This window comes from Kordia sp., assembly GCF_050633145.1.
Lineage (GTDB): Bacteria > Bacteroidota > Bacteroidia > Flavobacteriales > Flavobacteriaceae > Kordia.
In genome coordinates this window covers 263,223-320,893 of record NZ_JBOEFY010000004.1, presented here as the reverse complement: position 1 = coordinate 320,893, position 57,671 = coordinate 263,223, and the positions used below count along the sequence as shown (strand labels likewise).

Genomic DNA, 57,671 nt, shown 5'->3' with positions numbered 1-57,671 from the left:
CACTAGTTCTTTTTTGAGGATGGAATCGCACCAAAACACAACTTAGTAAGCAGGTTTTTAGTTTGATTTGATCGTCAAGAAATAGTAGTTGCTATCAGCAAGCACTTTTTATGTCAAAGTGACTTCAAAATTGCTGTTCATCTCATTTGAAACTTCAGCAGATTGATACGTCATCGTTTTCGTCAAATTTAACAGCGTGACAGGCTGGTAATCTTTTGAGAAGAGATCAAACTTCAATCTACATTAAAAGTGTAGTACTCTACCAATTGAGTTACAGTAACCAACCTTTCGGAGCTACTGACCGGACTCGAACCGGCAACATCCAATAAACATTGTTCTAACCGCTGAACTATCTCTTGCGAGAATGGGATTCGAACCCATGACCCATGTTCCCCTTATGGTGGTGAATTATTATTTGGCCAATAACCCGAAGCCTCCAAGTCGAGTTGCATATAAAAACATGATACAAATTGTGCAACGTTTTATACAATGGTGCTATACAGAAACACGCAACAAGACTCGCTTGATATTTTAATAGTACCTCTTATCGGATTCGAACCGATACTTTCGTATGTACGAACAGATTGGCTGTAAATGCGCTTCCCTACTTTACATCTTGTGTATTTCGGTGCTTCTGCAAATTCTATTCATTAGCGAGCGTATCACTAACAACATATTCCAATCACTCCATGGTTACGTCTAACTTTTACCATAGCACTTCCCTTTATGCTAAAGAGGCTTTTGTTTACCTCGCTACAATCCACGTGTAGCGAGGATAATTAACCAAACAGTATATATTGATTAGCAACTGTTTTTCTTTCTGGTACAAATATTTCATAGAACTACGCATTCATTTTGCGTAGATAAAATATTTTCCTGGAGTTACTTTTTCTAACTTTGATTTTTGAGCAGTTTTTCCCAGTATTACTCTATAGAGTAAAGTTTTTTAGTAACAGGTTTGTATAATTTATTGGTATATTTTAAAAAGTAGGGCAACAGGCAAACAACGGAATTTTCCTTGTGGAAAATCGCTCTTACCCTAACAAATAAATGCTATAAAGGGCAGTGAGCCGGCAATTTGACATCTACGAGAGACTTTCTTTTTTGCAAAATTTTGCCATGTTGGTTTTTAACCCAACTTCGCTAGCACGGTCGCCCGTGTTACGCTACCTTAGGATCGTTATAGTTACGAAGTAACGCTGTTTTACGACACCTACTTTTATGATTTTTAATTTATTTTCTTCTTAAATCCTAGTTACAATCCACGTGTAGCTAAGATGATAAACCAAACAGTAAATATTGATTAGCTACTGTTTTTCTTTCTGATATAAATATTCATTAGAAAAGAAGAGGTATAATGCTATTTAGACAATACTATCTGCACAAGACGAACTTGCAAAAGCATAAGGTTTCGCTTTGAATGCAAAGCCCATTCCTAAGATATATCCCATTGCTTCTTTGAGGGCCACATTTGATTTGAATTTTGAGTCTGTATTAATATCTGCATGGACTTCTAATTGAATATTATACTTTTCCAATAGGTCACAAATGTTATAGGCTGTTTCTACGGATAGATTTACCTCTCTGAGCATACGCTCTTTTATTCCTATTTTAGTGGTTCCTTTTTCGTTTTTAATGAACATAAAACCACCTTTCCCTTCTCTGAGAATTACGATCACAGTACCATAGGCAACGTGTGTTTTATAAGCCTGTGAATCTGAACCCACATAAATCTTTAATCTATGACCAGCTTTTCGTTCTTTTATAATGGCATTTTCAATAAGCGTAGTTATGGGCACATCGAACACTTTTCCTGAAAAATTTCGCCATTTGTTTACTGCAATTTTCATAGTTTTTGTTTGTTTTAAAATTGAAAACAGTAAAATTTCTATCTACATTTTTGAAATAAAACGTATTATTTTATGTTCAAAACAATGCTTTATAGACTTTTAGAATCAATTGAGTTTTCATATTTATGAAGACTGCCCAAGAATAGAAGCTTGGACAGTCACCTCTACATTACCTAAAAAGAAGCACTTCTTTTACCACATTAGCAGCTTCTCTGTTAAGTATTTTTGTCATTACTTTTTGATGTTGTTTTTCCATCTTGTTCCAATCACTTTCATGATCTTTTACAAAATCTTCTAGTGCATCTTTAGCAAGCATTCCAATGGTTTTTCCAGTTTGTTTTGGAGAAAACTCACCAATCTTACTTTGTACATTCATCAAACGATTTTCATTTACATAGCCAAGAAGTGTGTTCATCAATTCTTTTTCAGTTTCAGAAAGCACTTCTGTAGCACTTGGCTTTGAAACTCTTGATCTTTTTTCATGTGACTTTTCAGACCATTTTTCGTTTTTATTTTTGAAAATAACGCGTTGTCCATTTCCAAAACGTTTACTTACTAATGGTTTGATGATGGTTCCTTCACAAATATTACCTTCAATTTTCGGAAGATTTAACCATTCATGAACTTTCGATTCAAATGCATTTGGATATGCCATACATTCACTAAAGGTTCCAGCAAAAAGTGTTTTTGCGTAAAACATTTCGACTTCTTCAAAGTATGTATTTGCAATAGTTACATCTAAATACTGTGTATGATTCAAACAAATGTCAAATGCATAAAAATCATTTTCAGGACTGTAAAAAACTCCTTTTTGAATACGAACCATTCCATCTATCTTATCTACCGTAGGATGCGGATAGCTTCCTCCAAAAATTTCACCAAAAATTGTGATCATTTCCGTTTCAGGAAAATCTTTCTTTACAAGTTTGAAAAGTGTTATAATTGCTTTTTCATACTTGTTTAAAACATAGTTGTAGTTGTTGAAGTTTTCATCTTCAGCAATTAAACTTGTACGTTTAGCAACTTGGATACTAGTTCCATCAGTAATAAAAGAAAAGTTAGCTCCATGTACTTTTTCTTGTACTACGAACACATCGTTTCCGTAATCGTGAAGGTATACCTGTTCGATTGCCTTTTCACGGTATGTATTTTCAATACTATTATATTTTTTAAACATGATTTCTTTTTTGTTTTTGGATGACTCCTAAAGAATCATTTCGTTTTACATTTCATTTTTTCTCATTTCATGCAATCGATCTCTACGATCAATTTCACCCAAAGGACTACCTTTGAAAGTGGAGATGTTTTGAAAGCCATTTTCAGAGGTAATTAATGATTGTTCCGCCAAAACGGCGCCTCTTCTTTTGTTTCCATAATCCCCAGTCATTTTTTTTGTAGCTGGATCTAAATCGCCCCATAAAATAGCAGGCTTTCCAGAATCTATTGGTTCTACAAAATAGGTGACTCCTGTTCTTTTTGAAGTCACAAGGAATCTTCCTGAATCTTCAGTTCTGTAAAAGAACCTTTGTAATACATCTTGTCTCATGACTGTTTGTTTTTATTAATTTTTAATTTGAGAAATGGCAAGATTTTACTTGCATCTTCGAGATAATTGCTCGCTATTTTAATTTTTAAACTACATTTCTTTTGTGGAATAAATAGGATTCGAACCTATATCTCTGGGACTTCAATCCATCGCATTGACCAACTCTGCCATTATTCCTGGTTGGGTGACTTCGGGATTCGAACCCTGTTCTTCTCATTCACAGTGAGGCGTTTTACCAAATAAACTAAAGTCACCATTTTTGTAGTGATAGAAAGATTTGAACTTTCATCTGCCAACTTATCAGATTGACGCTTTACCAATTAAGCTATATCACTATTTTTTAGTTGCGATAGAAAGATTCGAACTTTCAACTTCTGGCTTATGAGACCAGTGCTTTGCCAATTAAGCTATATCGCTATGGTAGACCCAAAAGGATTCGAACCTTTACCTCGAGAGTCAAAGTCTCGCCTGCTGCCGTTACAACATGGGTCAATTTGTAAGTCTAATAGGATTCGAACCTATACTCTTGGCTTCGTAAACCAATGTGCTATCCATTACACCATAAACTTGTTGCACTCCTTTCAAGATTGCGTTTGTACAGAGAGAGAGATTCGAACTCTCAGAAACCTGGGTCTAAGTCAGGCATGTTTACCGATTACATCATCTCTGCATTATAGTACCTGCGGTGGGATTCGAACCCACATGTGCTTCGCACGACAGCGTTTAAGACTGTTTTGTATACCAGTTCCATCACACAGGTGTTTTGTACTCTGTAGGGGAATCGAACCCCTAATTCTACATAGAAAGTGTAGCGTCTTAGCCGTTTGACCAACAGAGCATTTTATTTTAATAAAAAACCTTAAGTTTTCTATTCTTCGTCTGAGAAGCAGGATTCGAACCTACATCCTCTCGCGTCCAAGGCGAGTAAACAGCCAATTGTTCTATTCTCAGTTTTGCAGTACCGACGGGATTCGAACCCGCAACTTCTCGAGAGACAGTCGAGCACTCTACCGTTGAGTCACGATACTATTTGTATAGCTACTAAGATTAGTTCGTTTTGTTCTTATCTTAATAAATAGGAACTCATGAATGCAAAGCATTTCGAACTTAGACTATGAGGTTAGAAATGTTTTCACATTCACGAACTCCTTAATCTATAATGAATAACATGTGAGCTAAATCTCATGTGCTATCCATTACACCATAGCGATATTTTGCACGCCCGCAAGGATTTGAACCTCAACCGTACGTTTTGGAGACGTACATGCTACCAGTTACACCACAAGCGTGTGTTGTGGAAGTAGTAGGACTCGAACCTACACGCTCCGAAGAGACCAGATTTACAGTCTGGCAAGCCAACCAATTGCTCAACACTTCCAAGTAAATTATATACTATTCAAACAAGTTTGATACTACATAATCATTGAGACAAGGATGAGATTCGAACTCATACAAAACAGTTTTGCAGACTGCTGCCTTTGCCATTCAGCCACCTTGTCGTTGCGATATCGGAAGGATTCGAACCTTCAACCTAGAAGTTAACAGCTTCTTGCTCTGCCATTGAGCTACAATATCATTTTGTGGAGATACGGAGACTTGAACTCCGTGCTGCGAGATGCAAACCCACTGTTTTCGCCTGGTAAACTATATCCCCAATATGTTGCGGAGCGCAAAGGAATTGAACCCTCACCGCGGTTAAACGGACTTGATTAGCAGTCAAGCGTAACGAACCAATATTTACCTACACTCCAAATTAGTTGCGGAAGAAGTGGGAGTCGAACCCACACGAGTCATTAACTCCGAACGGTTTTCAAGACCGTGGCCACCGCCAATTGGCTTGCTCTTCCTTTTTGTTGACGCAGTGAGGTTCGAACTCACGACCTTGACGTTAAAAGCGCCCTGCTCTACCAACTAAGCTATGCATCATTTTTTGTTAAATAAAAACCATAAAAAAAGCATCTCTTTTTTGGGAGATGCTTTTATAAAGTTTATGTATAGTTACGATCATCGTAACATATCTTTATAATACTCCCATTGTTTTAAATACATAATATCCCATGTCTGTTCTTGTAAAAACAGTCTGTCGCAACTTTCCGGCGATCGGAGAATGTTTGCTAAGGCGGATATGTGATGTATATTAAATTTCATGATGTTTTTTTGTTATGTCGTTTCTTGTTTTTGACGTTGCAAATATGGAAACGATTTTTTGATTACGCAAATCTTTTTTTAATTTATTTTATTGATAATCAAATAGTTATGTTTGATTTTGGATATAGGAATCCCTGTCCGTTATGTAACGGATATTGAACTTTTTGCCAACTGTCTGTCTCTCAATTGCTTTTTGTTTCAACCTTTTATTTTTCTATTTGATTATGCGACTAACATTTTTTAATTTTTTTTCATAAAAAAAGCGCCCAATTCCTTGGACGCTTTACTGTTTGTATAATTTTTGTGTTATTTCATATTAAACTTCACTGATAAAAATGTACATAAAGCGTCTCGTTTCGCCAAAATGGTTCAACCATTCCGCGATTTGTGTCTTGACTTTTCAGGCAAGAAGAGGCAATATGTAAATAAATTTTTGTCATTAGTGTGGCAAATATGTGATATTTATAGGGTTCCTTCCAAATTTGAAGCGTTATTTATAATTGTTCTAACCCTATTGGTATTTAGGATTCTGCAACAAGTAAGCCAAAATATTCTTCTTTGGTTAATGCTCTAATTGTTCCTTCAGGTCTTACATTTCGTTTAATTTCACATAATAAAATATCTCCTTGACGCTTTATACAAGAAATATATGGAATCACATTTTCATGCACGCGAAATGTAGAAGCAATCGCAGAAAGCGGATCATTCTTGTATGCTTCTTCAATCCAAATCCAATGTTCTTGATTGGTAGAAGTACACCAACATTTTACTGCATAACGCAATTGTTTTTCACCACGCCAAGATCTAAAATGCTGTACTTTATTGAAATCGGCTTCGTAAATTTCAAAGACGTTGTGTTTTTGCACCATTTTTTTATTTCCTAATTCATCATATTGAATATGATTGACTTCAATTCCTTCTGTAGCAATTCGTTTTGCTTTGAGTTTTTGCATAAAAGTGTCTACACCAACATAGTTGAATGCAAATCTTTTCATAGAAAAATCGTGTAATTGAAATATGTCTTCATAAGTAAGCGGAATTACTTTTTTCCATTTTCGTTTAATTGAAGTAATAATTTCATCAAAAGACGCACTGGCTTCGTATTTCCATTCACGTGTTAATTCGCGCGTATAGAAATTATCAAAAGAAACATGGCGCATTTTTAGAATGGCAATTAGCCTTTGTATAGGTAATTTATCTTCACTTAAACGACTCCATCTTGAGAAGGATTCCTTTGAGATGATAAATTCTGTATTTCGATTTTCTACAGTATGAAAAAAATGATCAATAATGAGATGTTCAGTATCTTTTTGATACATCATTGTTCCTACTTTTTGCAGACTAGGAAGTCGTTCTCTAATTCGATAATTTTGTCGTTCACCAATATCTAAAGTGTCTATGTAAGTTAATCTTGGAGCTGTTGCAGAAGAGATGTTTTTTAACATTCTTATGTTGCAAACACCTTTTACTTCTTCTAGTTTAGGAAATGAGCAGAATTCATCAAACGTTATTTTTCCACCTATATATTTTAGGCTTTTGAACTTATGTTTAATTTTTGGTTTGTGATAATGATGCTGTCTTATCGATAAATCGCCTTGAATAAAAAGTAAATTAGGAATCTCAATTTTAGAGCTGATACCACAATGTTTTCCAATTTTATAGAGTGATTTTGCGCTTAGGTAACTTTTTTCATGCGTTACTAATTTTTTTGTTGTTTCTGTGAGTGCATCACAAACCATTTTTGATTTTTCTCTTACAATTAGCGCTCCCGTTTTAAGAAGTTTTCTAAAAGAAGCGTTTCCTTTTTGAATTTCAATTCTATCGTTAACGCTTTCAACATCTATATTTATAGGTTTTGTTGTACTGATTTCACAGCTTCCATGAATTGTTTTAAGCTTAGGACTTTCAAAAAGACTTGCTGCTTTTCCACTTTTAATGTCATCAAAACTTAAGCTTGGTTTTGCTATGTAATTACTGAATTTATCAGAGATTTCAAGTGTGAAATCGCCATAAATTGTTTCTAAGTTAGGGCAGTTTACTTTTGCATTGCTAATTTTTAAATTTCCGTAAATTGCAGTACTGCGCAAAGTAACATTGCAATTTTCTATGCTGAGGTTGTATAATTCACCTTTTTCCAATTCATCTAAATCTTTTTGAAAAAGAACGCGTTGCCATTTTTCTGAGATACGACTTTTGAGCACATTGGATTTTCCGGTGATTATTTTGAGTTTGGGTAATTCTACAAGATGATGTTGTTTAAAATCACCTAGTATTTTGCTTAATTCAGGAAGTAAAATATCATTCCCATGAATGTTCAAATTTCCTTGAATTTCTGTGAGTTTTGGTAATTCCGCTTTATGCGCATCTAAAGAAACCAATCCGAAAACAATTGTTAAGTTCGGAAATTTACAACCAACGGCGCGTGCGTACAATTCGCCACTCATTTCACGAATGGGAATTACTGCATTTTTCAGATATATTTCTAATCGAATAGTATCTGTTTCCGAGATATTGGCAATATCTTCTTCGGTATATATTTTAATTGTTTTCACAGATATTAAATTTTAGTCAAAAGCATTTTCAATGATCCGAGTTACAGGATTAAATTCTTGTTGCACATACTTAATCACATATTTACTTTCTGTTTTTATAATTCCGTGTTCACCATGTGACACCATTCCTTCACCTTCAATTTGTAATACTTGTGTACTACCAACTGTATGGCGAACTTTTATTTCTTCGGCTTCTAAAATATGTGTATTGGTTGTTTTTTCTAAAGCGTATTTCATGGCTTTGTATTTTATCAATTTATAAATAGGCAACAGTAGGCGAGATTCGAACCCGCAACTTCCTGCGTGACAGGCAGGCACTCTTCCAATTGAGCTACTACTGTTACCATTATGGAACAAAGATTGAGTGAGATTTGAACTCACATCTCCAAAATGGATGTTTGATATTCTTCCAGTTGAACTACCAATCTTTGTATGTCAAATTTTATTTTAAAATAGGCAGCAGCACTTGAGATTTGAACTCAAAACCCTCTGCTTGGAAGGCAGATGCTCTTCCAATTGAGCTACTACTGCTACCGTTTTTTTAGTAAAGGTTGAGCGAGATTTGAACTCGCACCTCTAGATATGAGCCAAGTGTTCTTCCAGTTAAACCATCAACCCTTACATATTTTTAAAGATCTTTTTTGAGACAAAGGCTGAGCGAGATTCGAACTCGCACCTCCGGAATAAAATGTCTGTTTACAGGTGTTCTTCCATTAAACCACCAGCCTTTGCGTATCAAAATTTCTTATTATTATTATTTAAAAAGTGTAGCAGACGGGACTCGAACCCGCAACCTTCGTTTTGTTGACGATATTCTTCCAATTATCTTGAACTACTGCCACATCTTTTATATATTATGCACAGCAGACGAGGATCGAACTCGTGCCCTCTATCTTGTAATGATAGTATTCTTCCGCTGAACTACTGCTGTGCTTTCTTCATTTTACCAATCTACAATACAGTAGTTTTTTAATAACTTTCCTGTAAATATAGTATTGTTTTTTTCATTTTCATAGATAGGATGCACGATTCTTGATGCGCCATCAACAGGGTCGAGTGGCGGAATGTATCCTTTTTCAAATTGTTTTTTACGCAAGGTTTCGCGAGCTCCTGTAGAAACCCAACCAACATCAACTGCATTCATATAAATATGATCTTTTTCAAACGTCATTGCGGAAGTTCGCGTCATCATGTTTAACGCCGCTTTGGTCATATTTGTATGCGGATGAAACATGGTTTTGTTGTTGTAACTGAATTGTCCTTCGGAAGAAGTGACATTGATGATGTGCTTTTTAGGAAAGCTAGAATTTTTCAATAATGGTACTAATTCTTTAATTAAGAAATATGGAGAAATTTGATTGATTAAATTTACTTCAATCAATTCCTGCATGGAAATTTCTTCCAAGGTAGCATTCCAGCTATTTTTTGAACGAGTGTCAATAGGTTGTCCAAAACGATTGAGTTCCAAGAAACTTTTTTCTACATGATTGTTCAATAATTTTACATTCGCTACAGGCGTTTCATTCGCGATTAAGTTTTGCTGACCAGAAAATTCTAATGCCAATTGCTGTTCTTTGGCAATTAATGGTGTGTAGTATTGATCGGTATATTTGATCGTTTGCGCTGCATTATTGATGAGAATGTCGAGCGTTTTGTGTGTGTTTTTGTAATAGTGAATGAAGTTTTCAACCGATTTCAGATTTCGTAAATCCAATCCGTATACGACTAAGTTGTCTTTCCAGGATTCATAATCTTTTTCTTGACGAAATAAGTCTAAAGCACTGGCAGGAAAACGTGTTGTCACGGTTACATTTGCATGAGAACGTAACATTTTTAATGCTGTAGCGTATCCGATTTTTACGCGTCCACCAGTTAAAATGATGTTGCGACCTGATAAATCGAGGTTTTTGAAACGATTTTCATAATTGAGTTCAGCACATGATGGACATAATCGATTGTAGAACGAATGTGCCAACGAAAAGGAAGTATTGCAGCAATAACAGTTTTTAGGAACATTCAACTTTGTAAATGATTGCGGAGATTGTGCTTCATCTTGATAAATTGTGGTGTTTTGCAATGCGTTTTTAGAAATTTCACTGTTTAAGATCGTTTCTAAATCTTCCTTCTTTTTTGAGGAAAATGTACCTTTTCGGTTTGACTTTTTTGCCTTTTTAGTAATCTTTGTGAGGAGCGTTCCAAATTGTTTATTATCTGGATTCTCCAACGGATTTTCCTTTAGGACATGCAAAACTTTTAGGCACGTTTCCCATTCCTGTTGCGAAAAATTATATGTTTGTTCATGTTCTGTCATAATCGTAATCTTCAAAAGGTTCTAAAAATCCAATGAGTTCTAAGGTTGATTTTTTCCAGCGAATTCCGTGTCCACTAGGAATACGTACTTCATACACAATTTCGTGTTTGTAATGTGTAAAAACATTCCACCAGGTTTTGTGTTTCAGCATGTGTTTTACCAATTTTTGTACATTTTGTTCTTTCTCTTCCGCACTTCCTTTTACGGTTCCCCAGAAACTTTCCGTAGAGCGTTGTGCGTGTTTTTCCCAAGCACGAACCGCTTTTGATATTTGATCGTTATGTGCTTTGAAACTCTGTTTTAACAATTCGTTTTGCAAAGGCGGAATTCCATGTTCATCTTGAATACTTGCTGAGGTTAATCGTTGTCCGGAAAGTATCAAGATGTGCCTGAAGTTTGTTCTTTCTACGGCAGTGGCAAAAGCCTTGCGCGTTAGTTTATTATCTTCAAAGTTATATTTTTTTAAGATTTTGAATTGTTCTTTAAAGATGATAAACGCCTCTTTTATATCTGGAATAATTTCTTCTTCAAAATTGGGTTTTCCGTGAAATTTCTCAACATCATGTTCATACAAAGCATACACATTACGCGCTAGTACAGACAGATGTTCGTTCTGTAAAAACGCGCTGTATGTTGCTTTCCAATCTTCCGAAAGGAAACTTTTACAGGAATAGGCTATGTCTAGTAAAGCGTTCACTGGTTTTGAGTATAAAAATCGGTTCTAATGTTAATGAGTAATGTATTAATTTTTTCTATATCTGGATGTCCTGGTAACGTTGAATTTGCATATAAACTTTCCAAATCTATTTTTAATTCGGTTGCCCAAGTCACCAATTCGTCATATTCAAACTTTCCATGTTTTATATCGAGTAAAAATTCACGATCTGGGCGTTTTACATGAATTGTATTTTCTGTTGCAATTTCTTTTGCCATACGTAACAAGCGAAAGGTATGCATCATATTTTTAGAATCGTAATTTTTTCCATGAGAAACCGTTGTTTTATAACGTTCTTCATTTCGTTTTTCAACCCAATTCCAATATTCTTTGTACTTCTTGCAGTAGCTAGAGTAATTGTCTTTATTGTAAAATAACATTCCAATTGTCGTTTCTTCTTTTGGGATAGAACTCAACGATAATTCATTTGCTTTTTCACTTTTTAGAATTCCTTTGTAGGGAATTTTTTCGTTGTGATATACGTTATAACAATCTTTTAAATGTGGAATATTTGCAATGCCACAATGTTCTTGTTTTATTTTGTTATTAGCTAAGAACGTTTTTAACGGAATTGAAGTTCCTTCATCGTAGACAAAACAAAAATCCAACACAGACTTACGTTCTTTTTCCATTGGATTGACGATTTTCTTTTCCAATCCACGCGCTTTTTTGATTTGTGTAAACGCGTAGTTTGCAAATGATTTTTCGCATTGTTTGGATAGAAATATGTCTAGCTTAATTTTATCAAACAACGGATCTTTGTATAAAATACAATCTTCCGAAACATTCAGTAATTCTAAGATATTTGGATTGTTTTTGGCGCATAACGAAATGAATTTTTGCAATTCATAATATACAGTATCATTCGTTTCATCATTGATTTGATCAATGTAATCGAGTGAATAATACATGGATTTTGGCAATACAAAAACACCACGAATGTCCGTGTCGGAAGTTGGCGTGTCCAATCCGTAGGCACGACTTCCGCTGATACATTCGAAAATGATATGTCCAGATTTTTTGAGTTCTGAGAGTGTCATTGTATTACTTTAAAACGAATTAAATTGTTTTTGTTGATCGTTATGTTCTCCATCTTCATCTTGCGCAACAAATGTTTTTGTTATGGGTTGTAAAGATCCTTCTACTTTATTTGGATTCTCTTTCCCAAAACTAGACCAACCAGAGCTCCAATATAAAATCATTTCTTCAATTACAGGAATGGATTTTGTTTTTGCAGTTCCAAATTCTACATCATGAATTTTTTGTACTTCTGGTTTTCTTTCTGGATACCATTCCTCATCTTCTTTATCATATACATCGTCAAATAAATTCAGATGTTCTTCGAGTTCTCTTAATAAATAGTGCCGCATATTCCAGCCGTATACAATGGTGTCCGAACCTCTAATTGATAACACTGGATTTTGTGTATTGTTATGATTACTCACTATAAATCGATGTGCGTATACTGGGATTAATTTTGGTATTTTTTCAAACCATTCCGAAAATATTTTTTCCTTAGTTTCATCAGATTTTGGTCGAATGTTTCCCCACGATTTTAGCCAAACTCTATTTGTTCCCTTTACATCAGAAAGCATTGTTTTGTATGGCCAATACATTGTGTCTTTTATTTCTTCTTTATCTGTGATCCAATTGTAAAAGAATGAACTTTCTTGAGATGTAACTTCTCCTGTCTCATCATCTTCATACGTATATACTTCCTTTTTATCAATAGCGTGTAATATTTTTAAAAATTGACGATGTTCTTGCGTGAATTTTAAATTGAATTCTTTTTCTGTTTGATCGATTTCTTCTTCGGTCATGCCCAACCATTTTGCACCATAAGCCCAATCTTCACAAACAAAATCATCTTCAGAAGTTTCTGGATTTTTGCTCCAAAAAGCTTCCGTTGTTTCTTTTATCCAATATAAAAATTCTGTATAATCTTCTGGTATGTGTAATTTCATCTGTTCTATATTGTTTTTATGAATAGTTTATTGAATTCTTCAGGATTTGATTTTATATTTTTCAAATCGTTTCGAACTTCATCATTTTCTGTGACAATGCGTTTTACCAAATTGATTAAACGTATATCTACTGGAGCATCACTTTTTTCAATGTGTTTGCTTTTTAGTAGAATCAATTCATCTAAAAGAGAACAAGATTCTTTATCTAAAAGCGGATATAATTCACGAAAATTTACTGGCGGAACAGTTTCTTTTTTGTAAACCCAATTCGCGCATAAAGCTGTTCGTATGGCATAGAAATAACTTTTTAAGGTCATTTCATTGGTGTCTAAAGTTTCTTCAAAATTTTTGTTCATGCTGTGATAATGAAAGAAACCAGCAACAGGATTGAAATTGTCTTTAGCAACGGTTTTCATCTCTTCCAAAAGCGTTCCAGAACTTCTGTATACAATAGGAGAGAAGAGCCAACCTAGTAAGGAAGCATTCGATTTTGCTAGCAATTTTAATGCTTTTTTAATGTCCCAACCAGCACCGTCCAATTCATCTTCTGTCATAAACTGAATCGTATCTTTTTGTTCCCAAAGATTCAAATACCAATCGGATTTGTGTTTGTACACAAAGCGAATATCATAATCGGAATCGGGAGAAGCAAAGCCCCAAGCTCTGCTTCCTGATTCGACAGCGAATAAGATTTCGATATTGTTATCGCGTTCTATTTCGTTGAGTTTTTCTAGTATTCGTGTTTTCATTTTGACTATTTTTTAATAGCAATACCACAAAAGATTTTTTTGAGGTAATGGAAATTCTATTTCTTGTCCTGCTACTTTTTTTCTGAGAATGACTTTGCATTTTGTGCGATATTCTCTATTTAGACTTCTTCGGAATTCACTAGAATCGCTTGTCCAAGGGTTTTTAGCAGCTCGCGTTCTTTTTTTACGCTTGTGAGCTTGTTTGAAATTGTAAATTTTCTTGTTTTTACATGTTTTCATTTTGTATTGAATTATCTGTTAGTAATTCAATACACGGTACCTTTTTTAGTTTGCATGATTTTATATTTTTAGTTGTTTTGTATTTCTGAGTTCAAAGATGGAATTTGATTGCGCAATATTTTTGCGTAGCAAAGTTTATACTATTTTGTTAATCATTTTCTAGACTTTTTAAATCTTTTTCCAATAAAGAATGTATAAGTTTTGTTAAGGCATAAGACACTTCTATAATTAGAGTAGTTAATTCCAGCCAACTTCCTATTTTTACATGAGGATCATCTTTTGACATATAGTAAATTGTTCTTATTTCATTTTCTAAATCTTCTCGTTTGACTATCATATCATTATAATGTTGAAAGCTAAAGTGTACATAACCAGAAGTAGCATCATAAACATTTGTTATCCATGAATAATCTTCAGATAGTGAATTAACTAGATAATTATCAAACATTTTCTCTCCCTCTCGATCTTTTAAATTTCTTATTTTTTTGCCTAATAAAACCTGAGTAGCAATTTCATTTGGATTGTCACATAAACTAAAGGCATGAAGTCGTATTAAATTGTCAAGATATATTCTAGATAATGGCGCAGCACATGTGAAATTCTTTGCCTTAATTAAAGTTGTAATTCCTTCCATTGTAGAAATGGATCTTTTTAAAACTGTCATCACACATAGTTTCAAGTTTAGATTCCCTTTTTTTTCTAATAAATTGAGAACGACTTGAGAGATTTGAAAAAGTTTTTCTTGTCTCTTATCTATCTTATTTAGATGTAGTTCTAACTGCTTTTCTGAAAATTCCATGATTTTTATTTCTTAACTTTAGCTCGAAGATAAAATTTGATTACGCAATATTTTTGCGTAGTTTGTTTTATTCAGATTCCACCACATTTTTCTGAGGAATGTGTTCATCTACAATGTGTCGCACCATATTGCACCAAGTTGTTGCATTGTCTAAAACCCATGCGTCAGAACTGATGGCAATTTTTCCGCTTTCAGCAATTAACTTATCAGGATTATTGTCTAAAATGATTTCCCAATTGAGTTGGTTTTTGTCTGCGAATTCTCGTAACATTGTTTTTAAACGTCCACTATTGGAAACAGGTTTATCAAAGATCCACGTTGCTTTTTTTACCTTGTTTTCTTGTAGAAAGTTTGCAATGAGTTGAATGGCTTCTGGCGTTTGTTTTACTTTTTTGTAGGTTCCGTGTACGCTTGATAAATCGCGATAGCAACCATCTAAACCTTTAAAAAGATAGGCGCTAGATAAAGCACTTTCTAGCATGATTAATACATTAAAACCATCGAGCATGACTTCTTTTTCAGCTAACTGATTTGGTTGTAAACAATTTTCTGCACGTTTTTCAAGTTTATGATTTGCTTCACTCATTCCTTGTACGGCACGTTGTTGACGATTGTTGAGTTTGTAACGATTTCCAACTAATGGCAATGACGATTTTTCAGAGAATCCTCTACTCAATAAATACGACATATCTTTGATAGCTTCTCGTATTTTTGATTGCATTTTAGGATCGCCAAATAAACGATCGTCACTTCCTTCTTTTCCTCTGCTTCTTGTTGCCATGATAGTTTATTTTTTCTTTTTGATCTTCCAAAACATTATAAAAACGGTAATCAGCAATCCAATTCCAATTAAAAAAATGATGAGAGCGTAATAGCCTTGATTATTTTCATTAGTTAGTATTACAGTACTGTATACAGTTAAAATAATTCCAATGATTAACATCGGATATAATCTTTTTTTCATTATTTCTATAGAAGTGTTTTCAGCAACTTCCATTATTTTTTCAAGTTCTTCATCTTTGAACCCATTTTCTTTTAATAATCGTTTTATCCTAGATTTGGATTCTAAGTTTACAAGCTCATTAATTGCATTATCTATAATTTGCTTTTTTTGTTTAAGCTGTATAGGTTCTTTATGTTTTATAATATTTAAAGAAGTTTGAAGAAAGTTATTCCATTGTTGTTTCTTTTTATAGCGATTATATTCGTCAGTAATTGCGCGAGCAGATTTTTTGAGATTGAAGTATACGTCTTCTTGTTTTGTTTTAACTAAATCATCTTTTATATAAGATAGTTCGTCATTTAACCTTTGAAAATCAAATAGGATCTGATACTGATTTTTACTACGATTATAAATTTCTGCTAGTTTTGCTGAATGAAGAAAAACAGTCTCTTTATCTCTAGCCGAAATTATCTTCATACATTCTTGATAAATCTTAAGACTTATCAATTCTTCTTTAGTTGTATATTTTGATATAACTTCTAGTAAGCATTTTTTAAAATTATCTGATGTATTATTTATGAGTGTCAAATCATACAATAAAGAGTCAGGTTTAGGCTTATAAACATCGGTTAATATTTGTATGTCTTTTTTGAAATTTTCTTCTGAAATTTTCTCAAAGAGTACTTTATATACTTTGTTTTTTAGATTTTTCTGATTCATTAAAATTAAATTTTCACTTTCTCACAACTTTTCACAATCGTCTGAATTACTTTTTTAGGATCACACGCATAGACGCCCGAACTCCATACAGGATTTGCTTCAATGAGTGCCCAACCTTTTTCAGGAATGTACCCAACATCAATGACGACTGCTTTTGGTAAATCGATGGTTTTGTCGGTTAGAAATTTATTGAGAAAGTTCAGCATTTCTGTTTCCTCGCTTTTTTCTATAGAATCTTTTAGTTCAATTTCTCCGTTGTAAATGTAGGTTGACCATGTTTGAATGGTTCTATCAATGACAAAACAGCGAACTTCAATCGTCCAACGTACGACATCGGAAACGAAGACTTCAATAGTTGCATCAATCGTACTATACCCCTGGATTTCTTCCACGGAAGTGTACACACCAGCAGGGAAAAATTTGAAATCGACAGGTTTTATAAATTTGTTTTGTACGTTCTGAATGTTTCCAAAACGATCATACGTTATGTTTCGTAAGGTATATTTTAGCGGAACACTTGCCAACCAATCGTCCGTAGGTTTTAGGAGTTTTAGATTGCATTGTTCGGCCACAATCGTTGTGAATAAATCTTCGCCATAAACCGCCACAACATCTTTTTGATATTCCGCAGGAACATTCCAACTACCAAATCGCATCGCAGTAAATTCCGTATCAATCGTTGCCTGATTGATAATCATAGAATCTTCTGAAAAGTTGGGAGATAGTACAATTATTTTTTGTGTGTTCATGTTGTTATTTTTTAGCTTATAAACCAATTTCTTTGACCATATCTACACGTTCATTGTTACATGAAAGTATGTTTTCTGTTGATTTGAAATCTCCAAAGTCAATAACTGTTTGTAGCCATTTGTTTTTTAGTTGTGTTAACGTGTTTTTAGCCTTTAGATTGATTTCTTTTCTGAGAATAAAATCTGAAACTTCAGGAACATGTTTTAGTAATTTTTCTTTCGAATATACTTCTATATTTTGTGTGATGAGTAATTCATTCTGTACTAAATAGAACGCGATTATTTTCCAAGCATCAGCATCAGGTGTATTTTTTTGGTTGAAGCTTTCAATTTTTGAAAAATCAATTGTTTTTAGAACCTCTAGCTTTAATTGAAACGGATGAATTCCACGTATAATAGGTCTAACTTTCGTTCGTAAATGCGTTCGTGTCAACATGGTCAAAATTGTTCTGACTGCTTTGTAAATTGCCAGAGTTTTATTTCGTTTGACAGTTCTTGTAACAGGAATTTTAAACAATTGTTCATGATGTTTATGCGTGTGATAAAAGGCATTGTTGAGTGAATCTATCCATGATTTTGTGTAAATAGTATCGACTAAAATTCCATCTTCAATCACTACAAAAATTGCATTCCAATCCAGTTGAAAATGGAGTTTCAATTGTTTTAGTTTCCGTTTGCGTTCTTCTTGCGTACTTGGCATTTCTGCTTTTGGTAGCACAATAATTACATCAATATCTGTAGAGCTTTTAGAGCCATATTGAAAGTATTGATACGGAAAATTGTCAATTTTTGTGAGACTAGGTTTCATGATTGAAATTTCTTTATACTTCTTCTTTTAGATTTTTGATGGAACGTTCTATAAGTTCGTAAAAACTGTCAGTATCTTTTTTCCTTCGAACATAATGTTTAAACGAATTGTAATGTACTTTTCTTAGCGGATATTCATCTATAATTTTAGCTAATTGTGGTAAGCTTTTTGGTGGATTTCTAGCATTTAAATACGTAATGAACGGATCCGTTGGCGGATGATTTGGAACTTCAAAACAAGTTATTTCGGGATGATGTTGCTGAAAGTAAGATACAAAGTCAAATGTGTGATATTCGCCATATAGAAATATTATTTTTCCATCGTATTCTTTTAAACGAACTTTTATCTTTTTTCGCAATTTTCGTCCCCAAATTCGATTTTTTATATAAATCCAAGGAGATAGTAATAACAGTACAAATAGAAAAGCTATGAAGCTCACTATAGTCACGATTATTTGCCAAGGATTTTTATTTTTTTTCATGATTTTGTATTGTTTCTTACTAACGTTATAAACAGTTTTAAATGCTTTTGTAACGCTTCCGAATTTTGCTCTTTTCGTAATATATAGTTTTCCAATTCAGGAAATAATGCTATGATCGCTTCTTTTGTATATACTTCTTTGTTGTTAAGTAAAGCTAGAGTCATTCCTAGTTGAAACGCCAAAGTTTTATACACTTCTATGACCGAACCGTTTTTGCCAAAATCTGTATATTTTTCGAGTTGAATCGTAGCTAAAAAATCAAGTTGCGTATCAACATCTTCACGAATTGCTGCTTTTGCTTGTATTCGCAAATCGGTTCGTGTAAAGTTCCCAACTAGCGTACGCGCACAACGTACAATTCGCGATTGTAAATCTCTTGAAACCATATGTTGGATATGATTTTTAAATTTCTGATCGTGCAAATCGTAAGTTGTATATAGCGCGTTGTTGAGTTCGTCAGCACTGCCTTTAAAATTTTCTATGACAATACCATTTTCTACAATTGCCAAATTTGCATTTACAGGTTTTGACGTATTGAAATTCGTTTGTGCTGTATACATTTTTACAACTTCATGATTTCCTCTGATACCATCTAAACTGTCTACAAAAAAACATACATCTAAATCTTCCGAACTTTTTGAGCCAAATATTTGATATGTAGGTTTCATGATTTCTTGATTAAAAGTTCCCGTAGAAGACTTGCAAACAAGGGATTTGTAGCTTTTGTCTCCACAAATCAACCACTTGGTTTCTGTCGTCTAATACAAATTCGATGTAATACTTGTTTTCAATATTTTCTGTAAATAATTCTTCTTTAATGATGGAATCTTTACGGTTGTCTTTTACTTTTCGCATCCATAAGGCATCATAGTCCACTTCATGTTTTTCTAACCAACGCTCTGTTTCTGGTTGATGCGCAGCACTTCTGCCAGATAGTAACAAGATTTTAAAACCTAAGTCTTTATAGTTTTTGACTAAATTGACAATTGGAATGTTTGGTAAATCATGTTCACATTTGTTGCCTTCAAACGGACTTCTATTATTGATTAGTGACAACGTACCATCTAAATCGCAAATAATTGCTTTTGGCAACGAAGCGTCTTGTTCCCTGATCTCGTTTTTCAATCTTTTTTCTCCATGCAATTGTTTATGCATTTTTAGAATGACTTCTCGTCCTACAGGGTTTTCACGTTTTGCATCTCTTGCAATTGCTTCATCAACATCAATTTCCATAATTTTCTCTTCTACTTTCACTTGATGTCCTGTTTCTTCTCTGTATGCTGCTGCAATTTGTTGAATTCGTTCTAAGTTCGATTTATCAAGATTTGTATCATCGACAATGACATGTTTTCCATGAATCAACGCTTCTTTGATTAAAAAATCGCGTGTTCTTTTGATGAATTTTTCATTTCCTTTAGAGAAATGTCCATTATCCAACATGGCACGCAAACTATCACGATTGATACGTTTGTACATTCCAGGACTATCTGCAATGAGTTTCTTTGCGTATGTTGATTTCCCTGAAGCAGGAATTCCCTTTAGTATGATTATTTTTTTCATAATATTTTTTCTTCAATTGATTAACACTAATGTCAAATCGAGCGCAGTCGAGATTCAATAAAAATACTCTTTAGCTTCTCGGTAACTTTGCTAGGTGTCATTGATTCAACTGTAGTTGAATTTTGATAATGCTCGAACTGACAATAACTGATATCATTAAGATTTATAATTTCTTATACTTAATTAAATTCGTTTGAAAATGCTTTTTCGAATGTTGGACGAATGTATTTCCAAATGATTTGATCGTATTTTTTATTGTTTTTCATTGCGAATAACACTGCTGGATATTCACAAGTTTTAAAGTATGCTGCGGTTTCGCTATCGGTTTCCATTTCTTTATATTCCGCTTTTGCGATGGTTTCAATTTTGGAAAAATTAGCTTGTAAATCTGCTTCTACTTTTCGTACCCAAGTGTAAAATTCGTCTGGCACATTTTTAATCCATTGCATCAAAGTTCCTTCTGTTTTTAAGGTTTCCCAAATAGTTAATGACGAAACTTGCGTTACAATTTTATGTAATTCAATGTAATCTTCAAACTTAATCTTTACTCGAAAACCATTTTTATATTGAATTACGAACCCTTCTTGGTTTTTCCAATTGAATGCTTTCAATTCTAATAAGGAAGTAAAATCATAACGTGTTGGTAATGGAAAACCAATATCCTGCAATGTTTCATTTTGTCCACTTTTGGTATCTATAATTGCTAATAAAACCAATTTTTCTTCTGTACCGTAATCTACAATAATTCTGTTTTCTGGATAAATAATTTCAAACATATAGGTTTTACTTTTATCTATTTTATTAAAAGAATCGGCGTATTTTTCATGCAATATTTTGGTTGCTTTGATAGCTTGTTTGCTCGTAAATGAACCTCTGGTTGCTATATATGGCGTGTTATCTAACCAATATAAAATACCTAACGAACCGTCCATTTTTTCAAATACTTCAAAAGGTATGTTTGGTAACTGATCGTATCCAATTTCTTCTACATTGAAAAATTTCTGGATTGTATTTGCTACAATGTTGTAATTTTCATCCAAGATCAATCCTCTGCATTGCAAGGTTTCTTTGGTCCAATATTGCTCGTATTGCACAGATTGTGTGTAGTTATATATCCAAAGATTTGCATTTGGATGTTTACAGTTATGAATATAACCATTGGCCATTGCCTGCTTTAATTTTTCGATATGTACTACAGTTGTTTTCATTTGTTTTTTAATTATAGAACAAATTTGAATCATTATTGCGCAATTATTATGCGTAGTTAAAATGTGTTTACGAATTCATACGACCAGTTTACTCATTGTAAGTTACATAAAGTGTTTTGAATGCTTAGTTTCGTTTAAAATTAAATATCATGAAAGTTAGAATTTTTGTTTTTTTAGTGATGGTTGTTTTCTGTAGTATTATCGCACAAGAATTGCAAACGCCAGATGATCCTTTGGAGCCAATAGATCTGTTTACACAACAGTTTAATAATTCTCCCGATAGTAAACCTTTGGTGAGTTTTGATGATTACAAAACGTTGGTCGAGAAAGTAGAAAAGCATAGAGCTGCGCGCATGATCAATTTGGAAACTTTTGAGAAAATGAGCGAAGCAGAAGATGTTGTTATTTTAGATGCGAGGGCTGAAGATTTATACAAAAGAAGTCATATAAAAGGCGCTGTGAATTTACCTTTTACAAAGTTTACGCAACGAAATTTAAAGCGTTTAATACCAAACCCAGAAACTAAAATTTTGATTTATTGCAATAATAATATTCAGAACGATCCGATTCATTTTGCGTCAAAAATTGCATTGCCTATGAATAATCAGCCATTGATGTTGGCATTGAATATTCCGACATATATAAACCTGTATGGTTATGGATATAAAAATGTATATGAACTGAATGACGTAATAGATGCATTTAAATCAATGAATGATGCTTCGTATATTCAGTTTGAAGGTACTAGTATGCCAAAGAAATAGTTGTTGGCTCGATAATCGAGATTTAAATACTCTGAGGTTTGCCTTGCTATGTTAATTAATGCCTTATAAATGTCTTGTGGACTTGATGTAAGGTAGTTGATTTTGCGTAAGCGGTTGAGTGACCTGTTTGAGCTCTTTTTAAAAGCGAGTAACGAAGACGCGACCACAATAGCACACTGAGCGGAGTCGAAGTGTACTGTTGTGGTTACGCCCAAGTTATTTTAATTGTTTGAAAGGTTTTAAGAAACTATCTTTTTCTAAGGTATCCAAAGAAAAATCGAAGTCTGCTTGTTCCTTTACAGTTACAATTTCTGCACCTAAAATCTTTACGATTTTATTGAATGATAATGGTTTATTCCATTGTTGATATAATGCTTTTGTAGCCAAATCTGAGATTTCTGAGTTACCAGAAACACGCGCATGACCAGCACCAAAGTTTAACAAAACAAAGCATTGTTTGTCTTTTTTTGGAATCATGATACCTAAAACGGTTTGCCATTGTACCGAAGTACATTTTATTTCGGCAAACAATTTATTCGGATTCATCATGTAATCGTAATTGATGGAATCACCTTTACCAATAATGATTTTGTATTCACAGGTTGCACTACCAGAATATACATTGTTATTTACCAATGTTGGCATATTTAACCCTTTGTTGGCGTACAAATATTCTGCTGCACCATTTGGCGCAGAGGTAATATCACCCGAATACATTAAGTCACCATTTTGTTGGTTGTAGGCTGCATTCCAACCAATTTTACCACCAATATTTAAACCAGATAAATCCAAATCTCTTGCGCCCCAAGCATCTTTCCAATAAATACCAACTGCCAATTTTTTACCATAAAAACGTGTACCAGTTGGAATGTTACCAACATACATTTTTTCGGAAGTAGGCAATGCATATTTTACATCTTCTGGCAAGAATATTTTCTTATCAGATAAATCAAATCGAGTTTTAATATACTTGAGAATGAACTTGTAGTTTTGCTCATTTACATCAGTTACTGTATTTGATTTTACCCACGATTTACCATTACGAATTCTGTATAAAAACGCATCTTGACCATTCATACGACTGTAACACGCCGATAATGCTTTGAATAATGCAAACGGCGTTGCATTGTCTAACCAACGTACATCATTCGTTGTTAATAAAATATTTGTTACATTGTTTAATGGGTTTGAAACCAATGGTTTGTGATGCTTTTTTGAAAGCTTGCTAATCTTGTTAATCGTTTTTGGCGCTTTACTTTTATATGCTAAGAATAAAGGTTTGAAACGATTGAAGATTTCAGCCAATTTCTCTAAACCAAACTTATTGAATGCTTGTGTCGGATTGTACGAACTGTTTTTAATTAATTCGATCAATTCATCATTTTTAATCAATAAAGTCGTGTCTGTACTTCTGTAGATAATGTATCTGAAAAATTCTACTGCACTTTCAGGATAGATATCATAAAACTCCGCTAATTTTACAATTGCTTCTTTGTTTTTGATGTTTTCTTTACCCGTGAATGTGTATTGTAATTCATCTGCCAAGATTGAAATCAAATCATCAACAGTTTCCGATGTTAACGCCATACCAGATTGTAACAAAGACAAACATTTTTCTTGCATTTCTGCAACTGTGTATGCTTTGATGACTTTGTATGATAATTTTACATCTGGAATGTTTAATACTTGCGCAGGAATAAAAATTTCAGCTTGAAAATTACTACCATACGTAGAAATATAATGCTTGATTTGCTCGATTAAAAATTGACCACGAGCGTGATTTTTAATCGTATTCCATGATTTATAAAAAGTTTTGTTTAAATCGTTACCGCTTAGCTTTTCATCTTTATAGTATTTTATAATTTTTCTTTTAGCCCAAAGCGCTTTTTCTTCAATAATATAACCTTCATCTGTAATGAATGGTTTGTTGTATGAGATTTGACCAAAAATACTTGACGTTTTTTCTTTTGCTACAACGGCGTTAAATAATTTTAATGTTTTCATCTGTTCATTTTTATTTGATTAATTCTGTCAGATGCAATTCGCCAACAACCATATAATTTCAATGGATTCATGGTTTTGGCTCATTTCATTTTGTTTAAATTAATAAGTGAGGTGTATGCTTTCTTTGAATGAATGTTTTATAGGAACACCTTTTACCTATTTCAAAAAGACGAAGAGTACTATAACCAACTATACTCTTGCGAGCACTGGAGTCGAACCAGTACATAGGAACTCTTTATGTCTTTTTTTTGAAAACTAACGGAAAGTAGATCAGGAAAATAATAGGAACTTTCTGTGTCAGTTTTATTTTTATATTGTTTCGATAATTTACTTTAGATCGTTTGTCAAAAGCGTTTTATTACTAACGACAGGACAAATATTTTGTAGAAGTGCGCAATTATTTTGCGTAGTTTTTGGAAGAATTATTTATTAAGTGTAGTTGATTGGTATTTAGTGTTTTAAAGAAGTGTAATAATGTGGGGAAATGTATAAAAAAGAATAGCGAACCGAAGTTCGCTATAGATTAATCCTAAATTTAACAAACATCAGGATATACTGAATTGCAATTTAAATAACAAGAGCCTTCTCGACTTAAACAAATATTAGATATACAACGGTCAGTGATCCCAACAGGGCACTGATTATTACAAGATGTTGCTGTGACGCAACCAATAGCTTCTGAAATATTGATTGCTCCACCATTTAAATTTAATTTGCTTAAAGATGAAATTGATTTTTTGTTAAGACTCAAGTTTTTAAGATTTCTTTTTTTCATAATTCATGATTTTAAAATTAATAATGAATTAAAAGTAAAGGTTAGTAGAATGTGAAAAAACAAACAGATATCGCAATTCAGGGAATTATAGTAACCTTTAAATGAATGACAAGATGCAACGCATAAACTATTAAAGTTTTCATTTTCTTCTAATGTTGAAGTAGATAAATCAGAAATTGATTTTTAGTTTAGGGTTGTGATTTTTGGCTCTTTTTTTATGAGATTATTTTAACGATTAATAATGTTCAAATCTGCTAAAGAAAAGAAGGTGTAACAAGTAATGTATGTCTTGTTTATTTTAGTATGAGTAATAAAATTCATGTGAAGTAATGTCTATGACATTGGTAATATCTCTATTACTTTCCCATATACATTTTTTGTCCATCCGTTAATTCTTCCGCGATTGTTTCCAATTAACAATCCGCGTCTTTCGTTTTTACCTTTCACCAAATGTGTAAATACATTTCCGCGAACTTTACAAAAGACAATATCGTCAACTTCGCAATCTTCCCAAGAAATAGGTTGCAACTTTACAGGTTGCTTCGATTTTAGAAGTGGCAACATAGAATTACCAGGTTCTTTTGAAATGATGGTTTCTCCATCGAGTAGTTTTTGAATTTTCCAATTCATAATTTTAGTTTTTTAAAAAGTTATATGTACCATTATTGACACATATATCTTTTGGAAAACTGTTTCAAAAGTATTTTCAATGAACTGTTGCGAATAAAGAAAAGAACTGCGCAATCTTTTTACGTAGTGAAGTTTTTTTTGGAGGAATTGTTTTTTGAGTTGTTGCAGATTTAGTTTCTTTCTTTACTGGAATTGTTGGTGGTTTTTCAAAGACAATTGCTTTTTTAGCTGACAAGGAAGGACAAGATTCCATTTTTTCTAAAACTTCCTTTGCGAGCTGTTCAATTTCAGAATAGATTCCTTCTAAAATTTTAGAATCTACATACAGCATTCCAAGTTGTTCGTAATAGTTGTAAAAATTCCATGATAAATTAAGTGATGTGGTACTGTAAATATCAAATTCTAAAATTATATTTTGAAGAATCAAATAATAGGATTCTTTATCAGTTGTGGTTAGAATTTCAATACACGATCTTTCTATTGTCAATACCTTTATAAAACCCTCACCGTATTTTATAGAAGCTTCATATTCAAGAACTCGTAAACAATCTATCAATCGATAATTTAGAGTCACTATTTTATAGAAAAAAGAATTACTCTCTAAGTTATTTAAGATGTTTTCATTGGTATAAAGAAACTCCTCAAAGGCTAGAATAGACTGTTTTCCTAGTAACGTGTTGTATATTTTAAATTGCAAAGTTTCCATGATATTATCTTTGACGTAAAAATGTTAATGTAGTGCACAATCTTTTTATTCAGAAAGGTCAATAATTTCTATATTCTGTTCAACAACTTGCTTTTGAGTTCTTCTTTCATTTTCTCTAAGATGAATTACTTTAGAAAGTTTTTCAATAAGATCATCCTCTTCTTTTTGAGAAATAATCAAATGAATTCTTTTGTCATTCTTTTTGCAAGTATCAATTTCGTTTACGTATATCCTTAATAATTCTATTCTCCATCTTTCCTCCATTGATTGAAATTCCTCCATGATTATAAGCGAATTGTTTTCTGAAAGCCAATCGTAATGAAACTCTAAAATTCGATTACTGCTATATTTTTGTCCTTTATACCAAAGTCTATAGAGTTGTTCTTTTTTTATGTAATTACAATATTCATCAAATATTTTCATTTTTGAAGGTAAGCGAAATGTTGCTAGATTTAGCTGCTGTACTAATTCACTAACAAAATTGCGCCTTTCAATTTCTGTTTTACCAATAATCAAAAGATGTTTTTTCTTCAATATGTTTTTAGTTTTTTCTATCATTTTTTTAAATCATAAGGATCTATACTTGTTTCTATTCTGTCACAAAAATCATTGAGTCCTTCTTTGTTCAAAAGACTCATGTTGAAGCAACGTATTAAAAAGTAATATGCAGTATCTACCAATTCCTTTCGGGCTTCTTTTTTCTCATTTTTGAACCTCTTTTTAGGAAGTTCTGGCTTTTTATAATGCTCAACGCTAAGTTCACAAATTCCATTGCAAATATGACAGTAATCAGGAACTCTTGTATTGTTTTCTTCAGTCCAATTTTTTTGAGCTTCACACATTTTTTTAAATCGAATGTTGTGTTCATCTAATGCTTTTATTGCAGAAGCGACTTCATTAATCCAGAAGTTAATATTTGCAAATTGTCCTGCAACCATATAATCATTACTATCAGTAAATTTTCTAAGTTGTTCCGTAACTAGGATCGCTTTTTTAATGGTGTATATCATATTTTTGATTTAGTTAGTAATAAGGTTTCTATGAGAATAACAGTTCAAATACAAGCAAAAAAAATTAGCCACTAGGCTAATCAAAATTTAAAATTTATAAAGTCATCTTACTGATTGTTTAAACACCAATGTAAGATTTTTGCGGTGTTATTGGCATCATCAACTCCTCGGTGATGTCTTCCTTCTAAAGGAATTCTGAGTTGTTTTAATGCGCGTGCCATTCCAATACCACGTCGCATTCGATTGCAACGCCTGAACTCTTCTTTAACGTTTATATGTTGATCTCCGAATGGGAAATCGACATTTTTTTGTCTACACTGTTCAATGACTTTGTTACGATCATAGGCGCCGTAACTTGCCCAAGTGTATGCAGACGAATCATATTCGTCAAAAAGTATATCAATTGCATCTTCAAAAGAAACGCCATCTTGCGCTACCATTTCTGGTGTAATTGATGTGAGTTCTGTGCAAAATCGACTGATTTCGGAATGTTCAGGAATTACGAGAATTCCTTGTTGCTTAGATATTTCCCCCGAAAGGGTATCCAATTCGCAAATACCAATTTCGATAATCTCACTGTGATTTCGTTGGTATTCACCATCTTGTTCCCAGCACGTAGCTTCTAAGTCTACCACTAGGATTTTGTTTGTTGTTTTCATCTTTTTAATGATTGTTTAAATTAATTTTGTTTGACAGATGAAGCCGACGCACAACTAGTATGTAAAGAACTTGTGCAAAGAATGTAATTTAGCTGCGCAATCTTTTTACGCACTTCAAAATTTTTGTTATTTTCACTCGATAATCGAGATTTAGATATATTGAGTTTTATCTCGCAGTAGATGATTTTAAATTTATAGTATACACATGGCAATTAATAAAAACGCACTGATTCGATATAAAACGATTGATAAATGCTTACAAAATCATTATCGTCAATGGACATTAAACGATTTGATTGAAGCATGTTCGGACGTTTTGCACGAGTATGAAGGACGTGAAGTGAACGTAAGTCGTAGAACGGTTCAATTGGATATTCAGATGATGCGAAGTGACAAATTGGGCTATAATGCACCGATTGTAGTGTACGATCGTAAGTTTTACAAATATGAAGACGAAGATTATTCCATCACAGATATTCCACTTACGGAAAATGATATGAATGTACTTTCGGAAACGGTTGAAATGTTGAAACAGTTCAAAGATTTCTCGTTATTTTCAGAATTAGGCGGCATCATACAACGTTTGGAAGATAAAGTATATACAGAAAAAACGCATCAAGCTTCTATTATCCATTTAGACAAAAATGAAAAATTGAAAGGGTTGCAACATTTAGACTTGCTGTATCAGGCAATTCTAAAAAAAATTGTGTTGCGTTTAACGTACCGATCATTCAAAGCAAGAGCAGCTTCTGAAGTTATTTTTCATCCGTTTATATTAAAAGAATACAATAATCGTTGGTTTTTGATTGGCGTAGTGGGCGATAAGCCACAAATTCTCACTTTTGCTTTAGATAGAATTATTAATGTAGATTACGATTTAGACATTCCATATAGAAATGAAAACTTTAATGGCGACGACTATTATAAAAATACAATTGGCGTAACTGTTTTGGCTGAAAAACACATTCAACGCATTGTATTAAAAATAGACAAAAGCAATGCGCCGTACGTAACTACGAAGCCTTTTCATAGTACTCAGGAAATCATTTCGGCACATCAAGATGGAGGTGTCACTGTACAATTACAAGTGCATGTTAATTTTGAATTGGAACGTTTAATTCTTGGTTTTGGTGATTCTATTGAAGTCATTGAACCGCCATTATTACGCAAACGCATTCGAAAAAAACTAGAAGCAGCAGCGAATAAATATATCGTATAAATTTTATCTTTTAATTCTAATAATCAAATATTTCTGATGAAGTTAAAGTACTTTTTTGCATTTTTCCTTTTAAGTTTTCAAATTGTATGCTCACAATCGGTTGCCATTACTATTGATGGTGTTTTTGATGATTGGGATTCGAGTTTAACTACATATGTAGACACAAACGAGAGTATTACAGGAGTAGATTTGTTAGAAATTCAAGTAACGAATGATGATGAATTTTTGTTCATCCGTATCAAAGCAGATCAAGAATTTGATTTAACCGATGATGATACGATTGTTCAGGAATTAGGATTGTTTATTGATACGGATAATGATACCAATACAGGTTTTGATATACAACAAGGTTATGGTTCGGAATTAGGATTATTGTTTACTCGCTTGTTTGCACATTATAACGTAACTCCATATTCGCAAGTGAGTATGTCTGACTTAAAAGTTAGAGTTGCACCAACGGTAAGTTCTGATGAATTTGAAATTGCGATTGGTCGTCATGTGCTTCCAGATGGAATAAATCCACTGTTTCCATCGTCCACTATAAAAATATTAATCAAAAACGACGACAACTTTGATAAATTACCAAATGTTGGAAATGTCTTTACCTATACGTTTGATGAAACGCCAGTGCCAGCATACACGCCAATTGATATTAATAAAGGTGCAGCAGAACATATTAGAATCGTAGCGTATAATACATTGTTGAACGGTTTGTTAGATGTCAATCGGTTGGATGACTTTGAACGAATTATAAAATCGTTAAATCCAGATATTGTTGGTTTTATTGAAAGCGCAAACACTTCGGAAACATATGTAAAAGGATTGTTTGATACGTGGTTGCCATTAGGAACTATTGATGGTTGGTATGTAAAAAAACATGGAGGAGAAGTCACGGTTTCTCGATGGGAAATTACACAGCAATGGGATCATTTAACACGTCAGTTTCCAGTACTGATTGATCTTCCAGATGAAATTTATCACACAGATTTATTATTTACCAATGCACATTTAAGTTGTTGCGGTGCCGATACGTCTCGACAAGATCAAGTAGATCAATATGCTGCTTTTATTTTGGATGCAAAAACGGCTGGCGGATTGATCGATCTTCCAGAGAATACACCTTTTGTATACGGAGGTGATTTAAATTTAGTTGGTTTGGCTCAACAATTAGAAACTTTAAAAACAGGCGATATTCAAGATACTGCAACCTACGGACAAGGCGGTTTTTTAGATTGGGATAATACTGAAGTGCAAGAAGAAAATAGCTTGCAAGCAGATGTGCGAATGAATTATACATGGCGATCAGACTCACAAGCATTTCCGCCTGGAAAACTAGATTTTATATTGTTTTCAGATTTTACGCTTGAAGCGGAAAAATCATTTGTATTGCAAACAGAACTCATGTCAACAGCACGATTAACAACCTATAACTTACAACAAACGGATACTGGGAATGCTTCTGATCATTTTCCTGTTGTGACTGATTTTTCAATTAAAACAGCAACGGTTTCGCCAATTGTATATCTGCAAGGTGCAGGAATCAATCCGTATACAGGAGAAGAACAATTGATGCGAGACGATTTGCGCCGAAATAACTTACTGCCTACAACTTCACCTTATCAAGATGCAATAACCTGTGAAGCAACTGTTTTTAATGCAACAGGAGCTGAAAATAATGATATTGTAGATTGGATTTATATTGAACTACGTGATGCTTCAGACAATACGCAAGTAAAATATGGACGTTCTGCATTGCTACAACGTGATGGTGATGTTGTAGATACTGATGGCGTTTCTACAGCAGTAAAATTAAATGTACCACCAGCAGAGTATTATGTGGCTATTCGTCATCGGAATCATTTAGGAATAATGACTATTGGTAAAGTTCAGTTGTCAAGTAGTATTGTTTCAATAAATTTTTCAACGGATGCTGCATTTATAAATTACGGAAGTAATTCGCAAACTCAATTTGGAATTCCTTCTGGGAAGTATGCTATGTGGGCAGGAAATGTAAATGAAGATGGAATTGTTCAGTATTCTGGAATAAACCCTGATGTTCCAACAATACTAAGTACTGTGTTGAACGATGCTGGAAACTTTTTAAATTTTCCAACCTATACGGTAACTGGTTATCATTTGAATGATGTTAACATGGATGGAAACGTTCAATATGCGGGAACAATACCAGATACGCCTTTTATTTTGCAAAATGTATTGGCGCATCTGGGTAATCTTTTAAACTTTAGCACATATCAAATTCAGGAACAATTGCCTGAACATGAATAGTAGTTTGTTGTTCTTTATCAGCTCTTTTCGCAAGAATTTTGATGCGAACAAGGTATTTGAATAGAAGTGCATGGACCTCCAACTGATCCAGCGCAAGGACTTCCGCCTAATGTTCCAGCGGCTCTTCCTCCCTTAGTTTTCTCGGTAGTAAAACCAGAAATTACTTTTTTGTTGAGTTGTAAACTTTGTAATTGCTTTTTTTTCATGATTATTAATTTTTAGTTACATTATAAAGTTACGGATTTTTAAACCTGTATTTTTATGCTCTTCACGATTTAGAAAATGTATAATCTGATTTTTTAAGTCGCAATAAAAATAAAAAAACGCCAATACTAGTGATAATTTATCTGATAGTACTATATATTAATAGTGAATCTAGGATTTTTTCTTAACTTTGCAGCCAAATCATACTAGGAACAATTACCAGAAATTAAACAAATCAATATGAAAAAAACTACTTTTATTTTACTATTATGTGCAACTTTTGCATTATTTGGAAACAAAGCAATGGCACAAGATGGTTATACCTACACATTAGAACACAATACAGGTTACAGCTTTTCAGTCTCAGCAGTACCTAATGCAAGTTCAAACAACTTTGCTACTTCTGTACAGAGTTATGGCTTTACAATTATACTTCCAGATGGAGTAACAATTAATACAGGATCAGCAACTTCTTTAGGAGGCGCAGCAAGTGCTACCTTCTTTGATGGAACTAATGTTGCACAACCTACTCTTGATGGATACTTAGTAACAGAAACGTTAGGAAGTCCAGCAGCATTAACTCCACCTTCAGCAGGAACAAATTCTGTTATGTATACATTTACTGTTAATGGAGCTCCAACATCAGGGATAATGTACATATTAGAAAACAATTCTGCATTAGCAAATACAGTAACGCCTTTAAAGTCATTTATGCAGGCTGATATGGTTGATAATGGAATGGCTCAATTCGTAAATGTTGTAGATCCAAATGCGTCAGCTGTAACTGGATCAAGTTTTGACTTTATGACATTAAGTACTGAGGAAGTAGAATTGACAGGTGTAAATGTATTTCCAAACCCAGTAAAAAATGTAGCTACTATTACAGGAGTTTCAGACATTCTATCTGTTGAGGTTACAAACATTAACGGACAACGTGTGTTAAACAATGTATCAGGTCTTTCAACGATTGATATGACAGGTTTACAAACAGGAATTTACTTCGCAAAAATCACAGCAGCTGAAGGATCAAAAACTGTGAAATTGATTAAGGAGTAATTGAAAATAATATAATTAACATTGCTTAATTGAGTAATGTTTTAAATAGTAAAAAACCAGCAAGGAAACTTGCTGGTTTTTTACTATTATGCGTATAGCATCTTTGTATAAAAATCTTTTATTTTTAAAATTGAGAATTGACTTTCTGTTCAATCATCAAAACTCTTCATTTGGTCAGTGTAGTTAGCTTCTACTTCTTCAGAAACGATCAATTCACCAGTTTGTAGATTAACAGCCTTAATAAAAACGGTAATTCTATCTTGAGAAAACCAATAATCAGCTACTTGATATTCTCCAATAATAATCGCTTTTACACCTATTAGCTTTCCAATTTTAATAGCTTTAGTGCGATCAACATACCCACTTGTAATAAGTCGATACTCTTTTATAAGTTCGTTTAACTGTGTGCGTTCTAATAAGCTCAAGCTTTTTTTAAGATTCAATACTTTACTTCTAAAACTATTTGATAAATAAGTTCCTATTTTGGGTTGGCTTTCTCCAAGCGGAGTAAACAAAGCAATCGATACGTCGTTTAAATGATTTACTTCTAGTTCGTTTACCATTTTTTTTGCAACTTCATTGCTGATATTGTCATAGCTATATTGGTACTGACAGCGATTTGCAATAAGTATTATGAGAATAATTAATCCAAGAAGACCTATCAGCTGTTTTAGACATCCATTCATTGTATTATTTTTTTGATTTAATTAATAATAGTATATCTGTAAATGCTTTCTTTTCTGCTAAGCTTTCTGTATGATCGGCTCCAGAATATTGGATTGAACAATTGGTAATTAACGAATCACGAGAATTGTATAGTTTGAACTCAACTTCAATATTTGCAGAAAACATTCCACTAGAATCAATATTGTCATCTAGTTCTACATTATCAGTTGGTTGAATCGAAATTCTTTTGAGATAAATTAAAAGTAGGTTGTTAAGATTAGAACCAGTATTTGAATTGCTTTCTGTGGGAAGCATATTATTTTCAATCAAATATGTGTTGTGATTATTTTTATTAAGATAATTAACTAGGTTATTACTATACTTTTTTATGATTGAATCATTTTTTGAATCAATAACAGCAGTATAAATCTTTCCATTACAATTATTGAATAATTCAGTAATACACTTTATATCAGAATCTTCATTTTCTTGACGAATACTCTTTTCTTTTGTTTTATGCTCTTTAAGTTTATGAAGAATCCTTTCACTATTATTTGCTGAAGATATTTTGCCCCAAATAAGGCTAGCTAGAAGGCTAGAAATTATACCTAGGAGTATAACCCAAATAGTTTTTGAAACTTTTGAAATTAGCATGATTTAGTTTAAACTAATTAATTAAAGTGGCTTTCAGTTGTAGTTTATTTCTACACTAAATTTAAGAATTTATTCTTTATTAAAGATGTGTAGAGATTTTTTTACTTAAAGATTATTCTTGGATGAATAAATTAGAGAGGCCAAATTGAAGTGGCTTGAGGGTTAAAATACAATATAAAAAACAAAAAACCCGATCAAATTTTGATCGGGTTTTTCTGGTGGTGCCTCCAGGAATCGAACCAGGGACACAAGGATTTTCAGTCCTTTGCTCTACCAACTGAGCTAAGGCACCAGCGCCTAAATGCGGATGCAAATATAAGAGTTTTTTAAACTTGACAAAACTATTTTGAAAAAAAAACGTTTCTTAAATTAGCAATCTCTAAAATCCATCAATGAATTTAATTGTAGACGCAGGAAATACGTATGTAAAAGTAGCTGTTTTTCAAGAAGATAAAATGCTATCACATGAGAGTTTTAAAAAAGAACTGTTTCAAAAAAAAATTATAAAAAAATTAAAAGAGTTCACAGAGATTGATCAAATGATTACTTCTTCGGTGACAAAACTGAGTGACGACACAAAACAGTTTTTAGCAAATCTTGATATAAAAGTCCATAAGCTAACACATAAAACGAATGTTCCGTTCCAAAACAACTATGCAACGCCAGAAACTTTAGGAGTAGACAGAATTGCACTTGTCGTGGCTGCTGTAACACAATTTCCTAAACAAAATGTACTTGTAATAGATGCAGGAACCTGTATTACATACGATTTTAAAACCGATAAAGAAATATATCTTGGAGGCGGAATATCACCAGGAATTCAACTTCGATACAAAACATTAAACTTATTAACTGCAAATCTTCCACTATTAGAAGCCAAAATGCCAGAAAGTTACATTGGCAACTCTACAGAAACATCTATTCATTCGGGAGTTAGTGTAGGAGTAATTACCGAAATTGATGGGATAATTGAGCGATATAAAGAACAATTTGAACATTTAACAGTTATTTTAACAGGCGGCGACACTAATTTCTTGGCTAAAAGGTTAAAAAATACCATATTTGCGAATTCAAAATTCTTGTTACAAGGATTGAATAATGTTTTAGAATATAAGAGATATAATGATTAGAAAGTTTTTAGGATTATTAATTTTGTTGTTTATCTGCCAAAGTAGTATTGCACAGCAGGGAACAACTTCCCCATATTCTTTCCTCGGAATTGGCGATTTAAAGTTTAAAGGGACAACAGAGAATAGAAGTATGGCGGGAATGAGTATCTATTCAGATAGTATTCATATCAATTTACAAAACCCAGCAGCGTACGGAAACTTAAAATTCACAACATATACACTTGGCGCTAGCTATAGTCAGTTGCGATTAGAAAGTAGCGCAGGAACCGATAAAGGTTCATCTACTGCATTAGATTATCTAGCAGTAGCTTTTCCAATTTCAAGCAAAATGGGTGTTGGTTTTGGTATAGTGCCCTTTAGTTCGGTTGGTTACAACTTTGAAGGAATTGGAGAATCAGGAATTGCTTCTGCGCCCTATAAGTTTGCGCAATATGAAGGTGAAGGAGGTTTAAATTCCGTATTTGTGTCTCTAGGATACAAAATCACAAAAGCGTTCTCTGTGGGAGCGACCGTGAATTATAATTTTGGAAATATAAAAAACCAAAACACCGAATTCTTAGGTGAGCTAAATGACAGTGGTTTATTTTTTAGAACCCTAAATTATGGAACACGCTCAAAAGATGAGTCAAAACTAAGTGGTTTGAGTTATAACCTTGGGGCATATTATGAAACGAAGTTTAATGACAAACTATCTTTAACAACATCACTTACGTTTTCGCCACAATCTGATTTAACTTCACGAAATACACGCGAATTATCAGCGTTGAATGTTACTGGAACTGGAGGAGAAATAATAAGTCCAGGACAAGTAGATCAAGTAGATTTAGGAAACAGAACAAAAACAGATTTAGTTTTACCAACAAAACTTAGTTTTGGAGCAGGAATTGGTGAAAAGAATAAATGGTTTGCAGGTGCAGAATACACATTGCAAAACAATAGCGATTTTGGAAATAGTTTAACAACAATTGAAAATGTAAATTACGACAACGGTTCAAAAATAGCTGCTGGAGGATTTTATATTCCAAAATACAATTCATTTACAAGTTACTGGGAAAGAGTTACATATAGAGCTGGAATTCGTTATGAAAGCACAGGAATTATGGTTCGTAATGAAGGCATAAACGATTTTGGCATGTCTTTTGGAGTAGGACTACCAGTGGCGAGATCATTATCAAATATAAACCTAGGTGTAGAGTTCGGAAAAAGAGGAACATTAAACTCAGGGTTGATCAAAGAAAATTATGTAAACTTCCACATAAGTTTATCACTAAATGATAAATGGTTTATAAAAAGAAAGTACAATTAATCGATAAATATTAAAGAAATGAAGAAGACTATTACATTATTGGTTGCAGGGTTGTTTGCGGTAACGAGCTTCACAACTTTAAATGCACAGGATTGTAAGACGAAGTTGTCTCTATTTGCTGAAAATGCAAAAGCGAAAAACTATGCAGAAGCGGAAACACAATTAAACGAACTAAGAAAAGACTGTCCATCTATTAGTTCTGCATTGTATGCTTACGGTGAAAGAATCTACAAAAACAAAATCAAAGAAGGCACAGATAAAAAAGCTGCTGCAGAAGAATTGATTCAATTATATAAAGATAGAATTGCAAATGTTCCAGCAAAAACAAAAAAAGGAGATATCCTTGGGAAAATTGGAACATTAATGGTTGATTATAAAATTGGAGGCCTTAAAAGTCAGTACAATGTTTTTGATCAAGCGTTCAAAGAAGATTTGGAAAATTTCAAAAACCCTAAATCACTGTATCAGTATTTCGAATTATACTATAACATGTATACTGGAGGAAATGATGGTGTGCAATTAGAAAACTTAATTCAGAAATTTGAAGAGTTAACTGAAAAGTTTGAATCTGAAAGCGAAAGATTAGCGAAAACTAAAAATGAATTAATCGCTAAAAAAGATGCAGGAACAGAATTGACTTCAAAAGAAAAGAGAAATGAAAGAATTGCTGATATTAATATCAAAGCAATCGCTATCTTCTCAGGAAACATGGAATCATTAGTAGAAAAAGTATCAACTTGTGAAACATTAATTCCTTTATTTAGAAAGAACTTTGATGCAAACAGAAGCAATGCACTTTGGTTAAAAAGAGCAGCAGGAAGATTAGATGCTAAAGGATGTGATGAAGATCCATTATTTGTAGAATTAGTAGAAGCAGTAGATGCTTTAGAACCATCTGCAAACTCTAAAAGATACTTAGCCGGAATCTATGAAAGAAAAGGAAACTTATCAAGAGCAGAAGAGTACTTAAAGGAATCTTTAAGCATGGAAACTGATCCGATTAGAAAAGCAAAATTATTATATAAAGTTGCAACTAAAGCTAAGAAAAGAGGTCAAAAATCAAAAGCTAGAAAATATTACTTAGATGCTGTGAAAAACAATCCATCTTTAGGAAGTGCATACTTAAACATTGCAAGACTATATGCTTCAAGTGTAAACCAATGTGGAAACGATGAGTTTACAAAAAGAGCAGGATACTGGAAAGCAGCAGAAATGGCTAGAAAAGCTGGGCAAGTAGATCCATCTTTAAAAAGTATTGCTGGTAAAACTGTTAATTCTTACATGAAATCAGCACCAAGCAAATCAGATATATTCAGTAAAGGGTATAAAGGTGGAGAAGCAATTCCATTAAACTGCTGGATTGGTGGGAGCGTAAGAGTTCCAAACCTATAATTTATGAAATTACATAAAAAACATATTTTACCAAGCATTGTCACGATATTCATCGTGACAATGCTTTTTTCATGTCAGGATAACTATAGTGAAATTCAAAAACTTTCCTATAGCAAACGTTTTCCTGTAGGTGAAGCTGAGAATATGTTTTTAGTGTATACTGATTCTGGAAAAGTAAAATCGACCCTACGTAGTCCTTACAGTAAAGATTTTTCCAATCAAAAATTTCCATTCATGGAATTTCCAAATGGAATCGTTCTTGAGTTTTTTGATGAAAATAATAACAAAAGTGTGGTAACTTCTGACTATGCTATTTTGTATAGTGACACAAGATTAGTAGATTTACAAGGAAATGTTGTGTTAAACACGCATGATGGAAATGTATTAGAAGCACCACAATTATTTTGGGATCAAGATAGAGAATGGATCTTTACAGAAGGAGAATTCAAAATGAGTAACGAATATGGGGTGTTATTACAAGGATCTAATGGAATAGACTTTAGTAGAGATTTAAGTGTTATAAATGGTAAAGAAATCTATGACAGTACTATTCCTATTGACGAAAAAGACAGATAAAACTCAATAACCTAACAAAATCAAACCAACGTGAAAGTCTTAAACTATACAAAATACCTATATCTTATTGTGGCTGCGTTATCTATTTATAAAGTAATAGAAGCGTGGAATAGTGAAGGAAAAATTGATTACATGTTTGCGGGATTTGCAGTAGTTTCTCTATTCATGTTTTTCTTTAGAAGATATTACGAGAAAAAATTTCAAGACTACAAAAAAGACAAATAAATGGAAATACAGTTGCTCATTATTATAACGGCATTACTGTTTTCTGCGTTCTTTTCTGGTATGGAAATCGCGTACGTCTCCGCGAACAAAATTCACATCGAATTGGAAAAAAAGCAAGATGGAATTCTTGCTAAAGTCTTGAGGCGACTCACACAAAAACCTTCAAAATTTATTGCTACAATGCTCGTTGGAAACAACATTGCATTGGTAATTTATGGTTTTTTTATGGGCGATTTGATAACGCAATGGGTTCATGAAACTCCATGGCTTAATCAATATGTAACGGTCGAATACGAACTGTTATTTCAAACCATCATCTCTACTTTAGTTATATTAGTCACGGCAGAATTTTTGCCAAAAGTATTCTTTCAAGTATACGCTAACAATCTGCTTAAATTCCTTGCTATTCCTGCATATATCTTCTATCAATTATTTTGGTTGATTTCAGAATTTGTCATGTGGATTTCGAATGTGGTTCTAAAAAAATTCTTCAAAACGGAAGGAGATGAAGTACAACTCGAATTCAGTAAAGTTGAGTTGGGCGATTATATTTCAGAGCAAATGGAAGCAGGACATCAAGATGAAGATGTGGACTCTGAAATTCAAATATTTCAAAATGCATTAGAATTCTCAGCAGTGAAAACGCGCGAAGTAATGATTCCGAGAACGGAAATTGTTGCAATTGAATTGCGTGAAACAACTCAGAATCTTACAAGGCTTTTTTCAGAAACAGGATATTCTAAAGTCTTAGTCTATAAAAATACGATTGACGATATTATTGGATATGTGCATTCTTTTGAACTCTTCAAAAAACCAAAAACCATTCGAAGCATTGTATTGCCTGTTGTATTTGTGCCTGAAGCAATGTTGGCAAATGATGTACTCAATGTATTGACAAAAAAGCGAAAAAGTATTGCGGTAGTATTAGATGAATACGGAGGAACTTCAGGAATTGTTACGGTAGAAGATATTGTTGAAGAGTTATTTGGCGAAATAGAAGATGAGCACGATGTTATAGAACTTTTAGAAAAGCGCATTGGCGAATATGAATATATGTTCTCGGCACGTTTGGAAGTTGACTATATCAATGAAACATATAAACTTAACCTTCCAGAAAGCGAAAATTACGAAACTTTAGGAGGTTTAATTGTAAGCGAAACAGAGGAAATTCCGCAACAAGATGAGGTTATTGTTATCAATAATTTAAAGTTTACAATGGTAGAAGTGTCCAATACAAAAATAGACACGATTCAACTTCAAATTCTCTCAGAAGATTAAAATCCCTAAAATTAACGAATTAATACACGGTTCTTCTTTTATTATTTAGTAGGAAATTGTATTTTCGCCCACTGAATTTCATAAAATTGAAGATAAATGGCAATTCTTGCAAAAATTAGACAACGTACATTAGTACTAATCCTAATCATCGGATTGGCACTTTTTGCTTTCGTAATATCTGACGTGTTCAACAACAATGGCGGAGGTGAAAAACGACCAACAGAAATAGGAATGGTAAATGGAAAAGGTATTCCTTACCAACAATTCGAATCCCAAGTAAAATATGCTAAAAGCATTTACGGATCTAGACAAACTACGATGCAAGTCGTAAACTCTCTTTGGGATAGAGAAGTAAATAACGTTTTAATTACGCAACAATTAGACGAATTAGGAATTACTATTGAAAAAGATGAAATCTGGAATCTTTTAGTAACAAGTCCTAATATTACAGGTAACCAACAGTTTCAAGACGAAGCTGGTGTGTTTGTTGAAGCAAAGCTGAAAGAATATATCGATAACCTAGAAGCAACAAAAGGAAGTAGTGATAATGCTAGAGCTGCTTATCAAAACTGGTTGCAAACAGAACGCTATACTATTATAGAAGCTAAAAAAGCATTGTATAACAACTTAGTAAAAGCAGGTTCAATTGTAACGGTAAATGAAGGAGAGCTTTCATACCGAGCGGAAAACGATAAAGTAACATTCAAATATGTTCAAATTCCTTACAATACAATTGTAGATTCATTAGTTCAAATCAGAGAGAGTGATGTTAAAAACTATATTAGCAAGCACAAATCTGCATTTCAAGTAGAAGAGTCAAGAGACCTTCAATATGTATACTTTCCTGAAGTACCATCAAAATCTGATGAAGAAGGAACAAAGAAAGCTGTAGAGGAGCAAAAGAAAGAATTTGCAGCTGCAGAAGATGCAAGCGCGTATGCAAACATAAATACAGAAACAAACGAGTTAGAAAGCTTTACATACCAAAGCGAATTGCCCAAAGAAGTTGCAAACGATCTTATGGCAATGGAAGTAGGAGATGTATACGGACCATATAAAGTAGGAAATCAGTATAAAATTTCTAGACTAATAGAAACAGCTCAATTGCCAGATTCTGTAAAGACTAGACATATTTTAATTACCTATGCAGGTTTGCAGAATGCAAAGCCAGAAATTAAGAGAACTAAAGAAGAAGCAAAACAACTTGCTGATAGTATCTTAAACGTGGTAAAAAGAAACAAATCTAAATTTGCTGACATCGCAAAAAAACTATCTGATGATACTTCTGCACCACAAGGTGGAGATTTAACTTGGTTTAATATTATTTCTTCTAAAAGATTGACTCCAAAGTTTAAAGATTTCGCTTACGAAAAAGAAGTTGGAACAATAGATGTTTTAGAAACTCCTTTTGGATTTCACGTTATCGAAGTCGAAGACCAGAAGAATCCACAGAAAACTGTAAAGTTTGCAACAATCAACAGAGAAGTAGAAGTAACAGATGAAACATTACAGAACTTATTTACAGTTTCTTCTAAACTTCAATCTGATGCACAAAAATCGCCAAGTACTTTTGCAGATATCGCTAAGGAATCTAATTACGAAGTAAAGCAGGTAAATAGAGTTAAAAAATTAGACGCAAAAATCCCTGGTTTACCAGAACAACGCGAAATAGCACGTTGGGCTTTTAAAGAAGATACAAAAGTAGGTGCAGTTAATCGTATCCCAGTAGGAAGCGGATTTATCGTTGTACAAGTAACAGCTAAAAATCCTGCAGGACTTGCTTCAATATCTGAGGCATCAGGAAGAGTATTGCCAATACTAAGAAACGAGAAAAAAGCTGAAATGATTAAAGCTAAATATGCGTCAGCTACAACATTAGCAGCATTGACATCAGCTTCAGGAAAACCAGAACAACAAGCAACTTCATTATCTATGCAATCTCCGGTTATTCCAGGTGCTGGAGAAGAGCAAAAAGTAGTAGGAACTGCCTTTGCATTAAATGATGGTGATACATCAAAATTTGTAGCTGGAAAATCAGGAGTATTCATGATTCAAGTTGTTTCAAAATCTGCTGCACCAGCAAAAGATACGTACTTAGCAGAAGTAAACTTATTAAGAACTCAAAGAGCTAACAAGGCAACAGGTTCTGTATTTGATGCTTTAAAGAGCGCTGCTGAAATTGAAGATAATAGAGGTATATTTTACTAAGCTCTAATTATAATACTATCACATTCTAAGTGTAGAATGTAAAAAAACCTGTGAAGTTCATTTCACAGGTTTTTTTTGGTTTATATCTTACAGTATATTTAAAAACTTATCACTAACCGTATTAATCCCAATATTGATAAGCTACTCCTTGATGCGAATCACACACTGCGGAAATATGACAAAGTTCACCATCATGACAATGAATTGAATGATGAGAACCATCAGTACATCCTACATGTACAACCTGTGTCGCATTAGAAGGTCCGGAAGGTCCAGAAGGGTTAGAAGGATTAGAACTTGTTTCTCCAGAACCAACAATTCCTCCTATAATATTTCTCTGTTCTGCCTTGGTTAGAATAACACCTAAACTTTTTAATTCTTTCATGATAATAGATTTTAAATTAATAATAATCTAAGTAAAAAAAATAAAATAAGTTAGGAAAGAAATAGCATTGACGGTTCATAAACCGTAAATAAGAGGTGATTATATCAGGAATAATTTGGTGTAATTAATAAGCGGTTACTCTCTCTAGATGAATTGGAAACGCTAGCGTAATAAAGTAACTCTATATATAAATCAATACGTAGTTTATGGAATACTTACTTCTTGTTAGGAAAAATCATCTCATCAAAAGGAATTACAGTCTTATAACCTTTCGCTTCAAAATACGCTTTCGTATCTTCATTTCCTGTAGCCAATACAAAATCGCCGCCCCAAGCACCTAAACTCTTTATTTGTCCAAAATAATCACCAAACAAACGTTCCTGTACTGGTGTTTCTTGAATAATGTCGGCAATTAATTGTTCGTGTTCCTTCAAAAGCAATTCAAAATCAACTAGCGAGGTTGTTTTAGCCATTTCAGAAGTAATTGCGTTAATTACCTTTATTTCATTTGCAATCGTGCCTTTTCGGGCATTATAACTTGCAATGGCGTTTCTGCTATTTTGTTTTTTGTTTAAATGTACAAAGTACAATTGATCACTAAAAGAAGGTGAAAAACTAACTTCGGTCACTTTAGGTTGTTGTTGGTGTACTTCGTATATAATTGGCGAGTTATGTTTCGCGCAAGCAATATCATAGCCACTTCCTTTAAAAGCATTCCAAAGTAGTGTGTACGGATTTACATCTGCCCAAAGCGCAATATTATGAATTAGGGTTGAAGAAGAGCCCAATCCCCAATTTCTTGGGAAATTTAATGTGGTCTTCACTTCAAAGCCAGTTTCTCCAGCTAAAAAATCAGGGTTCAAACGTTTGGCTTCCGATAGTAAATTATGCAATGTTTGACTCACTTCATCGTCATACGTAGTTTCTGAACCAAAAGCTGATAAGTCTAAAATTTCTCGATACCAATATTCGCCAGTAAATGCGACACTTTTCCAAACCAGTTTTGAAGTTTCAATCGGAGTAACGGTAAGTGATTGTCCATATTTCGTCGGAATAGCCAATGCTTTTGCACCATCCAATACGACGTATTCACCTGAGAGTAATAACTTTCCGTTGCTATAAAAATTCATTAGGCATGTTCCGATTTATATGCTGTAAATGCATTCACTACAGCACTATGTGTAACGGTTTTATCTTTAAAGTAATTAACAAAATGAATCTTTTCTGCTTCGGTAGCTTCCAACTGATTCAAGATGTTAATCAAGTGCATTTTCATATGTCCTTTTTGAATTCCTGTAGTAACCAATGAACGTATTGCAGCAAAATTTTGTGCCAGCCCTGCAACGGCTACAATCTGCATCAATTCTTTTGCATTGGGTTTACCTAGCATCTCTAAAGCTAATTTTACCAATGGATGCAAAGAAGTTAAACCGCCAACAGTTCCTAAAGACAATGGAATTTCAATCCAAAACCTAAAAATTCCATTTATAACTTCGGCGTGTGTTAAGCTAGAATAACGACCATCTTTGGCTGCGTAGGCATGAATTCCAGCTTCAATTGCTCTAAAATCATTTCCTGTAGCCAATACAACAGCATCAATACCATTCATAATTCCTTTATTGTGCGTCACGGCGCGATACGGTTCTGTTTTGGCAATTTGTATAGCGCGTACAAACTTTTCTGCAAACTCGTTCGCGTCTACCGATTCGCTTTCGGTTAAAGCTTCTACAGGACAACTTACTTCTGCTTTTACAATGCAATTTGGAACATAATTAGATAAAATACTCATTACGATCTGAATCTCTTTTTCTGTTGAAGAAAAGGCTTCAAACCTTGCTGCTTCAGCTTGAAAAGTTTTTGCAAACTGTTCCAAACACGAATTGATAAAATTTGCGCCCATAGAATCTACGGTTTCAAAAGTGCAATGCAATTGAAAATATCCGTTGAGTTCATCTGTCTTGTCACGCAATTCAATATCAGTAATTCCGCCACCGCGTTTTTCCATATTTTGCGTAATATGTTTTGTGGCGGCAAACAATTCGGGTTTTATGTTGTTAAAATATTCTTGTAGTTTTTCAGTAGCTCCAAAATACATAAAATGGACTTGTCCAACTTTTTCAGTACTTAAAACGGTTGCTTTAAATCCTCCACGATCTAACCAAAACTTAGCTGCTTTACTTGCAGCTGCAACTACCGAACTTTCTTCGATTGTCATAGGAATGGCGTACATTTTATCATTAATCAAAAAATTAGGCGCAATTCCTAACGGAAGATAAAAATTCGTAATCGTATTTTCAATAAACTCGTCGTGTAGTTTTTGTAGTTTTTCGTCTGAATTCCAATATCTTTTTAACATGGCTATCACAGTTTCACTATCGTGAAAATATGTGTTTGCAAGCCACTCAATTTTTTCGTCTTTGGAAAATTTAGAGAATCCAGCAATGGGAGCAATCATACAATCAAGGTTTAATAACGACAAAGATACATAATGAAAAAGTAACAAATTGAGTCTGGTATATTATTTAGAAAATAGTTCAGAATTTAGTAAAAACAATCGCTATTTATATCCCTAATAATTTAGAGTTTAATTTTAGTAAAACTCAATTTTAAGAAGTCGATAAGACATCTTCAAAATTGTAAGTTGAACTAATCTTTTAGAAAAGCAAGATCATAGATTCATGCTAATTTGAGGTTGATATTTTGTTTAATATGAAACCAGCAAAATAGGTACTATAGTTAATGCCTTTTATTTTTTTGTGGTACTTGCTTGATATTTGTATATTGTCAGCTTTATAATTGAAAATTACTCAAAATAATAAGCTTTTAACAAGCTAATTTCAAAAAACGCAGCACGAATGAAAATAAAATCTGTTTTTCTTTTTCTCTTCTTAGGACTTGCCAATCTTACTTTGGCGCAACAAAAAGAAATTACGTTACAAGAAATATGGTCAGGAGCCTTTAGAACAAGCGGAATGGATGTATTGCACTCTATGAACAATGGAGAGCAATATACAGTGTTAAATAGACGATCAGGATCTGTAGATAAATACGATTACAAAACACTTCAAAAAGTAGAAACAATTGTAAAAGCGGATGATCTTTCAGAAATAAGTTCATTTTCTTCATACAGCTTTAGTGATGATGAAAGTAAACTTATCTTGGCAACTCAAGTTGAGCCAGTATTTAGAAGATCGACACTAGGAATTTTTTACGTGTACGATATCGCTTCAAAAAAAGCAACAAAAATTTCAGACAATAAAATACAAGAACCAACCTTTTCTCCAGATGGAAAAAAGGTTGCTTACGTTTATAAGAATAATGTGTATGTAAAAGACTTGATGTCTGGAGCTTCAACACAAATTACAACAGATGGTGTAATAAATAAAATCATCAATGGTGTAACGGATTGGGTATACGAAGAAGAATTTGGTTTTGTACGTGCTTTTCAATGGAATGCAGATAGTGATCATATTGCGTTTATTCGTTTTGACGAAACAGATGTGCCTGAATTTTCTATGGATGTGTACGGTAGCAAATTATATCCGCAACAACATGTATTCAAATATCCAAAAGCAGGAGAAAAAAATGCAGAAGTTTCATTGCACTTATATAGCTTAAACGCAAACAAGACTTCAAAAATCAATTTAGGAAACTATACAGACTTCTATATTCCAAGAATAAAGTGGACAAACGATCCTGCAGTTTTGAGTGTGCAAGTAATCAATAGACATCAAAATGAGTTGGATTTGATTATGTACAATGCAGCTAGCAATCAAACAGTAGTTGTATTAAAAGAAACAGACAAAGCGTATGTAGATATTACAGACAACTTAACGTTCTTAGAAGATAATAGCTTTATTTGGACAAGCGAAAAAGATGGATTCAACCATATTTATCACTACAAAAAGGATGGATCATTAATCAATCAAGTAACAAAAGGTCCTTGGGAAGTAACGAACTATTACGGTTACGATGAAAAATCAGATCGTGTATTCTATCAATCTGTAGAAAATGGTTCTGTCAACAGAGATGTCTATTCGATCAAAATCAACGGAAAGAAAAAGAAAAGACTTTCTACGAAAAACGGAACAAATAGAGCTAATTTTAGTACAAACTTCACCTACTATATCAATACATTTTCAAGCGCAACTACGCCGCCAGAATATTCACTTCACCTAGCAAAAAACGGCAAGCTTGAAAAAGAAATAAAAAACAACACAAGCGTTAAAAATAAATTGAGCGGATATAAAATGTCCGAGAAAGAATTCTTTACCTTAACTACAGCAAAAGGACACGAATTGAATGCTTGGATGATAAAGCCAGCAAACTTCGATGCTTCTAAAAAATATCCTGTATTTATGTATCAATATTCTGGACCAGGTTCGCAGCAAGTTGCCAACAGATGGAATGGTGCAAATGATTATTGGTTTCAAATGTTAGCACAAAAGGGTATGATTATTGTGTGTGTTGATGGACGTGGAACAGGCTTTAAAGGAGCTGATTTCAAAAAAGTAACCTATAAAGAATTAGGAAAATACGAAGTAGAAGATCAAATAGATGCTGCTATCGAACTAGGAAAACGTTCGTATGTAGATAAAGATCGCATCGGAATTTGGGGATGGAGTTATGGAGGATTTATGTCGAGTAACTGTCTTTTAAAAGGAAATGATGTATTTAGCATGGCAATTGCGGTAGCACCAGTAACAAGCTGGCGTTTTTACGATACCATTTATACGGAACGTTATATGCAAACACCGCAGGAAAATGCAAGTGGATATGATGATAACTCACCAATAAATCATGTTGAAAAACTAAAAGGTGACTATTTATTAATTCATGGATCAGGAGATGATAATGTACATGTGCAAAACACCATGCGTATGATTGATGCATTAATCAAAGCTAATAAACAATTTGATTGGATGATTTATCCAGATAAAAATCATGGAATATATGGTGGTTATACACGCTTACATCTGTATACGAAAATGACAAAATTCATTGAAAATACCTTGTTGAAATAACAAGCCTTATTGCAATTAAACTAATCCTAACAATTAATTATAATGACAAACTCAGTAACACAAGAAAAAGAAGTTTTCGGGCATCCAATAGGACTGTACGTATTATTTTTTACAGAATTATGGGAGCGTTTCTCGTACTACGGAATGAGAGCTTTATTAGTATTATACGTAGCCACATCTGCTACAGCAGTAGATCCTGGGCTGGGTTGGAGTAGTGGAGATGCAATTTGGCTCTACGGATGGTACACAATGCTTGTATATGTAGCTTCGATTCCTGGTGGATATCTTGCTGATAAGTTTTTAGGGCAAAAGAAGACCGTAATGCTCGGAGGATTTTTACTCTGTGCAGGACACTTGGTCTTGGCAATTCCTAACGAAACGGCGTTTTTTGTTGGTCTGTTTCTCATTATTTTGGGTGTTGGAGGGTTAAAACCAAACATTTCTACCATGGTTGGTGGATTGTATAAAGAAGGAGACATTCGACGTGATAGCGGATTTACTATATTTTACATCGGAATTAATATTGGAGCATTCTTATCTAGTATTGTTGTTGGATTGGTAGCGTATGAATATGGATGGCACTACGGATTCGGATTGGCAGGAATTGGAATGTTAATTGGACAAGCCGTTTTTATTTATGGTCAAAAGCATTTAAAACATGTAGGAAACTTTATTGGTGCTGACGATTCTGGAGTAGATTCAGCAGTAATGAAAAAACCATTAACGAAAATTGAAAAAGACAGAGTTATTGTATTATTAATTTCGTTCTTAATTGTTGTAGTTTTCTGGGGAGCTTTCGAGCAAGCAGGTGGATTAATGAACTTGTATACAGATGCAAAAGTAGACAGATCAATTGCTATAGGTTCTTGGACAGAAATTCCAGCAGCCGTATTCCAGTCATTAAATGCAGGATATATCATTATTTTTGGAACCGTTATTGGTGGTTTCTGGTTATGGTGGAAAAAACAAGGAAAAGAATCTTCTTCACTATTCAAAATGGCAATCGGAACTATTATCATGGGATTAGGATATGTGTTCATGATGTTCGCTTCTAAAGAAGCAAGTGCAGAAACATTTGGAAAAGCTGCGATGTACTGGATCTTTTTAGCGTACTTATTCCATACAATTGGAGAATTATGTACATCACCAGTATCATTATCGTTCATTACAAAATTAGCGCCTATCAAATATGCATCTATTATGATGGGAATCTACTTTGCAGCAACAGGTTTTGGTAACAAATTAGCAGGAAGTATTGGAGAAGCATCACAGTTAGAAAGCTATAAAGGAAATTTAGTAGCAAGTAAAGCTCAGATCTATAACTTTACTGAAAAAGATTCTATTAAAGTTAAGAAATTAGTAAATGGCGAAAAAATAATTGATAAAGTATTCGATTATGCTATTAATGAAGATAATAACTTCTCTATCAAAGCAAAAGTGTATTTAGATGGAGACAATGTGGTGTTTGATGAATATAAAAAAGGCACAAACATTAACAATTTATTTGATCTAACTGCAGTTACAACAGAAGGTAAAAAGGAAAATGAAATTGCAAAAGCGAAAAAAGAAAAGCAAGAAAAACTAGCGCATTTAAAGGCATATTTAAAAGACAATGGAGCTTCTAAAGAAACGCCACTTCATGCAAAACTAGCTTTCGAAAAAGACAAAGATAAAGCACAAGTTATAGCGAATAAAGGTGACGGGAAAGACTATGGAGTTAAGTTTGTTATAGAAGAAGAGCAAAACAAACAAGAATATAAAATCTTTACATTCTTAGTAATCTTTACAGTTGCTTTTGGATTGTTGTTAATTTTATTCTTGAAGAAATTAAAGAAATTAACACATGGTGCGGAAGATAACGAAGGAACAGCACACGAAGAAGCTGAAGGATTCGAATTAGCAGACAATTAAAATATAGCATATATAATGAAACCCTCATTCTCAGAGGGTTTCCCTTTTTAACAAAACCTTTTTTATATGAGTACAGATATTGATAATCTATTTAAAGACAAAGTTCTAGGACATCCGGGAGGATTGTTTGTATTGTTCTTTACAGAAATGTGGGAACGTTTTTCATTCTATGGAATGCGCGTATTGTTAGTAAACTTTCTAACAATGGCAGCCGTAAGTTACAATCCAGGTTGGGAATGGACCGCTGAAAATGCAGGTGCACTATTCGGAACCTATGCAATGTTACTATACATTACACCAATTATTGGTGGATATATTGCTGATAAATATACCGGATATCGATGGGCAGTTGTAATTGGAGCGCTCATCATGACCTTAGGACATGCGTCAATGGCAATAGAAACAGAAGCATCTCTGTACATAGGATTGGCATTGTTAGTTATTGGAACAGGTTTCTTTAAGCCTACAATGACGTCAATTATATCTGAAATGTATAAAAAGAATCCAGAGAAAAAAGATGGTGCCTATACCATTTACTACATGGGAGTAAATGCAGGAGCGTTCTTTGGAATGATGCTTTGCGGATATCTAGCTGAAAAAATAGGTTGGGCTTATGGATTCGGTCTTGCCGGAGTATTCATGTTGTTAGGAACATTACAATTCTGGTTAGCAGGTAGCTTATTTGGTAATATTGGTGCAAAACCAAGTAAAATACACGAAGTAGAACTTCCTCAAAATATCAATGAGAAAAGTGTAGAAATAGAAGAAGGAGAAACGGAAGAAAGACCAAATCCTTTTACGATGTTAGACAAAGTCTTAATGATTATTTGTTCTATCATAGGACTTGGGTATGCATTCAATGATCCAATATCTAAAATTGGAGGATTTGATATGTTTGAATCCTTGCAAATCCAAGATTTTGAAGGGCAATATGTTGCCGTACTTTTTGCCTTAGTATTATTCTTATGTTTAGTAATTTCAAGAATATCACGTTATACAAGAATTGTACGAGATCGAATGATTGCATTTATCATATTTGCGTTCTTTACCGTATTCTTCTGGTTAGCTTTTGAACAAGGAGCTACGTCATTGGTATTATTTGCAAGAGATAATGTAGATAGGTCCTTAACTGGAAATTCGGCAATTGCCTTCAATGTGATCAACACTTTGCTTACGGTGATTCCTTTAATCATTATTTCATGGGTATTGTATTTACTTTGGAAGAAAACCTATAGTAAAATTGGACTATCTAATATTGTATTGGTAGTATGCTTCTTATTAATGTGGGTTATTGTTGGATGGATGTTAAACAGAGATTTCAATACAACATCTTATGACATAACGTATGATGCTGTAAGAACAAATATAACGCCAAGTAGTTATGGAATGCATCCAGAAAGGGAAAAGCAATTTGCAGGAAAATTGCTAGGAGGAGCATTCACTGCACAAGATCCAACCGATAGTAAAAAAGAAATCGGTGTGGCTATTGATAGTATCATGTATCAAGGTAAAGTCATAAAAAAGGAAACATCTAAAAAATACATCAGAAAAGAAAGAGAAGCAGAACAAAAAATATTAAACGCTAAATATGTAGCTTCGATTATAGCGATTAGAGATACTGAAAATGCTACAGCATATTATACAGAAAAGAAAGAAGCTAAAAAAATATCATTAGGGAAACTGTACTACGATACACCAATCTCAGAAGGTTTGGCTCGTACAAATGGAGATAATGTAGTTTTGGAAAAATCTTCAATAGCGGAACCTTTAGTATTTGAAGTTGGACAAGAATTGGCAATTATCAAAAAGAACAATGAAGGTTCTGAATTTGGATACTTAGATCCAATACGTTTAGAAGCTGCTAAGTCAGTAGATGCTAAAGATAACGGTATCATAAAAGCAACAGTAACTGAAATAAAAAGTAATGAAGTAGAAATCACAGTGTCGTGGTTTAGTATCTTAAACTCATTCTTTATCATTGTATTTGCATCATTCTTCTCTAAATGGTGGGAAAGCAAATACAATCCATCTGCAGCTACAAAATATGCATTAGGACTTATTGTAATGGCTGTCGGATTCGGATTGCTTGCATTTGGTTCTTTCGGAATTAGTGATGGTGTAAAAGTAAGTATGATATGGTTAATTCTAGCCTATCTATTCCATACGCTTGGTGAACTCTGTCTCTCGCCTGTGGGACTCTCGTATGTATCTAAACTAGTTCCTGCACGTATGATTGCATTCATGTTTGGAATGTGGTACTTAGCTATTGCGATAGGAAACAAACTAGCCGCAGTAATTGGTGGGCAAATTGAAAATATTACGAAAGATTATGACTTATCTACATTCTTCTTAATATTTACGATTGTTCCTGCTGTCGCCGGATTATTAGTATGGGCATTAAACCCAGTATTAAAGAAACTTATGCATGGTGTAAAATAGCCTGCAAAATCATAAAAATTTTAAAAAAGCGTTTTCTACGGAGAACGCTTTTTTTATATCTCAATTGCAAATTGTAACTTGTATTCGTAAACTAGGCACAGAGTTTGCGACTGAGACCATATAAAAGACAAACAGATGAAAAAAGTTATCCTATTAATAAGTGTACTTTTTGTAAGTATCACTACAATGCAGGCGCAGAAAATCAATTGGGTTACCATGGAAGAAGCGCAAGAACTTATGAAGAAAGAACCGCGAAAAGTAATTATGGATGTATACACAACTTGGTGCGGACCGTGTAAAATGCTAGACAAAAACACATTTGGAAATCCAGATGTAGCCAACTATATCAACAAAAACTATTACGCCATCAAATTCAATGCAGAAGGCGATTCAAGTGTTAGCTATGAAGGAAACACATTCACGAATCCAAATTATGATCCTGCAAAGAAAAAGCGCAGAAATGCACAACATCAATTTGCAAGATATCTGAGTGTTCGAGCATATCCAACAATGGTATTCTTTGATGAAGATTTCAAACTCATTGCACCAATTTCTGGATACTTATTGCCTAAACAACTTGAAATCTATCTAAAACTTTTCAAAACAGACAAATACAAAGAAGTCGTTTCAAAAGAAGATTGGGAAAAATATCAAAAAGACTTCGAGCACGAATTTAAAAGCTAAACTTATTTTTCTAAAGAAATAGAAAAGAATCCTTTTTCGCCAGTATAGTGAAAAGGGATTTTTTGTTTTTTGGCTGCCGCTTTCCAACGCTGTATATAACTTCTATAATTACTTCCGTCGGCGATAATATATTTAGGTTTCAACTCTGCAATCACACGATTTAAATTTACTTTGGGAGAATTGCTCAACAAAACATATTCAGGTTTTAATAGTGGAATTTTATACATGCCTAAACTATCAATTCGCAACAAATACGAATCATTTATAGCATATACGTTTTGTAAACAATCTTGTGTAATGTTTTCTATAAAATCTTTTTGACGTTGCTGTTTAATCGTAAAATTTTTCGCTGTGGCGGAACTGTCTAAATCATGAAATAACTGTAAATAAGTTCCTTGTTGCTTTGCTAAAATTGTTGCTTTCGTTTGATGAAAAATAGCAAACGAATTTGTTGTTGGAAACGCTTGAAAACGATCAAAAAACCACAATCCTTGGCAAACTAAAACACTATACAAAACTACTTTTAATTGTCTCCTTTTCGGAAGATGGATATACTGAGCTAATGCAATCAATACCAAATAACAACCAATCATTTGCAAAAAGCGCATCGGAATAGCTGTCAAAACAAACTGTTCGTGTGAAGCAATCCAAGAAACGAAAACGTTCATTTGCTGAATGATGAAACTATACAGTGTGCTTAAAAATTCTGGTAACCATTGAAAATAGGCAACAACGATCACAAGAATTCCAAAGGCTAAAATAATTCCAAGCAAGGGAACAATGGTCAAATTCGCCACAAAAAACAATCCAGGAAACTGATGAAAATAATACAAACTCAATGGCAAAACTCCCAATTGTGCAGACAAGCTAACAGTTAGCAATCCCCAAAATGATTTTCCAAAAAACGACCTCGGATTCCAAAGTTTCTTCCATAAAGGTTGAAAAACTACAATGGCAAAAACGGCGGCATAGCTCAATTGAAAACCAACATCAAACAAAAAATGTGGTTTGCAAAGCAACAAGAAAAACATAGAAATTGTCAGCACTTGTAAGGTGTTGGTTTGTCTTCTAAAATGTGTAGCAATCACAATGGCAGTGAACATCGTTACTGCGCGAACAACAGAAGCAGACAAGCCTGAAACAAAAGCAAAACTCCATAAAATACTCAATAGTAAAAGTAATTTTAAAGATTTTCCATAATTAAAACGCTCAAGTGGATTTAGTAGAAACTGTAATAAAAACAGCAGAATTCCAACATGTAATCCTGAAATTGCTAAAATATGAATGGCGCCTGCGTTGGCATAATTGGTTTGTAACTCTTTCGAAATTTGTTGTCGTTGTCCAAGTAATAACGCTTCAATTACTGCCAATTCATCAGTCTTAAAATTAGCTTCTAATAATCGTGAATGAATTGTATTTCGAAGCGTAGCTGCATAGCCATATAATGTTTTCGGAACATTTTCTGTAAGTAAAAATTCACCCGTTTTCAAATACACCTGCTTATAGATATAACGATCATTCAAATACGCTTTATAATCAAAAGATGTCGGATTCAAAGCAGCTTTAATTTCAACTGGAAGTTTTTCGGTGTACAGAATCGCATCTACAGGAAGTGTAGTCATTGTACTATCTTTTCTCACATGAACTAAAATTTTGCCAGAGGCTACACTATCATTCACCCGTAAAACTTTCCCAACATATCGATGGTAATATGAATTCGATTTTAAAACTTCGTGAATGCGAAACTGTATATTTTCTGTATGTTCAACATGGTTGTAATGCGAAGCGTGGTTTTTCTCTTCATGGAAACTTTCAATCACCATTCCTAAACTCGCAGTTGTTATCAAAGCGATCATTCCGAAACCCATAGTTTGTATAAATTGCTTTCGGGCAATCCAAAAGAAAATACTCAGTACAAGAAACAATCCACCAAAAATAAAGCAACTTGTCGTCCAAGAAATACTAAAATAATAACCAATTAGAATTCCAAAAATTAAAGAAAATGTCAGTTTTGTAACGGTAAAATTGAGCCACTTCATTCGTAAAAAATCAATTAAAATTATTTCAAAGTAGTCAAAAAAATAGCAGCTTATCAAAACAAATGTACAAGCGTTCTATTTTGAGTGTGAGCGTTGTTAAAATGTAAGAAATTTGCTAAAAAAGCTTTGTTTGCAGCTTGTATTCAATAAATTAAAAAGTTAAAATGCACGAGTGAAATACAGAAATTACATATAAAACAGTACATTTATAACATACAATCAACCAATTACCATGAAAGCAAAACTACACTACGCTATTATTTTATGCTTAGCGTTTACTACCATAGGATTTTCACAAGTAGACTTAGGAGACGACATTATTGCCTGTCAGGGAGAAAGTTTTGTCTTGGACGCAAGTACAGCCAATGCAACATCCTATCAATGGGTAAAAGATGGACAAATACTTGGTGGTGAAACAAGCGCAACTTTGTTGGTAACAGAAAGTGGTTTGTATGAAGCCACGGTAATAGTTAGCGGAACACCAATTTCAGACACCATTGTTGTTACTATAAATTCAAACCCGAGTGTTAGTTATATAACGCCTTATAACATACAAAATCTTTCAAGTAATGGTTTTGAAACGTTTGATCTTACAACAAAAATTCCAGAAATTACAAATGGGAATACAGACTTAATTGTTACTTTTTATGAAACACAAGTTGACGCACAAACGAATACAAATCCTATCATAAATCCTACTAACTATCAAAATATAGCTAATCCGACAACAATTTTTTTACGTGTAGAAGATATAAATACAGGCTGTTCTAGGATTAGAAGTTTTACTTTAGAAGTGTTAACGCATGTTATTGTTGAATGTACTGATGCACCTGGAATTACGACATATTGTTACGGAAATGATGATGCAACTGAATTTTTTATTACAGCCGAAGATTCTAGTTCTATATTGCAATTAACATTTTTGGCTGGAGAGGTAGAAAATAGCTGGGATGAGTTACTTATATATGATTCGGATGGCGTTACACTATTATATTTAGGATATGGAAATAATGGCGATCTTACTGGGTTATCGTTTGAAGCTACAGGAAATAATCTTACAATAAAAATTTCGTCTGATGGAGTGAATTCTTGCCAAACGAATTCCTACGAACCATGGCAATTTACAGCAACTTGCTCAAACAGTCCAACGTTCGGAACGTTAGAAGTGAGAAGTTTTTTAGATGAAAATAATAACTCTGTATTTGATGATGGAGAAATTTTATTCCCAAATGGAAGTGTAGAATATGAAGTTAATGACAATGGAATTATTAACGAAGCAGCTGCTAATGGAAATAATATTTTAATCAATAGTGATCAAAATGATACATACGATTTTACATTTATTTTATACGAAGCGTACGAAGATTGTTTTGACGTTACAATACCAACTATTGACAATGTAAGTATAGTTCAAGGTGAAACGACTACAATCGATTTTCCTATTACAGAACAGCAACTTTGCGAAGATGTAGGCGTTACTTTGGCTAATTACTCAGCGCCACCACGACCTGGATTTACACATTCAAATACGTTATATCTAAAAAACTATACAGCAACTACGCTGAATATGGGAACGGTAGAAGTAACTATTGACGATTTATTAGTATTAGGAACCGTTGTAAGCAACGATACAAATCATATCGTAACAAATACTGCAACAGGATTTACAATTAATTTCACAAATTTGCAACCTTTTGAAGTCAGAGATTTTTCGATAGAATTATCTTGTCCTGCCAGTATTCCTTTGGACGAGATTGTAGTAAATACAGCTACCTATATCGCAGATGCTAACGATTTAGTCAGTGAAAACAATATGTCTACATTGCAAGAAACAGTGGTTAATTCTTGGGATCCAAACGACATTACAGAATCACGCGGACCAGAAATTATACACCCAGATTTTACTTCGGAAGATTATTTATACTATACCATCCGATTCCAAAACTTAGGAACTGCAGAAGCGATTAATGTACGAATAGAAGAAACACTCGATACACAAGTAGATGAAACTACATTTCAAATGATTGCGTCGAGTCATGCATATCAAGTACGTCGTATAAATGATGAATTGGTTTGGAATTTTGATAATATCAACTTGCCAGCAGAAATGTTTGATGCCGAAGGAAGCAATGGTTTTGTACACTTTAAAATAAAGCCAAAAGCAGGTTATGCTATTGGAGATATCATTCCAGGAGTTGCAGGAATCTATTTTGACTTTAATGCGCCTGTAATCACAAATATCTTTGAAACCGAATTTGTAGAACCACTTTCTGTCGATGAATTATCTAGTACGCAAATAAAAATGTATCCAAATCCAGTCAAAGACATTTTATATATAAAACTTGACAAAAGTGAACTTATAAATATCCAATTAATAGATATACACGGAAAACAAATACTAACGAAAACAGCAACGGACAAACAAATAGAACTAAATGTTTCGAGTCTAAAAAGTGGAATCTATTTTCTAAAATTAAGTTCAGACACAGCACAACTTACTAAGAAAATTATAGTGAACTAGGTTTTAATAGTAAAACAAACAAATTAACAAATCCACAAAAAACGGAGTTTAATAGTTTAGTATCCAAACGTCACTTCGAGTGATTTTCTGTCATATTGAGCGCAGTCGAAATAGACAGGAAATAGTATCGAGAAGTACTTCGAAAAATGTAGTTTCTAACACCTAACACCTAACACCCAGAAACAAAGCGAATACCTACAGAACCCTTCGCGCTTCCGTAAACGCATTCTTCCAATAACGTTCGTCCAAAGAAGAAACTAAAACACCTTTAGAAGTCGTTGCATGAATAAACTTAATAATGCCACTTTTATGGGAAACAACTAAGCCAACATGGTTGATGCGTTTTCGATTCTTATTCGTCTGAAAAAAAAGTAAATCACCTTTTTTAACAGCGTTCAATTTAATGCGTTTTCCTTTGGTTGCTTGTTGATATGAAACTCTAGGTAACTTCACTTCATTTTCACCAAAAGCGATATAAGTTAGTCCTGAACAATCCATTCCTTTACGAGTGGTACCACCAAACTTATAGCGAGTTCCTTTATATGCCATTGCCGTTTTTATAATAGCAGCAGCTTTT

Annotated in this window: 50 protein-coding genes and 26 tRNA genes (1 of these 76 only partly in view); 16 read left to right on the top strand and 60 right to left on the bottom strand. The window is 33.4% G+C overall.

All coding sequences use genetic code 11. From position 1 onward, the window contains the following. Nucleotides 1-1,364: 1,364 nt before the first annotated feature. From ACRBBL_RS03735 to ACRBBL_RS03520, 44 genes are all read right to left on the bottom strand, one after another. On the bottom strand, nucleotides 1,365-1,850 hold the full coding sequence (locus ACRBBL_RS03735; protein WP_431367678.1) for a ribonuclease H-like YkuK family protein: 486 nt from the start codon (nucleotides 1,848-1,850) through the stop codon (nucleotides 1,365-1,367). Nucleotides 1,851-2,019: 169 nt separating this feature from the next. Beyond that, nucleotides 2,020-3,027, bottom strand: coding sequence for an RNA ligase, Rnl2 family (locus ACRBBL_RS03730; protein WP_431367677.1), 1,008 nt, complete (start codon nucleotides 3,025-3,027; stop codon nucleotides 2,020-2,022). A 45-nt stretch (nucleotides 3,028-3,072) separates the two neighbouring features. Next, nucleotides 3,073-3,396 (bottom strand): hypothetical protein, encoded by a 324-nt coding sequence (locus tag ACRBBL_RS03725; protein ID WP_431367676.1) that lies wholly within the window; start codon nucleotides 3,394-3,396, stop codon nucleotides 3,073-3,075. A 104-nt stretch (nucleotides 3,397-3,500) separates the two neighbouring features. After that, a tRNA-Phe gene (locus tag ACRBBL_RS03720) sits at nucleotides 3,501-3,573 on the bottom strand. A 6-nt stretch (nucleotides 3,574-3,579) separates the two neighbouring features. Continuing rightward, nucleotides 3,580-3,650 (bottom strand) — tRNA-His (locus ACRBBL_RS03715). Between the two features lie 8 nt (nucleotides 3,651-3,658). Beyond that, nucleotides 3,659-3,731 (bottom strand) — tRNA-Ile (locus tag ACRBBL_RS03710). A gap of 9 nt (nucleotides 3,732-3,740) precedes the next feature. After that, nucleotides 3,741-3,813 (bottom strand) — tRNA-Met (locus ACRBBL_RS03705). Between the two features lie 80 nt (nucleotides 3,814-3,893). Then, a tRNA-Arg gene (locus ACRBBL_RS03700) sits at nucleotides 3,894-3,965 on the bottom strand. 27 nt (nucleotides 3,966-3,992) lie between these two features. Continuing rightward, nucleotides 3,993-4,066 (bottom strand) — tRNA-Leu (locus ACRBBL_RS03695). 7 nt (nucleotides 4,067-4,073) lie between these two features. Then, nucleotides 4,074-4,156 (bottom strand) — tRNA-Leu (locus ACRBBL_RS03690). Between the two features lie 6 nt (nucleotides 4,157-4,162). After that, a tRNA-Glu gene (locus tag ACRBBL_RS03685) sits at nucleotides 4,163-4,234 on the bottom strand. Nucleotides 4,235-4,274: 40 nt separating this feature from the next. After that, a tRNA-Pro gene (locus ACRBBL_RS03680) sits at nucleotides 4,275-4,347 on the bottom strand. Nucleotides 4,348-4,352: 5 nt separating this feature from the next. Further along, a tRNA-Asp gene (locus ACRBBL_RS03675) sits at nucleotides 4,353-4,424 on the bottom strand. Nucleotides 4,425-4,613: 189 nt separating this feature from the next. Continuing rightward, a tRNA-Trp gene (locus ACRBBL_RS03670) sits at nucleotides 4,614-4,685 on the bottom strand. A 6-nt stretch (nucleotides 4,686-4,691) separates the two neighbouring features. Next, nucleotides 4,692-4,774, bottom strand: a tRNA-Tyr gene (locus ACRBBL_RS03665). A 48-nt stretch (nucleotides 4,775-4,822) separates the two neighbouring features. Then, nucleotides 4,823-4,895, bottom strand: a tRNA-Cys gene (locus tag ACRBBL_RS03660). A gap of 4 nt (nucleotides 4,896-4,899) precedes the next feature. Further along, nucleotides 4,900-4,971: transfer RNA gene (locus tag ACRBBL_RS03655), tRNA-Asn, on the bottom strand. 6 nt (nucleotides 4,972-4,977) lie between these two features. Next, a tRNA-Ala gene (locus ACRBBL_RS03650) sits at nucleotides 4,978-5,050 on the bottom strand. Between the two features lie 9 nt (nucleotides 5,051-5,059). Beyond that, nucleotides 5,060-5,146: transfer RNA gene (locus ACRBBL_RS03645), tRNA-Ser, on the bottom strand. 10 nt (nucleotides 5,147-5,156) lie between these two features. Further along, nucleotides 5,157-5,243 (bottom strand) — tRNA-Ser (locus ACRBBL_RS03640). A gap of 6 nt (nucleotides 5,244-5,249) precedes the next feature. Further along, nucleotides 5,250-5,322, bottom strand: a tRNA-Lys gene (locus ACRBBL_RS03635). Between the two features lie 743 nt (nucleotides 5,323-6,065). Continuing rightward, the gene (locus ACRBBL_RS03630; RefSeq protein ID WP_431367675.1) at nucleotides 6,066-8,096 is read right to left on the bottom strand and encodes a hypothetical protein; all 2,031 of its coding nucleotides are present in this window, start codon (nucleotides 8,094-8,096) and stop codon (nucleotides 6,066-6,068) included. A gap of 12 nt (nucleotides 8,097-8,108) precedes the next feature. Further along, nucleotides 8,109-8,333, bottom strand: coding sequence for a hypothetical protein (locus ACRBBL_RS03625; RefSeq protein WP_431367674.1), 225 nt, complete (start codon nucleotides 8,331-8,333; stop codon nucleotides 8,109-8,111). A 31-nt stretch (nucleotides 8,334-8,364) separates the two neighbouring features. Beyond that, a tRNA-Asp gene (locus tag ACRBBL_RS03620) sits at nucleotides 8,365-8,437 on the bottom strand. 15 nt (nucleotides 8,438-8,452) lie between these two features. Beyond that, nucleotides 8,453-8,524, bottom strand: a tRNA-Gly gene (locus ACRBBL_RS03615). A 30-nt stretch (nucleotides 8,525-8,554) separates the two neighbouring features. Continuing rightward, nucleotides 8,555-8,627 (bottom strand) — tRNA-Gly (locus tag ACRBBL_RS03610). Nucleotides 8,628-8,643: 16 nt separating this feature from the next. After that, nucleotides 8,644-8,714, bottom strand: a tRNA-Met gene (locus ACRBBL_RS03605). Between the two features lie 31 nt (nucleotides 8,715-8,745). Then, a tRNA-OTHER gene (locus ACRBBL_RS03600) sits at nucleotides 8,746-8,824 on the bottom strand. A 38-nt stretch (nucleotides 8,825-8,862) separates the two neighbouring features. Then, nucleotides 8,863-8,938, bottom strand: a tRNA-Cys gene (locus tag ACRBBL_RS03595). Between the two features lie 17 nt (nucleotides 8,939-8,955). Further along, nucleotides 8,956-9,027, bottom strand: a tRNA-Val gene (locus tag ACRBBL_RS03590). A gap of 12 nt (nucleotides 9,028-9,039) precedes the next feature. Next, nucleotides 9,040-10,407, bottom strand: a complete 1,368-nt coding sequence (locus ACRBBL_RS03585; RefSeq protein WP_431367673.1) for an SDR family NAD(P)-dependent oxidoreductase — start codon at nucleotides 10,405-10,407, stop codon at nucleotides 9,040-9,042. Next, nucleotides 10,394-11,104, bottom strand: coding sequence for a hypothetical protein (locus tag ACRBBL_RS03580; protein WP_431367672.1), 711 nt, complete (start codon nucleotides 11,102-11,104; stop codon nucleotides 10,394-10,396). Before ACRBBL_RS03580 ends, ACRBBL_RS03585 begins: the two co-directional genes overlap by 14 nt. Beyond that, nucleotides 11,101-12,162, bottom strand: coding sequence for a nucleotidyltransferase domain-containing protein (locus ACRBBL_RS03575; protein ID WP_431367671.1), 1,062 nt, complete (start codon nucleotides 12,160-12,162; stop codon nucleotides 11,101-11,103). The genes ACRBBL_RS03580 and ACRBBL_RS03575 overlap by 4 nt, the downstream gene beginning before the upstream one ends. A 9-nt stretch (nucleotides 12,163-12,171) precedes the next feature. Then, complete coding sequence (locus ACRBBL_RS03570) at nucleotides 12,172-13,086, bottom strand: hypothetical protein (protein WP_431367670.1); 915 nt, start codon at nucleotides 13,084-13,086, stop codon at nucleotides 12,172-12,174. A 5-nt stretch (nucleotides 13,087-13,091) separates the two neighbouring features. Next, nucleotides 13,092-13,835 (bottom strand): nucleotidyltransferase domain-containing protein, encoded by a 744-nt coding sequence (locus ACRBBL_RS03565; RefSeq protein WP_431367669.1) that lies wholly within the window; start codon nucleotides 13,833-13,835, stop codon nucleotides 13,092-13,094. Nucleotides 13,836-14,223: 388 nt separating this feature from the next. Beyond that, complete coding sequence (locus ACRBBL_RS03560) at nucleotides 14,224-14,874, bottom strand: hypothetical protein (RefSeq protein WP_431367668.1); 651 nt, start codon at nucleotides 14,872-14,874, stop codon at nucleotides 14,224-14,226. Between the two features lie 67 nt (nucleotides 14,875-14,941). Further along, complete coding sequence (locus ACRBBL_RS03555) at nucleotides 14,942-15,655, bottom strand: DUF434 domain-containing protein (RefSeq protein ID WP_431367667.1); 714 nt, start codon at nucleotides 15,653-15,655, stop codon at nucleotides 14,942-14,944. Between the two features lie 6 nt (nucleotides 15,656-15,661). Then, the gene (locus ACRBBL_RS03550) at nucleotides 15,662-16,537 is read right to left on the bottom strand and encodes a hypothetical protein (RefSeq protein ID WP_431367666.1); all 876 of its coding nucleotides are present in this window, start codon (nucleotides 16,535-16,537) and stop codon (nucleotides 15,662-15,664) included. Between the two features lie 5 nt (nucleotides 16,538-16,542). After that, entirely contained in the window at nucleotides 16,543-17,286 is a 744-nt protein-coding gene (locus ACRBBL_RS03545) for an ATP-grasp domain-containing protein (RefSeq protein WP_431367665.1), read from the bottom strand. 16 nt (nucleotides 17,287-17,302) lie between these two features. Continuing rightward, entirely contained in the window at nucleotides 17,303-18,094 is a 792-nt protein-coding gene (locus ACRBBL_RS03540) for a hypothetical protein (protein WP_431367664.1), read from the bottom strand. A 13-nt stretch (nucleotides 18,095-18,107) separates the two neighbouring features. Continuing rightward, nucleotides 18,108-18,575, bottom strand: a complete 468-nt coding sequence (locus tag ACRBBL_RS03535) for a hypothetical protein (RefSeq protein ID WP_431367663.1) — start codon at nucleotides 18,573-18,575, stop codon at nucleotides 18,108-18,110. Beyond that, nucleotides 18,572-19,243, bottom strand: coding sequence for a hypothetical protein (locus ACRBBL_RS03530; protein WP_431367662.1), 672 nt, complete (start codon nucleotides 19,241-19,243; stop codon nucleotides 18,572-18,574). Before ACRBBL_RS03530 ends, ACRBBL_RS03535 begins: the two co-directional genes overlap by 4 nt. Nucleotides 19,244-19,253: 10 nt before the next feature. Continuing rightward, on the bottom strand, nucleotides 19,254-20,135 hold the full coding sequence (locus ACRBBL_RS03525; protein ID WP_431367661.1) for an AAA family ATPase: 882 nt from the start codon (nucleotides 20,133-20,135) through the stop codon (nucleotides 19,254-19,256). Nucleotides 20,136-20,314: 179 nt separating this feature from the next. Then, the gene (locus ACRBBL_RS03520; RefSeq protein ID WP_431367660.1) at nucleotides 20,315-21,343 is read right to left on the bottom strand and encodes a T4 RnlA family RNA ligase; all 1,029 of its coding nucleotides are present in this window, start codon (nucleotides 21,341-21,343) and stop codon (nucleotides 20,315-20,317) included. Nucleotides 21,344-21,492: 149 nt separating this feature from the next. On the opposite strand from ACRBBL_RS03520, the gene ACRBBL_RS03515 reads away from it, so the two are divergent. Next, nucleotides 21,493-22,107, top strand: a complete 615-nt coding sequence (locus ACRBBL_RS03515; RefSeq protein ID WP_431367659.1) for a rhodanese-like domain-containing protein — start codon at nucleotides 21,493-21,495, stop codon at nucleotides 22,105-22,107. A 216-nt stretch (nucleotides 22,108-22,323) separates the two neighbouring features. Here ACRBBL_RS03515 and ACRBBL_RS03510 read toward each other — a convergent pair whose 3' ends face one another. The 7 genes from ACRBBL_RS03510 to ACRBBL_RS03480 form a co-directional block, all read right to left on the bottom strand. Then, entirely contained in the window at nucleotides 22,324-24,111 is a 1,788-nt protein-coding gene (locus tag ACRBBL_RS03510; protein WP_431367658.1) for a hypothetical protein, read from the bottom strand. Between the two features lie 535 nt (nucleotides 24,112-24,646). Beyond that, complete coding sequence (locus ACRBBL_RS03505) at nucleotides 24,647-24,886, bottom strand: hypothetical protein (protein WP_431367657.1); 240 nt, start codon at nucleotides 24,884-24,886, stop codon at nucleotides 24,647-24,649. A 333-nt stretch (nucleotides 24,887-25,219) separates the two neighbouring features. Further along, complete coding sequence (locus ACRBBL_RS03500; protein WP_431367656.1) at nucleotides 25,220-25,516, bottom strand: hypothetical protein; 297 nt, start codon at nucleotides 25,514-25,516, stop codon at nucleotides 25,220-25,222. A gap of 76 nt (nucleotides 25,517-25,592) precedes the next feature. Further along, nucleotides 25,593-26,222: a hypothetical protein gene (locus ACRBBL_RS03495; protein WP_431367655.1), complete on the bottom strand. Its 630-nt coding sequence runs from the start codon at nucleotides 26,220-26,222 to the stop codon at nucleotides 25,593-25,595. Between the two features lie 45 nt (nucleotides 26,223-26,267). Continuing rightward, entirely contained in the window at nucleotides 26,268-26,780 is a 513-nt protein-coding gene (locus ACRBBL_RS03490; RefSeq protein WP_431367654.1) for a hypothetical protein, read from the bottom strand. Then, nucleotides 26,777-27,232 (bottom strand): hypothetical protein, encoded by a 456-nt coding sequence (locus ACRBBL_RS03485; RefSeq protein ID WP_431367653.1) that lies wholly within the window; start codon nucleotides 27,230-27,232, stop codon nucleotides 26,777-26,779. Before ACRBBL_RS03485 ends, ACRBBL_RS03490 begins: the two co-directional genes overlap by 4 nt. 107 nt (nucleotides 27,233-27,339) lie before the next feature. Beyond that, complete coding sequence (locus ACRBBL_RS03480; RefSeq protein WP_431367652.1) at nucleotides 27,340-27,891, bottom strand: exonuclease domain-containing protein; 552 nt, start codon at nucleotides 27,889-27,891, stop codon at nucleotides 27,340-27,342. Between the two features lie 205 nt (nucleotides 27,892-28,096). On the opposite strand from ACRBBL_RS03480, the gene ACRBBL_RS03475 reads away from it, so the two are divergent. Further along, nucleotides 28,097-29,110: a helix-turn-helix transcriptional regulator gene (locus ACRBBL_RS03475; RefSeq protein WP_431367651.1), complete on the top strand. Its 1,014-nt coding sequence runs from the start codon at nucleotides 28,097-28,099 to the stop codon at nucleotides 29,108-29,110. A 36-nt stretch (nucleotides 29,111-29,146) separates the two neighbouring features. Next, a complete protein-coding gene (locus tag ACRBBL_RS03470) occupies nucleotides 29,147-31,396 on the top strand; it encodes an endonuclease/exonuclease/phosphatase family protein (RefSeq protein ID WP_431367650.1) in 2,250 nt (749 codons plus the stop codon). Between the two features lie 17 nt (nucleotides 31,397-31,413). Here ACRBBL_RS03470 and ACRBBL_RS03465 read toward each other — a convergent pair whose 3' ends face one another. Then, nucleotides 31,414-31,602, bottom strand: coding sequence for a hypothetical protein (locus tag ACRBBL_RS03465; RefSeq protein WP_431367649.1), 189 nt, complete (start codon nucleotides 31,600-31,602; stop codon nucleotides 31,414-31,416). A 238-nt stretch (nucleotides 31,603-31,840) separates the two neighbouring features. On the opposite strand from ACRBBL_RS03465, the gene ACRBBL_RS03460 reads away from it, so the two are divergent. Then, a complete protein-coding gene (locus ACRBBL_RS03460; RefSeq protein ID WP_431367648.1) occupies nucleotides 31,841-32,656 on the top strand; it encodes a T9SS type A sorting domain-containing protein in 816 nt (271 codons plus the stop codon). 149 nt (nucleotides 32,657-32,805) lie between these two features. Here the strand turns inward: ACRBBL_RS03460 and ACRBBL_RS03455 are convergent, their stop codons facing one another. From ACRBBL_RS03455 to ACRBBL_RS03445, 3 genes are all read right to left on the bottom strand, one after another. Continuing rightward, the gene (locus ACRBBL_RS03455) at nucleotides 32,806-33,342 is read right to left on the bottom strand and encodes a CsgG/HfaB family protein (protein ID WP_431367647.1); all 537 of its coding nucleotides are present in this window, start codon (nucleotides 33,340-33,342) and stop codon (nucleotides 32,806-32,808) included. Nucleotides 33,343-33,346: 4 nt separating this feature from the next. Beyond that, on the bottom strand, nucleotides 33,347-33,976 hold the full coding sequence (locus ACRBBL_RS03450) for a hypothetical protein (protein ID WP_431367646.1): 630 nt from the start codon (nucleotides 33,974-33,976) through the stop codon (nucleotides 33,347-33,349). A 216-nt stretch (nucleotides 33,977-34,192) separates the two neighbouring features. Further along, nucleotides 34,193-34,268 (bottom strand) — tRNA-Phe (locus tag ACRBBL_RS03445). Nucleotides 34,269-34,368: 100 nt separating this feature from the next. On the opposite strand from ACRBBL_RS03445, the gene ACRBBL_RS03440 reads away from it, so the two are divergent. The 7 genes from ACRBBL_RS03440 (at nucleotide 34,369) to ACRBBL_RS03410 (ending at nucleotide 42,091) form a co-directional block, all read left to right on the top strand. Beyond that, nucleotides 34,369-35,106, top strand: a complete 738-nt coding sequence (locus tag ACRBBL_RS03440; RefSeq protein WP_431367645.1) for a type III pantothenate kinase — start codon at nucleotides 34,369-34,371, stop codon at nucleotides 35,104-35,106. Next, a complete protein-coding gene (locus ACRBBL_RS03435) occupies nucleotides 35,099-36,412 on the top strand; it encodes an outer membrane protein transport protein (RefSeq protein ID WP_431367644.1) in 1,314 nt (437 codons plus the stop codon). The genes ACRBBL_RS03440 and ACRBBL_RS03435 overlap by 8 nt, the downstream gene beginning before the upstream one ends. Before the next feature lie 18 nt (nucleotides 36,413-36,430). Continuing rightward, complete coding sequence (locus tag ACRBBL_RS03430) at nucleotides 36,431-37,804, top strand: hypothetical protein (RefSeq protein ID WP_431367643.1); 1,374 nt, start codon at nucleotides 36,431-36,433, stop codon at nucleotides 37,802-37,804. A 3-nt stretch (nucleotides 37,805-37,807) separates the two neighbouring features. Continuing rightward, nucleotides 37,808-38,380: an LPS export ABC transporter periplasmic protein LptC gene (gene lptC, locus ACRBBL_RS03425; RefSeq protein ID WP_431367642.1), complete on the top strand. Its 573-nt coding sequence runs from the start codon at nucleotides 37,808-37,810 to the stop codon at nucleotides 38,378-38,380. 30 nt (nucleotides 38,381-38,410) lie between these two features. Continuing rightward, the gene (locus ACRBBL_RS03420) at nucleotides 38,411-38,605 is read left to right on the top strand and encodes a hypothetical protein (RefSeq protein ID WP_431367641.1); all 195 of its coding nucleotides are present in this window, start codon (nucleotides 38,411-38,413) and stop codon (nucleotides 38,603-38,605) included. After that, nucleotides 38,606-39,883, top strand: coding sequence for a hemolysin family protein (locus tag ACRBBL_RS03415; protein ID WP_431367640.1), 1,278 nt, complete (start codon nucleotides 38,606-38,608; stop codon nucleotides 39,881-39,883). 96 nt (nucleotides 39,884-39,979) lie between these two features. Continuing rightward, nucleotides 39,980-42,091, top strand: a complete 2,112-nt coding sequence (locus tag ACRBBL_RS03410; RefSeq protein WP_431367639.1) for a peptidylprolyl isomerase — start codon at nucleotides 39,980-39,982, stop codon at nucleotides 42,089-42,091. A 121-nt stretch (nucleotides 42,092-42,212) separates the two neighbouring features. On the opposite strand, the gene ACRBBL_RS03405 is transcribed toward ACRBBL_RS03410, so the two are convergent. The 3 genes from ACRBBL_RS03405 to ACRBBL_RS03395 all read right to left on the bottom strand — a co-directional run bounded on the left by ACRBBL_RS03405 (nucleotide 42,213) and on the right by ACRBBL_RS03395 (nucleotide 44,931). Continuing rightward, the gene (locus tag ACRBBL_RS03405; protein ID WP_431367638.1) at nucleotides 42,213-42,476 is read right to left on the bottom strand and encodes a hypothetical protein; all 264 of its coding nucleotides are present in this window, start codon (nucleotides 42,474-42,476) and stop codon (nucleotides 42,213-42,215) included. Between the two features lie 215 nt (nucleotides 42,477-42,691). Continuing rightward, the gene (locus tag ACRBBL_RS03400) at nucleotides 42,692-43,606 is read right to left on the bottom strand and encodes a GYDIA family GHMP kinase (RefSeq protein ID WP_431367637.1); all 915 of its coding nucleotides are present in this window, start codon (nucleotides 43,604-43,606) and stop codon (nucleotides 42,692-42,694) included. After that, nucleotides 43,606-44,931, bottom strand: coding sequence for a hydroxymethylglutaryl-CoA reductase, degradative (locus ACRBBL_RS03395; RefSeq protein WP_431367636.1), 1,326 nt, complete (start codon nucleotides 44,929-44,931; stop codon nucleotides 43,606-43,608). Before ACRBBL_RS03395 ends, ACRBBL_RS03400 begins: the two co-directional genes overlap by 1 nt. A 400-nt stretch (nucleotides 44,932-45,331) precedes the next feature. On the opposite strand from ACRBBL_RS03395, the gene ACRBBL_RS03390 reads away from it, so the two are divergent. From ACRBBL_RS03390 to ACRBBL_RS03375, 4 genes are all read left to right on the top strand, one after another. Continuing rightward, on the top strand, nucleotides 45,332-47,500 hold the full coding sequence (locus ACRBBL_RS03390) for a S9 family peptidase (protein WP_431367635.1): 2,169 nt from the start codon (nucleotides 45,332-45,334) through the stop codon (nucleotides 47,498-47,500). A gap of 42 nt (nucleotides 47,501-47,542) precedes the next feature. Further along, nucleotides 47,543-49,411, top strand: a complete 1,869-nt coding sequence (locus ACRBBL_RS03385; protein ID WP_431367634.1) for a peptide MFS transporter — start codon at nucleotides 47,543-47,545, stop codon at nucleotides 49,409-49,411. A gap of 66 nt (nucleotides 49,412-49,477) precedes the next feature. Continuing rightward, on the top strand, nucleotides 49,478-51,850 hold the full coding sequence (locus tag ACRBBL_RS03380) for an oligopeptide:H+ symporter (RefSeq protein WP_431367633.1): 2,373 nt from the start codon (nucleotides 49,478-49,480) through the stop codon (nucleotides 51,848-51,850). Between the two features lie 135 nt (nucleotides 51,851-51,985). Next, nucleotides 51,986-52,534, top strand: coding sequence for a thioredoxin family protein (locus tag ACRBBL_RS03375; protein ID WP_431367632.1), 549 nt, complete (start codon nucleotides 51,986-51,988; stop codon nucleotides 52,532-52,534). Between the two features lie 2 nt (nucleotides 52,535-52,536). Here the strand turns inward: ACRBBL_RS03375 and ACRBBL_RS03370 are convergent, their stop codons facing one another. Next, entirely contained in the window at nucleotides 52,537-54,573 is a 2,037-nt protein-coding gene (locus ACRBBL_RS03370; RefSeq protein ID WP_431367631.1) for a ComEC/Rec2 family competence protein, read from the bottom strand. 232 nt (nucleotides 54,574-54,805) lie between these two features. Here ACRBBL_RS03370 and ACRBBL_RS03365 point away from each other — a divergent pair, with 232 nt between their 5' ends. Further along, nucleotides 54,806-57,094, top strand: a complete 2,289-nt coding sequence (locus tag ACRBBL_RS03365) for a T9SS type A sorting domain-containing protein (RefSeq protein ID WP_431367630.1) — start codon at nucleotides 54,806-54,808, stop codon at nucleotides 57,092-57,094. 195 nt (nucleotides 57,095-57,289) lie between these two features. Here the strand turns inward: ACRBBL_RS03365 and ACRBBL_RS03360 are convergent, their stop codons facing one another. After that, on the bottom strand, nucleotides 57,290-57,671 hold the 3' portion of the coding sequence (locus ACRBBL_RS03360; protein WP_431367629.1) for a C40 family peptidase. It continues 170 nt past the right edge of the window; only the last 382 of its 552 coding nucleotides appear in the window; its start codon lies beyond the right edge, outside the window — the gene reads right to left on this strand; it ends in the stop codon at nucleotides 57,290-57,292.

Coding starts and splice junctions, on each gene's coding strand:
- ACRBBL_RS03735 (WP_431367678.1), bottom strand. CDS start 1,850: ATGAAAATTGCAGTAAACAAATGGCGAAATTTTTCAGGAAAAGTGTTC.
- ACRBBL_RS03730 (WP_431367677.1), bottom strand. CDS start 3,027: ATGTTTAAAAAATATAATAGTATTGAAAATACATACCGTGAAAAGGCA.
- ACRBBL_RS03725 (WP_431367676.1), bottom strand. CDS start 3,396: ATGAGACAAGATGTATTACAAAGGTTCTTTTACAGAACTGAAGATTCA.
- ACRBBL_RS03625 (WP_431367674.1), bottom strand. CDS start 8,333: ATGAAATACGCTTTAGAAAAAACAACCAATACACATATTTTAGAAGCC.
- ACRBBL_RS03585 (WP_431367673.1), bottom strand. CDS start 10,407: ATGACAGAACATGAACAAACATATAATTTTTCGCAACAGGAATGGGAA.
- ACRBBL_RS03575 (WP_431367671.1), bottom strand. CDS start 12,162: ATGACACTCTCAGAACTCAAAAAATCTGGACATATCATTTTCGAATGT.
- ACRBBL_RS03570 (WP_431367670.1), bottom strand. CDS start 13,086: ATGAAATTACACATACCAGAAGATTATACAGAATTTTTATATTGGATA.
- ACRBBL_RS03565 (WP_431367669.1), bottom strand. CDS start 13,835: ATGAAAACACGAATACTAGAAAAACTCAACGAAATAGAACGCGATAAC.
- ACRBBL_RS03560 (WP_431367668.1), bottom strand. CDS start 14,874: ATGGAATTTTCAGAAAAGCAGTTAGAACTACATCTAAATAAGATAGAT.
- ACRBBL_RS03555 (WP_431367667.1), bottom strand. CDS start 15,655: ATGGCAACAAGAAGCAGAGGAAAAGAAGGAAGTGACGATCGTTTATTT.
- ACRBBL_RS03550 (WP_431367666.1), bottom strand. CDS start 16,537: ATGAATCAGAAAAATCTAAAAAACAAAGTATATAAAGTACTCTTTGAG.
- ACRBBL_RS03545 (WP_431367665.1), bottom strand. CDS start 17,286: ATGAACACACAAAAAATAATTGTACTATCTCCCAACTTTTCAGAAGAT.
- ACRBBL_RS03540 (WP_431367664.1), bottom strand. CDS start 18,094: ATGAAACCTAGTCTCACAAAAATTGACAATTTTCCGTATCAATACTTT.
- ACRBBL_RS03535 (WP_431367663.1), bottom strand. CDS start 18,575: ATGAAAAAAAATAAAAATCCTTGGCAAATAATCGTGACTATAGTGAGC.
- ACRBBL_RS03530 (WP_431367662.1), bottom strand. CDS start 19,243: ATGAAACCTACATATCAAATATTTGGCTCAAAAAGTTCGGAAGATTTA.
- ACRBBL_RS03525 (WP_431367661.1), bottom strand. CDS start 20,135: ATGAAAAAAATAATCATACTAAAGGGAATTCCTGCTTCAGGGAAATCA.
- ACRBBL_RS03520 (WP_431367660.1), bottom strand. CDS start 21,343: ATGAAAACAACTGTAGTACATATCGAAAAATTAAAGCAGGCAATGGCC.
- ACRBBL_RS03515 (WP_431367659.1), top strand. CDS start 21,493: ATGAAAGTTAGAATTTTTGTTTTTTTAGTGATGGTTGTTTTCTGTAGT.
- ACRBBL_RS03510 (WP_431367658.1), bottom strand. CDS start 24,111: ATGAAAACATTAAAATTATTTAACGCCGTTGTAGCAAAAGAAAAAACG.
- ACRBBL_RS03505 (WP_431367657.1), bottom strand. CDS start 24,886: ATGAAAAAAAGAAATCTTAAAAACTTGAGTCTTAACAAAAAATCAATT.
- ACRBBL_RS03500 (WP_431367656.1), bottom strand. CDS start 25,516: ATGAATTGGAAAATTCAAAAACTACTCGATGGAGAAACCATCATTTCA.
- ACRBBL_RS03495 (WP_431367655.1), bottom strand. CDS start 26,222: ATGGAAACTTTGCAATTTAAAATATACAACACGTTACTAGGAAAACAG.
- ACRBBL_RS03490 (WP_431367654.1), bottom strand. CDS start 26,780: ATGATAGAAAAAACTAAAAACATATTGAAGAAAAAACATCTTTTGATT.
- ACRBBL_RS03485 (WP_431367653.1), bottom strand. CDS start 27,232: ATGATATACACCATTAAAAAAGCGATCCTAGTTACGGAACAACTTAGA.
- ACRBBL_RS03480 (WP_431367652.1), bottom strand. CDS start 27,891: ATGAAAACAACAAACAAAATCCTAGTGGTAGACTTAGAAGCTACGTGC.
- ACRBBL_RS03475 (WP_431367651.1), top strand. CDS start 28,097: ATGGCAATTAATAAAAACGCACTGATTCGATATAAAACGATTGATAAA.
- ACRBBL_RS03470 (WP_431367650.1), top strand. CDS start 29,147: ATGAAGTTAAAGTACTTTTTTGCATTTTTCCTTTTAAGTTTTCAAATT.
- ACRBBL_RS03465 (WP_431367649.1), bottom strand. CDS start 31,602: ATGAAAAAAAAGCAATTACAAAGTTTACAACTCAACAAAAAAGTAATT.
- ACRBBL_RS03460 (WP_431367648.1), top strand. CDS start 31,841: ATGAAAAAAACTACTTTTATTTTACTATTATGTGCAACTTTTGCATTA.
- ACRBBL_RS03455 (WP_431367647.1), bottom strand. CDS start 33,342: ATGAATGGATGTCTAAAACAGCTGATAGGTCTTCTTGGATTAATTATT.
- ACRBBL_RS03450 (WP_431367646.1), bottom strand. CDS start 33,976: ATGCTAATTTCAAAAGTTTCAAAAACTATTTGGGTTATACTCCTAGGT.
- ACRBBL_RS03440 (WP_431367645.1), top strand. CDS start 34,369: ATGAATTTAATTGTAGACGCAGGAAATACGTATGTAAAAGTAGCTGTT.
- ACRBBL_RS03435 (WP_431367644.1), top strand. CDS start 35,099: ATGATTAGAAAGTTTTTAGGATTATTAATTTTGTTGTTTATCTGCCAA.
- ACRBBL_RS03430 (WP_431367643.1), top strand. CDS start 36,431: ATGAAGAAGACTATTACATTATTGGTTGCAGGGTTGTTTGCGGTAACG.
- lptC (WP_431367642.1), top strand. CDS start 37,808: ATGAAATTACATAAAAAACATATTTTACCAAGCATTGTCACGATATTC.
- ACRBBL_RS03415 (WP_431367640.1), top strand. CDS start 38,606: ATGGAAATACAGTTGCTCATTATTATAACGGCATTACTGTTTTCTGCG.
- ACRBBL_RS03410 (WP_431367639.1), top strand. CDS start 39,980: ATGGCAATTCTTGCAAAAATTAGACAACGTACATTAGTACTAATCCTA.
- ACRBBL_RS03405 (WP_431367638.1), bottom strand. CDS start 42,476: ATGAAAGAATTAAAAAGTTTAGGTGTTATTCTAACCAAGGCAGAACAG.
- ACRBBL_RS03400 (WP_431367637.1), bottom strand. CDS start 43,606: ATGAATTTTTATAGCAACGGAAAGTTATTACTCTCAGGTGAATACGTC.
- ACRBBL_RS03395 (WP_431367636.1), bottom strand. CDS start 44,931: ATGATTGCTCCCATTGCTGGATTCTCTAAATTTTCCAAAGACGAAAAA.
- ACRBBL_RS03390 (WP_431367635.1), top strand. CDS start 45,332: ATGAAAATAAAATCTGTTTTTCTTTTTCTCTTCTTAGGACTTGCCAAT.
- ACRBBL_RS03385 (WP_431367634.1), top strand. CDS start 47,543: ATGACAAACTCAGTAACACAAGAAAAAGAAGTTTTCGGGCATCCAATA.
- ACRBBL_RS03380 (WP_431367633.1), top strand. CDS start 49,478: ATGAGTACAGATATTGATAATCTATTTAAAGACAAAGTTCTAGGACAT.
- ACRBBL_RS03375 (WP_431367632.1), top strand. CDS start 51,986: ATGAAAAAAGTTATCCTATTAATAAGTGTACTTTTTGTAAGTATCACT.
- ACRBBL_RS03370 (WP_431367631.1), bottom strand. CDS start 54,573: ATGAAGTGGCTCAATTTTACCGTTACAAAACTGACATTTTCTTTAATT.
- ACRBBL_RS03365 (WP_431367630.1), top strand. CDS start 54,806: ATGAAAGCAAAACTACACTACGCTATTATTTTATGCTTAGCGTTTACT.